At 67.4% G+C, this 57,671-nt stretch carries 52 protein-coding genes, 3 tRNA genes and 1 pseudogene (1 of these 56 cut by a window edge); 30 read left to right on the top strand and 26 right to left on the bottom strand.

The window, feature by feature from the left end; genetic code table 11:
• Positions 1-171 precede the first annotated feature (171 nt).
• The 3 genes from OSB52_RS15560 to OSB52_RS15550 all read left to right on the top strand — a co-directional run bounded on the left by OSB52_RS15560 (position 172) and on the right by OSB52_RS15550 (position 432).
• A tRNA-Gly gene (locus tag OSB52_RS15560) sits at positions 172-244 on the top strand.
• A gap of 22 nt (positions 245-266) precedes the next feature.
• Positions 267-340 (top strand) — tRNA-Cys (locus OSB52_RS15555).
• A gap of 17 nt (positions 341-357) precedes the next feature.
• Positions 358-432 (top strand) — tRNA-Val (locus OSB52_RS15550).
• Positions 433-577: 145 nt separating this feature from the next.
• Here OSB52_RS15550 and OSB52_RS15545 read toward each other — a convergent pair.
• A pseudogene (locus OSB52_RS15545) lies at positions 578-1,521 on the bottom strand (alpha/beta hydrolase).
• Between the two features lie 196 nt (positions 1,522-1,717).
• The gene (locus OSB52_RS15540) at positions 1,718-2,371 is read right to left on the bottom strand and encodes a TetR/AcrR family transcriptional regulator (RefSeq protein ID WP_235722126.1); all 654 of its coding nucleotides are present in this window, start codon (positions 2,369-2,371) and stop codon (positions 1,718-1,720) included.
• Positions 2,372-2,450: 79 nt separating this feature from the next.
• Here OSB52_RS15540 and OSB52_RS15535 point away from each other — a divergent pair, with 79 nt between their 5' ends.
• From OSB52_RS15535 to OSB52_RS15525, 3 genes are read left to right on the top strand one after another with little or no spacing between them, the layout of a single operon-like run.
• Positions 2,451-3,014 (top strand): VOC family protein, encoded by a 564-nt coding sequence (locus OSB52_RS15535; RefSeq protein ID WP_235722127.1) that lies wholly within the window; start codon positions 2,451-2,453, stop codon positions 3,012-3,014.
• A 30-nt stretch (positions 3,015-3,044) separates the two neighbouring features.
• Positions 3,045-3,683, top strand: coding sequence for a carboxymuconolactone decarboxylase family protein (locus tag OSB52_RS15530; RefSeq protein WP_235722128.1), 639 nt, complete (start codon positions 3,045-3,047; stop codon positions 3,681-3,683).
• A gap of 40 nt (positions 3,684-3,723) precedes the next feature.
• Complete coding sequence (locus OSB52_RS15525) at positions 3,724-4,281, top strand: GNAT family N-acetyltransferase (RefSeq protein ID WP_235722129.1); 558 nt, start codon at positions 3,724-3,726, stop codon at positions 4,279-4,281.
• A gap of 18 nt (positions 4,282-4,299) precedes the next feature.
• On the opposite strand, the gene zapE is transcribed toward OSB52_RS15525, so the two are convergent.
• Positions 4,300-5,313: a cell division protein ZapE gene (gene zapE / locus OSB52_RS15520; RefSeq protein WP_266062617.1), complete on the bottom strand. Its 1,014-nt coding sequence runs from the start codon at positions 5,311-5,313 to the stop codon at positions 4,300-4,302.
• Positions 5,314-5,349: 36 nt separating this feature from the next.
• Between zapE and OSB52_RS15515 the strand changes: the two genes are divergently transcribed.
• The 4 genes from OSB52_RS15515 (at position 5,350) to msrB (ending at position 9,577) form a co-directional block, all read left to right on the top strand.
• The gene (locus tag OSB52_RS15515) at positions 5,350-6,165 is read left to right on the top strand and encodes a dihydrofolate reductase family protein (RefSeq protein WP_266062616.1); all 816 of its coding nucleotides are present in this window, start codon (positions 5,350-5,352) and stop codon (positions 6,163-6,165) included.
• Positions 6,166-6,175: 10 nt separating this feature from the next.
• Entirely contained in the window at positions 6,176-7,786 is a 1,611-nt protein-coding gene (locus OSB52_RS15510; RefSeq protein ID WP_372512443.1) for an alpha/beta hydrolase, read from the top strand.
• Between the two features lie 70 nt (positions 7,787-7,856).
• The gene (locus OSB52_RS15505) at positions 7,857-9,143 is read left to right on the top strand and encodes a glycosyltransferase family 87 protein (protein WP_235722132.1); all 1,287 of its coding nucleotides are present in this window, start codon (positions 7,857-7,859) and stop codon (positions 9,141-9,143) included.
• Positions 9,140-9,577 (top strand): peptide-methionine (R)-S-oxide reductase MsrB, encoded by a 438-nt coding sequence (gene msrB, locus OSB52_RS15500; RefSeq protein WP_235722133.1) that lies wholly within the window; start codon positions 9,140-9,142, stop codon positions 9,575-9,577. Before OSB52_RS15505 ends, msrB begins: the two co-directional genes overlap by 4 nt.
• Positions 9,578-9,926: 349 nt before the next feature.
• Here the strand turns inward: msrB and hemQ are convergent, their stop codons facing one another.
• From hemQ to hemE, 3 genes are read right to left on the bottom strand one after another with little or no spacing between them, the layout of a single operon-like run.
• Positions 9,927-10,622, bottom strand: coding sequence for a hydrogen peroxide-dependent heme synthase (hemQ, locus tag OSB52_RS15495; RefSeq protein ID WP_235722134.1), 696 nt, complete (start codon positions 10,620-10,622; stop codon positions 9,927-9,929).
• 37 nt (positions 10,623-10,659) lie between these two features.
• On the bottom strand, positions 10,660-12,057 hold the full coding sequence (locus OSB52_RS15490; RefSeq protein WP_235722135.1) for an FAD-dependent oxidoreductase: 1,398 nt from the start codon (positions 12,055-12,057) through the stop codon (positions 10,660-10,662).
• Positions 12,058-12,073: 16 nt separating this feature from the next.
• Positions 12,074-13,141: a uroporphyrinogen decarboxylase gene (hemE, locus tag OSB52_RS15485; protein ID WP_235722136.1), complete on the bottom strand. Its 1,068-nt coding sequence runs from the start codon at positions 13,139-13,141 to the stop codon at positions 12,074-12,076.
• A 68-nt stretch (positions 13,142-13,209) separates the two neighbouring features.
• Between hemE and OSB52_RS15480 the strand changes: the two genes are divergently transcribed.
• Positions 13,210-13,830 (top strand): DUF3000 domain-containing protein, encoded by a 621-nt coding sequence (locus OSB52_RS15480; protein WP_235722137.1) that lies wholly within the window; start codon positions 13,210-13,212, stop codon positions 13,828-13,830.
• Between the two features lie 16 nt (positions 13,831-13,846).
• Complete coding sequence (locus tag OSB52_RS15475) at positions 13,847-15,151, top strand: HRDC domain-containing protein (RefSeq protein ID WP_235722138.1); 1,305 nt, start codon at positions 13,847-13,849, stop codon at positions 15,149-15,151.
• Positions 15,152-15,172: 21 nt separating this feature from the next.
• Here OSB52_RS15475 and dxs read toward each other — a convergent pair whose 3' ends face one another.
• From dxs to OSB52_RS15460, 3 genes are all read right to left on the bottom strand, one after another.
• Positions 15,173-17,164 (bottom strand): 1-deoxy-D-xylulose-5-phosphate synthase, encoded by a 1,992-nt coding sequence (gene dxs, locus OSB52_RS15470; protein WP_266062615.1) that lies wholly within the window; start codon positions 17,162-17,164, stop codon positions 15,173-15,175.
• A 173-nt stretch (positions 17,165-17,337) separates the two neighbouring features.
• Positions 17,338-18,657 (bottom strand): class I SAM-dependent RNA methyltransferase, encoded by a 1,320-nt coding sequence (locus tag OSB52_RS15465; protein WP_266062614.1) that lies wholly within the window; start codon positions 18,655-18,657, stop codon positions 17,338-17,340.
• Positions 18,658-18,664: 7 nt separating this feature from the next.
• The gene (locus OSB52_RS15460; protein ID WP_266062613.1) at positions 18,665-20,677 is read right to left on the bottom strand and encodes an APC family permease; all 2,013 of its coding nucleotides are present in this window, start codon (positions 20,675-20,677) and stop codon (positions 18,665-18,667) included.
• Positions 20,678-20,853: 176 nt separating this feature from the next.
• On the opposite strand from OSB52_RS15460, the gene OSB52_RS15455 reads away from it, so the two are divergent.
• Both OSB52_RS15455 and OSB52_RS15450 read left to right on the top strand, forming a co-directional pair.
• Positions 20,854-21,519, top strand: a complete 666-nt coding sequence (locus tag OSB52_RS15455; RefSeq protein WP_235722374.1) for a potassium channel family protein — start codon at positions 20,854-20,856, stop codon at positions 21,517-21,519.
• A 20-nt stretch (positions 21,520-21,539) separates the two neighbouring features.
• Positions 21,540-22,202: a potassium channel family protein gene (locus OSB52_RS15450; RefSeq protein ID WP_235722141.1), complete on the top strand. Its 663-nt coding sequence runs from the start codon at positions 21,540-21,542 to the stop codon at positions 22,200-22,202.
• 27 nt (positions 22,203-22,229) lie between these two features.
• Here the strand turns inward: OSB52_RS15450 and OSB52_RS15445 are convergent, their stop codons facing one another.
• The gene (locus OSB52_RS15445) at positions 22,230-22,937 is read right to left on the bottom strand and encodes a DUF3159 domain-containing protein (RefSeq protein ID WP_266062612.1); all 708 of its coding nucleotides are present in this window, start codon (positions 22,935-22,937) and stop codon (positions 22,230-22,232) included.
• Entirely contained in the window at positions 22,934-23,311 is a 378-nt protein-coding gene (locus OSB52_RS15440) for an OB-fold nucleic acid binding domain-containing protein (protein ID WP_235722143.1), read from the bottom strand. The genes OSB52_RS15445 and OSB52_RS15440 overlap by 4 nt, the downstream gene beginning before the upstream one ends.
• 136 nt (positions 23,312-23,447) lie before the next feature.
• Between OSB52_RS15440 and OSB52_RS15435 the strand changes: the two genes are divergently transcribed.
• A complete protein-coding gene (locus tag OSB52_RS15435; protein ID WP_266062611.1) occupies positions 23,448-24,158 on the top strand; it encodes an alpha/beta hydrolase in 711 nt (236 codons plus the stop codon).
• A 29-nt stretch (positions 24,159-24,187) separates the two neighbouring features.
• Here the strand turns inward: OSB52_RS15435 and OSB52_RS15430 are convergent, their stop codons facing one another.
• Positions 24,188-24,943 (bottom strand): DUF3710 domain-containing protein, encoded by a 756-nt coding sequence (locus tag OSB52_RS15430; protein ID WP_235722145.1) that lies wholly within the window; start codon positions 24,941-24,943, stop codon positions 24,188-24,190.
• 5 nt (positions 24,944-24,948) lie between these two features.
• Positions 24,949-25,482 (bottom strand): dUTP diphosphatase, encoded by a 534-nt coding sequence (gene dut / locus OSB52_RS15425; RefSeq protein ID WP_266062610.1) that lies wholly within the window; start codon positions 25,480-25,482, stop codon positions 24,949-24,951.
• A 43-nt stretch (positions 25,483-25,525) separates the two neighbouring features.
• Here dut and OSB52_RS15420 point away from each other — a divergent pair, with 43 nt between their 5' ends.
• Positions 25,526-26,110 (top strand): DUF3093 domain-containing protein, encoded by a 585-nt coding sequence (locus tag OSB52_RS15420; protein WP_235722147.1) that lies wholly within the window; start codon positions 25,526-25,528, stop codon positions 26,108-26,110.
• Positions 26,111-26,227: 117 nt separating this feature from the next.
• Here the strand turns inward: OSB52_RS15420 and OSB52_RS15415 are convergent, their stop codons facing one another.
• Complete coding sequence (locus tag OSB52_RS15415) at positions 26,228-26,527, bottom strand: DUF4193 domain-containing protein (RefSeq protein ID WP_266062609.1); 300 nt, start codon at positions 26,525-26,527, stop codon at positions 26,228-26,230.
• A 405-nt stretch (positions 26,528-26,932) separates the two neighbouring features.
• On the opposite strand from OSB52_RS15415, the gene cei reads away from it, so the two are divergent.
• Positions 26,933-27,634 (top strand): envelope integrity protein Cei, encoded by a 702-nt coding sequence (cei, locus tag OSB52_RS15410; RefSeq protein WP_266062608.1) that lies wholly within the window; start codon positions 26,933-26,935, stop codon positions 27,632-27,634.
• Positions 27,635-27,792: 158 nt separating this feature from the next.
• On the opposite strand, the gene OSB52_RS15405 is transcribed toward cei, so the two are convergent.
• A complete protein-coding gene (locus OSB52_RS15405) occupies positions 27,793-28,701 on the bottom strand; it encodes an inositol monophosphatase family protein (protein ID WP_266062607.1) in 909 nt (302 codons plus the stop codon).
• A 183-nt stretch (positions 28,702-28,884) separates the two neighbouring features.
• Here OSB52_RS15405 and ppgK point away from each other — a divergent pair, with 183 nt between their 5' ends.
• A complete protein-coding gene (gene ppgK, locus OSB52_RS15400; protein WP_235722151.1) occupies positions 28,885-29,676 on the top strand; it encodes a polyphosphate--glucose phosphotransferase in 792 nt (263 codons plus the stop codon).
• A gap of 184 nt (positions 29,677-29,860) precedes the next feature.
• On the top strand, positions 29,861-31,291 hold the full coding sequence (locus tag OSB52_RS15395; RefSeq protein WP_266062606.1) for an RNA polymerase sigma factor: 1,431 nt from the start codon (positions 29,861-29,863) through the stop codon (positions 31,289-31,291).
• Here OSB52_RS15395 and OSB52_RS15390 read toward each other — a convergent pair.
• Positions 31,279-31,695, bottom strand: coding sequence for a DUF952 domain-containing protein (locus OSB52_RS15390; protein ID WP_235722153.1), 417 nt, complete (start codon positions 31,693-31,695; stop codon positions 31,279-31,281). The two genes, OSB52_RS15395 and OSB52_RS15390, sit on opposite strands and share 13 nt — an antisense overlap.
• 301 nt (positions 31,696-31,996) lie before the next feature.
• Between OSB52_RS15390 and OSB52_RS15385 the strand changes: the two genes are divergently transcribed.
• Together OSB52_RS15385 and OSB52_RS15380 are read left to right on the top strand one after the other, a co-directional pair.
• The gene (locus tag OSB52_RS15385) at positions 31,997-32,971 is read left to right on the top strand and encodes a sulfite exporter TauE/SafE family protein (protein WP_266062604.1); all 975 of its coding nucleotides are present in this window, start codon (positions 31,997-31,999) and stop codon (positions 32,969-32,971) included.
• A gap of 266 nt (positions 32,972-33,237) precedes the next feature.
• Positions 33,238-33,441: a DUF7455 domain-containing protein gene (locus OSB52_RS15380; RefSeq protein ID WP_160902505.1), complete on the top strand. Its 204-nt coding sequence runs from the start codon at positions 33,238-33,240 to the stop codon at positions 33,439-33,441.
• 155 nt (positions 33,442-33,596) lie between these two features.
• Here OSB52_RS15380 and OSB52_RS15375 read toward each other — a convergent pair whose 3' ends face one another.
• Positions 33,597-35,336 (bottom strand): DEAD/DEAH box helicase, encoded by a 1,740-nt coding sequence (locus tag OSB52_RS15375; RefSeq protein WP_266062603.1) that lies wholly within the window; start codon positions 35,334-35,336, stop codon positions 33,597-33,599.
• A gap of 394 nt (positions 35,337-35,730) precedes the next feature.
• Here OSB52_RS15375 and OSB52_RS15370 point away from each other — a divergent pair, with 394 nt between their 5' ends.
• On the top strand, positions 35,731-36,993 hold the full coding sequence (locus OSB52_RS15370; protein WP_266062602.1) for a YihY/virulence factor BrkB family protein: 1,263 nt from the start codon (positions 35,731-35,733) through the stop codon (positions 36,991-36,993).
• A gap of 22 nt (positions 36,994-37,015) precedes the next feature.
• Here OSB52_RS15370 and OSB52_RS15365 read toward each other — a convergent pair whose 3' ends face one another.
• On the bottom strand, positions 37,016-37,288 hold the full coding sequence (locus OSB52_RS15365; protein ID WP_235722156.1) for a DUF3039 domain-containing protein: 273 nt from the start codon (positions 37,286-37,288) through the stop codon (positions 37,016-37,018).
• Positions 37,289-37,434: 146 nt separating this feature from the next.
• On the opposite strand from OSB52_RS15365, the gene OSB52_RS15360 reads away from it, so the two are divergent.
• Positions 37,435-37,860 carry a DUF3099 domain-containing protein gene (locus tag OSB52_RS15360; protein ID WP_235722157.1) on the top strand — a complete coding sequence of 142 codons (426 nt, stop codon included), beginning with the start codon at positions 37,435-37,437 and terminating at the stop codon, positions 37,858-37,860.
• A gap of 157 nt (positions 37,861-38,017) precedes the next feature.
• Entirely contained in the window at positions 38,018-39,046 is a 1,029-nt protein-coding gene (locus OSB52_RS15355; protein WP_266062601.1) for a sigma-70 family RNA polymerase sigma factor, read from the top strand.
• A gap of 5 nt (positions 39,047-39,051) precedes the next feature.
• On the opposite strand, the gene OSB52_RS15350 is transcribed toward OSB52_RS15355, so the two are convergent.
• Both OSB52_RS15350 and OSB52_RS15345 read right to left on the bottom strand, forming a co-directional pair.
• Positions 39,052-41,910, bottom strand: a complete 2,859-nt coding sequence (locus OSB52_RS15350) for a bifunctional acetate--CoA ligase family protein/GNAT family N-acetyltransferase (protein ID WP_266062600.1) — start codon at positions 41,908-41,910, stop codon at positions 39,052-39,054.
• Entirely contained in the window at positions 41,903-43,168 is a 1,266-nt protein-coding gene (locus tag OSB52_RS15345; RefSeq protein ID WP_235722159.1) for an acetoin utilization protein AcuC, read from the bottom strand. Before OSB52_RS15345 ends, OSB52_RS15350 begins: the two co-directional genes overlap by 8 nt.
• Positions 43,169-43,314: 146 nt before the next feature.
• On the opposite strand from OSB52_RS15345, the gene OSB52_RS15340 reads away from it, so the two are divergent.
• A complete protein-coding gene (locus tag OSB52_RS15340; protein ID WP_235722160.1) occupies positions 43,315-43,998 on the top strand; it encodes an iron-dependent transcriptional repressor DtxR in 684 nt (227 codons plus the stop codon).
• A 40-nt stretch (positions 43,999-44,038) separates the two neighbouring features.
• On the opposite strand, the gene OSB52_RS15335 is transcribed toward OSB52_RS15340, so the two are convergent.
• Together OSB52_RS15335 and OSB52_RS15330 are read right to left on the bottom strand one after the other, a co-directional pair.
• A complete protein-coding gene (locus tag OSB52_RS15335) occupies positions 44,039-45,145 on the bottom strand; it encodes a DUF4192 domain-containing protein (protein WP_266062599.1) in 1,107 nt (368 codons plus the stop codon).
• 115 nt (positions 45,146-45,260) lie between these two features.
• Positions 45,261-46,046: a hypothetical protein gene (locus OSB52_RS15330; RefSeq protein ID WP_266062598.1), complete on the bottom strand. Its 786-nt coding sequence runs from the start codon at positions 46,044-46,046 to the stop codon at positions 45,261-45,263.
• A gap of 206 nt (positions 46,047-46,252) precedes the next feature.
• Between OSB52_RS15330 and OSB52_RS15325 the strand changes: the two genes are divergently transcribed.
• Together OSB52_RS15325 and OSB52_RS15320 are read left to right on the top strand one after the other, a co-directional pair.
• Positions 46,253-47,293, top strand: a complete 1,041-nt coding sequence (locus OSB52_RS15325; protein WP_266062597.1) for a PAC2 family protein — start codon at positions 46,253-46,255, stop codon at positions 47,291-47,293.
• On the top strand, positions 47,290-49,392 hold the full coding sequence (locus tag OSB52_RS15320; RefSeq protein WP_266062630.1) for a DEAD/DEAH box helicase: 2,103 nt from the start codon (positions 47,290-47,292) through the stop codon (positions 49,390-49,392). The genes OSB52_RS15325 and OSB52_RS15320 overlap by 4 nt, the downstream gene beginning before the upstream one ends.
• 43 nt (positions 49,393-49,435) lie before the next feature.
• On the opposite strand, the gene OSB52_RS15315 is transcribed toward OSB52_RS15320, so the two are convergent.
• On the bottom strand, positions 49,436-50,365 hold the full coding sequence (locus OSB52_RS15315) for a hydrogen peroxide-inducible genes activator (RefSeq protein ID WP_266062596.1): 930 nt from the start codon (positions 50,363-50,365) through the stop codon (positions 49,436-49,438).
• 127 nt (positions 50,366-50,492) lie between these two features.
• Between OSB52_RS15315 and OSB52_RS15310 the strand changes: the two genes are divergently transcribed.
• Both OSB52_RS15310 and ahpD read left to right on the top strand, forming a co-directional pair.
• Positions 50,493-51,080 (top strand): peroxiredoxin, encoded by a 588-nt coding sequence (locus OSB52_RS15310; RefSeq protein WP_235722165.1) that lies wholly within the window; start codon positions 50,493-50,495, stop codon positions 51,078-51,080.
• 11 nt (positions 51,081-51,091) lie between these two features.
• Positions 51,092-51,625 (top strand): alkylhydroperoxidase, AhpD family, encoded by a 534-nt coding sequence (gene ahpD / locus OSB52_RS15305; protein ID WP_266062595.1) that lies wholly within the window; start codon positions 51,092-51,094, stop codon positions 51,623-51,625.
• A 152-nt stretch (positions 51,626-51,777) separates the two neighbouring features.
• Here ahpD and OSB52_RS15300 read toward each other — a convergent pair whose 3' ends face one another.
• Positions 51,778-53,007 (bottom strand): aminotransferase family protein, encoded by a 1,230-nt coding sequence (locus OSB52_RS15300; protein ID WP_235722167.1) that lies wholly within the window; start codon positions 53,005-53,007, stop codon positions 51,778-51,780.
• Between the two features lie 109 nt (positions 53,008-53,116).
• Between OSB52_RS15300 and hrpA the strand changes: the two genes are divergently transcribed.
• Positions 53,117-57,028, top strand: a complete 3,912-nt coding sequence (hrpA, locus tag OSB52_RS15295; RefSeq protein ID WP_266062594.1) for an ATP-dependent RNA helicase HrpA — start codon at positions 53,117-53,119, stop codon at positions 57,026-57,028.
• Here hrpA and nrdR read toward each other — a convergent pair.
• The gene (gene nrdR / locus OSB52_RS15290) at positions 57,021-57,533 is read right to left on the bottom strand and encodes a transcriptional regulator NrdR (protein WP_266062629.1); all 513 of its coding nucleotides are present in this window, start codon (positions 57,531-57,533) and stop codon (positions 57,021-57,023) included. The two genes, hrpA and nrdR, sit on opposite strands and share 8 nt — an antisense overlap.
• Before the next feature lie 103 nt (positions 57,534-57,636).
• On the bottom strand, positions 57,637-57,671 hold the final stretch of the coding sequence (locus OSB52_RS15285) for a LysM peptidoglycan-binding domain-containing protein (protein WP_266062593.1). The gene runs 253 nt beyond the window's last position; 35 of the gene's 288 nt are visible here — the last part of the coding sequence; its start codon lies off the right edge, out of view — the gene reads right to left on this strand; its stop codon occupies positions 57,637-57,639.

Below are 57,671 nucleotides of genomic sequence, written 5' to 3'. Positions count from 1 at the left end.
CCCAAATCGGCCCGTTGGGTGCGCCGAACATTCTCAAGCGGTCGGCGCCGCACATACGATTGGCCGCTCACAGCACTTTGACCAGGCGATTTGGCGAAGCGCGAGTACGTCGGATAGTGTTCCTCATCGCGTCGAGAGCAACAAAAGATCCACAAGATCGCTCCCGACCACGCGGATGTAGCGCAGCTGGTAGCGCATCACCTTGCCAAGGTGAGGGTCGCGGGTTCGAATCCCGTCATCCGCTCGAGGCGAGTCCTCTCGCATCTGGTGGTGTGGCCGAGTGGTGAGGCAACGGCCTGCAAAGCCGTGTACACGGGTTCGATTCCCGTCGCCACCTCCACACCAATTGCATATCCCGCGCGATTAGCTCAGTGGGAGAGCGCTTCCCTGACACGGAAGAGGTCACTGGTTCAATCCCAGTATCGCGCACCACGAAAAGCCCGCTGCCCCGCAGCGGGCTTTGTGCATCTGAAGGCTGGTGCGGCTCGAGCACCCCGGAAAGGCAACCGGGCCAAGGCCCTCGAGGATGTCGGACCCGACCTGGGGCCCGCCCCCTGACGCGCAAACCTTGAGTGGTTCAGCTCCCGATTCCCAAACCACCCGCGATCGTCGGCCACGCACGATGCAGGTCACGATTCCAGTAGCCCCACGAGTGCAGCCCCGGCCGGAAATCGTAGGTCGCGCTGACACCGGCTCTCTCGGCGCGCGCCTTGAAACCCAACGTGCACTGCAGGACGACACTTTCCAGGAGACCACCAACCGGCGACGCGAGGCCGGCGAGGCCCAGCGACGGGTCCGGCACGCCGTTGCCGCTGGAGATGTAGACGACCTTCCCTCGCAGGGCGGCCACATGAGCGGCAGGATCGTGGGCCGCCCACTCCGAGCCGCTCACCGGGCCCCACATGTTGTCCGGGTTGCCGCCGCGCGTTGCCACGGTCGCCGCGGTCGCCTGTCGGAACTCACTCGATCCCTGGTCGAGGCACCCGCTGAATGCGGCCACCGCCGTGTACAGGTCGGGATGGCGCACAGCGATCGACATGGCGCCGAGGGCGCCCATGGAGAGCCCACCGATGGCGTTCACGCCGTTACCCTGAAAACGCGAATCAATCAGTGGCGGCAACTCTTCGGTGAGAAACGTCTCCCACCGGTTGTTCCCGAGCACCGGGTCGGCCGTAGACCAGTCTGTGTAGTAGGAACCGGTACCGCCGATCGGCAGCACCACGTTGACCGCATTGTCAGCCATGAACTCGGCGATATCGGTCTGGGGGTCCAGCCGCTCTGGGTGTAATTGGTGTAGACGCCGCCGTCGATTCCGTCCAGGAGATACCAGGTCGGCCGCTCCCGGTCCCGCCGTTCGGGCACAAGAACCGACACGCGGATCGGTCGATCCATCGCCCGCGAATACACGGTCACCGTCGCGTGGTTAGGGGTCGTCATGGACATCGCGAGTATTCGAGACGGCCCGCGCGCATCGGGTACGGCCGCGGCGGGCCCGCCTTCCCATCCCCCCACGCCGATCATCAAACATGCTGCGACGACCAGAACGGCAGATCTCTGCCACATTGCTTGTCTCCCCCACAGAATCCCGACCACGGCCGGCCACCTCGCGGCCCCCACCGCCGAGATGATCAACGACAGTGAAACACGAATGCGTCGGCTCCGGGGGCAATACGGACATGCAGGCCCCACATGTCAACAGGGCCGACGATCATCCGAGTCAGTTGTCGGTCGCCAGACCCAGAGCGCCCAGGCACATCAGGTCGAGTGTGTCGAGCAGAGCGTCTTCGTCGGCGTCCTCCCCTTGGACGAGCCACAGGTAGAGCGTGTGGTCGACCATCGCCGCCATCGCGCGTGCCGCCATCACCGGATCCAGTGACGCCCGCACCCGACCCTGTTCCTGCCAGTGCGCGATGGCGCCGGCCGTCTTGTCGATCAGCGACGCACGATGCTCGTGGCGCAGGTGCCGGAACTCCTCGTTGAAGGTCGCCACCTGTTCGACGATGGCCATCATGCGAGCATGCCGCCGATACGCCTGGTAATAGGAACGATTGGTGGCGATGAGGCGCTCAGCTGGGGTCATTCCCGGAGCAGACGGTTCTTTGCGATGCACTTCGGTGAACAGTCGGGTGCTCAACTCCCGGAAGACGTCTTCCTTCGACACGAAGTATCGGTAAAAGGTCCCGTAGGAGACACCGGCCTCCTGAGCGATCAACTCCACTCGCGCATCGACGAATCCGATGCGCTCGAATACCCGCTGCGCACCGTCGAGCACGGCGTCGCGCGTGGCCCTGCCCCGCGGCGACAGAGCGTCGACCGGCGCCGGCACACCCGAGGTGCTTCCGGTGGACTTGTTGACAGCGAGCCTGGCCACGAACAAGACTCTTCAACAAGTTGACATGACAGTCAAGTCATGTCACGGGTCGCCGATCATCTCCGAAAGGACGCTCCACATGCCGACCAACCCCAACTTCGAACTCCGCGGCATCAACCACCTCGCGCTCGTCTGCGCCGATATGCGCAGGACCATCGACTTCTACTCCGGTGTCCTCGGCATGCCCCTGGTGAAGACCCTCGATCTGCCCGGCAACCTCGGACAGCATTTCTTTTTCGACTGCGGCGGCGGCAACACGGTGGCGTTCTTCTGGCTCGCCGACTCGCCGGACGCCGCCCCCGGTATCGCCGCCCCCAAAGGACGCCCCGATGAGGGCGAACTGGCCAGCGCCATCGGCTCGATGAACCACGTCGCCTTTGCCGTGCCGCCCGAGGACTTCGACGACTACCGCAGCCGTCTCGAGGCCGCCGGCGTCGCGGTCAGCCCCGTTCTCAACCACGACGACAGCGCCGCCGGCGTCTCCCGGCATGTACATCCGGGCACCTTCGTCCGCTCCTTCTACTTTCAGGACCCGGACGGAGTTCTGCTGGAGTTCGCTTGCTGGACGCGCGAATTCACCGACGCCGACGTCGCCCACGAACCGAAGACGGCAGCGGACCGCCGCGTCGCCACCCCCTCCTGAGCCCACCAGAACGCCCACCGAGAGGAACTCATGCCACGCCTGCCCGAGGTCCATCGCGCCGACGTCACCGACGACAAGATCCGGTACTTCTACGACCGCCTGTTCGGCCCCGACAAGGACCCCGCGACCGAGCACGGGACGATCCATGCGACCCCCGGTGATTGGTGGACGGTGTTCGCCAACTCCCCCGAGGTGTTCGGTCACGCAGTTCGCGGCTTTGCGCTCTACCGCAATGCGACACTCGATCCCCTGCTGCGCGAACTCGGTCAGGGCCGCGCGGGTTATGCGCGCGGCAGCCAGTTCGTGTTCTCCCAACACTGCAAGCAGATGCGGTCACTGGGTATGCCCGAGGAAAAGATCGCGGCGATCCCCGCGTGGCAGGTCAGCGATCTGTTCAGCCCCCTCGAACGTGCGGTGCTGGCCTACGCCGACGGTCTGGTGCTCGACGGTGGACGAGTCCCCGACGCGGTCTTCGCCGTGCTCACCGAGCACCTCCCGGCCAACCAGATCCTGGAACTGACCTACATCACCGCGCTGTACGACATGCACGCCACGATGGCCAAGGCACTGCGACTGGAGTTCGACGACGTCCCCGAACGCGTCGCAGAGGTCCGGATACCCGAGGGCGTCAAGGTCGCCGACCTCTCGGCGGATCTGTCCGGAGAGTAGCCGGGCCCGCCTCACCACCGGCGCGGCGTACGCTGCGCATGTGCGAGCGCCCACCGTGATCGAGATCGTCGACGACCCGCGCCACGCCGCGGAGATCGCCACGCTGGCGGCAGCCACCTTTCCGTTGGCCTGCCCGCCCCACTCGACGACCGCGGACATCGCCGAGCACATCCGTGAGCACCTGCAGCCGGCGAACTTCGACCATCACATCACCAGCGCCGACAGTGACGTCGTGGTGGCGCGCGACGGGATCGAGGGACCGGTCATCGGATACAGCCTGGTGCTGCACACCGCGCCGGTCCACCCAGATGTCGCGGCGGTGGTGACGCAACGGCCGGTCACCGAGATCTCCAAGATGTACGTGGCACCGGACCATCACGCCCGCGGACTCACCGAGGCGCCTTCGCACATGCTGATGCAGACCGCACTCGAGGTGTCACGCTCCCGAGGCAGCGTGCTGGCATGGCTTGGCGTCAATCAGGAAAACGAACGCGCACAACGCTTCTACACCAAAATGGGTTTCGCACGGGCCGGAGTCAAGACGTTCGATCTCAACGGCTCCGTCGAGCACGACTTCATCTTTGTTCAGCAGCTGTGAAATCCGCGACGGCCGGCGTCAGACTGCGCTCTCGGCGAACCGCGACAACGCCAACAACCGCGACGTCGCACGCAGGTACTTCTTCTTGTATCCACCGTTGAGCATCTCTTCGGTGAAGATCTCGTCGAGCTTGCTGCCAGAAACGGTGACCGGGATGTTGGCGTCGTAGAGACGGTCGGCGAGAACCACCATGCGCAGTGCCACCGACTGATCGCGTGCGGCGTGCACATCGCTGATGCAGACCAGCGAGACACCGTCGACGAGATCCTTGTACTTCGACGGATGCAGCGTGCTCAGGTGATCACACAACTCATCGAAGTCGTCGAGGGTGGCACCGTCGGTCGACTCGGCGAGTTCGGCGAGTTCGGCATCCGAGCGTGGATCGGGTGCCGGCGGCAGATCACGATGCCGGTAGTCGGGGCCGTCCACCCGGATCGTCTCGAACACCGCGGACAACTTGCGGATCTCGCGCAGGAAGTCCTGGGCGGCGAATCGCCCCTCGCCGAGCTGTCCCGGCAGCGTGTTGGATGTCGCCGCGATGGAGACCCCGTTCGCCGTCAACTCGGTCAGCAATCGAGACACCAGCATGGTGTCACCCGGGTCATCGAGTTCGAATTCGTCGATACAGAGCACCGTGTGCTGTGAGAGTCGTTCGACGGCGTTGACGAAACCGAGGGCTCCGACCACGTGGGTCACCTCGACGAAGGTCGCGAAGGCTTTCGGCTCCGGCATCGAGTGGTAGATCGAGGCCAGCAGATGGGTCTTGCCGACACCGAATCCGCCGTCGAGATAGAGCCCGACGCCCTGGCCGGTCTTCTTGCGGGAGAACAGGCCACCCTTACCGCCACGCACCTTGGCCGCCCGGGCCACGAAGTCGCGCCCCTTGGCGACCGCCTCGGCCTGTGAGGGCTCGGCCGGATCGGGGATATAGGAGTCGAAGCTGACCGAGTCGAACGTCGACGGGGGCACCATCTCGTCGATCAGCGCCTCGGGTGCAACCGTCGGATTGCGGTCGCAGAGTCGTGCGGTCATAAGGGGCAGCGTAACGACCTCGGCCATGATGGAGTCATGTTCGGTCTACAGAAAGCGACCCAGCTCACACCTGCCGATGACCAGGCCACAACCCTGCGGTGGCTCGCCCAGCAGTATGCCTACCCACCGCTTCCCTCCTCTCCGCCCTGCCTGCCCCGACCCTTCGTGCGAGCGAACATGGTCGGGTCCATCGATGGTGCGGTGACAGTGGACGGTCGCTCGGGCGGGCTCGGCGGACCCGGCGACAAGGCGGTGTTCCGTGTGCTGAGAGCACTCGCCGATGTCGTCGTGGTCGGCGCGAGCACCGCGGTCACCGAGGGCTACCGACAACCGTCGGCCGACGACGAGTTCACCGCTGACCGCACCGCGCGAGACCAGACGCCCGCACCCGCGCTGGCGTTGCTGTCGCGGTCGTTGTCGATCCCCGACGACTTCGCGCCCGTGGCTCAGCCGCAGACCCTCGTTCTGACCTGCGCGTCAGCTCCCGCGGACAGGCGCTCGGCCCTGACCGACATCGGCGCGACACTCATCGACTGCGGCGACGACACCGTCGACCCGCACGCCGTCCTCGATGTGTGTGCCGAGCGCGGTTGGGTCCGGGTGTTGACCGAGGGCGGGCCGTCGTTGCTCGGCTCGTTGGCGCAGGCAGATGCGCTCGACGAACTGTGTGTCACCACCGCCCCCGTCGTCGTCGGCGGCGATGCCGGCCGCATCGTCTCCCACCGTGACGCCCTACCGACTCGGCCGATGCGGCCGGTGTCGATCATCACCGACGACGACGGCTACGTCTTCACCCGATGGGCGCGCACACCCACCGAAGACACGTACGGGCACCGCACCGACACCGACTAGGCTCGCGGTCATGCGACGAGCATCCCGGCGGCGGACCCGCGGATCCGAACCGAGGCGCACGGCGATGCCGGCCATCGCTGCGGCGCTGGTGACCGTCCTCGGCCTCGGTGGGTGTGCGGTCGGCCCGGACACCGGACCTCAAGTGGTGCACGGCGGTGGGGGCGGCGGCGAGCAGCCGTCGTCATCGGCGGCACCGACGGGCCTTCCGCCGATTCAGGCGCCACGCAATGACCTCGACTGGACCGACTGCGCACCCCAGACCGCCACCCGGTGGGGTGTCGACCGGCCAGACGGTGTCACGGTGCAATGTGCGGATCTGACCGTCCCCGTCAACCCCTACCGACCCACCGGCGACACCCTCACGGTCGGCCTCACCCGGGCACAGGTGGCGACCACGCCCGACGACGCCGTGCCCGTCGTGTTGACCTCGGGTTCGGACCTGCCGTCCTCACGGACGCTGCTGATGCTGGCCGCCGGTCCGGGCCGCGCCCTGCTGGATCAGCATCCGGTGGTGGCAATCGACCGCCGTGGGGCACCGACCAGCGGCGAACTGGACTGTATGACCCGCGAGGAGCGGGCCGCGATGCGCAGCAACGGCCTGGCCGGCGACGCCGACGCCACCCAGCAGCAACGGATCGACCGGCTGGCGGGGTCGGCCTCATCAGCCGCAGGTGGATGCACCGAGACCCTCGAACCGCATCAACTCGACTTCGGCGAGGCATTCGCCGCCGCCGACATCGAGGCCTTGCGTATCCGGTGGGGCGTCGACCAACTGGCGCTGGCCGGGGTCGGCGAAGGCTCCGACGTCGTCCTCGCCTACGCCGGGAACTTCTCGGGTCGCGCCGGACGCATCATCCTCGACACACCGACCCCGTTCGGCGCGAACGCCCGCGACCGCGCAGCCACCCGCGCTACCGGCGTACAGGCCGCCTTGCGGACCTTCGTCCAGCAGTGCAGCACCGCCGGCTCGTGCCCGCTCGGTGCCGACGGCACGGCCACCATCGCCGATGTCCTCGCCAAAGGCCGGGCCGGCCGGCTCGGCGGATTGTCCGACACGGAGGCATTGTCGGCGATCACCACGGCGGTGGCGCTGGCCCCCGACCGACCGGCCGCGACGACCGAGACCGCCGCGGCGATCGCGGCCGCCGATCGTGGCGACATCGGCGCGCTGACCACGCTGGCCGACCGCGCCGCCGCGCTGCGGCTCACCGACGGTCAGCTGGTCGCCCGCTGCAACGACGTGAGCGGGCCGGTGGGTCAGAACGAGGTCCCGGGACTGATCGACGCCTGGAGCAAGCAGAACCCGCTCACCGGCGCCGACACTGCGCTGTCGCTGATGCGATGCAACGCGTGGGCGTCGTCGACGCCCGTGAACCCGCCGAGCGCGTTACCGGTCGACCCGCTGGTACTCGACGGTGCCAACGACCCCATCAACGGCGGTGGCGGCGCCCAGGCACTCGGTGGTCTGTTCATCAGGGCCGGCACCACGCCGACGACGGTGAGCTGGGGTGGTCTGGGATATTCGGTCCTCGCCCGTAGTGCCTGCGCAGCCGACATCGTGACGCAGTACCTCGGTGACGAACCACTCGGTGAACCCACCGACCGTGGTTGCCCGAGCTGACTGCGGCGACGCGGCCCGCAACGTCGCAGGGCATGCGGTTTCGGCGCGCTGCTCGTAGTACGGTTCGCGGGTGGCGATTCTCGACAGGTACCTCCATCCGCAGATGACCTTTGACCGGATCATCCCGATGGTGCTGTGGCCGATCTCCATCATGATGGTCTTCCAGCGGTCGGTGATCCTTGCCGTCAACGGTGACCGGACCGACGATTTCCGGCCCGTATATCAGGCCGCCCTGCAGTTCCTCAACGGTCAACCCGTCTACGCCGAGAACCTCGACACCGTCGACCCCCACTACCTGTATCCCCCGTCGGGCACGCTACTGATGGCCCCGATCGCGGTGATCGATCCGGAGCGCTCGCGCTGGCTGTTCATCGTGCTCAGCGTGCTCGCGCTGATCGCCTCAGCCTTTCTGCTGGCCAAACTCTTCGGATTCGCCGGACGCTCGTGGGTCGTGCCGCTGATCCTGTTCTTCTTCTTCAGTACCGAAACCGTGTCCCACACCCTGATCTTCACGAACTTCAACTCGTTCGTGCTGTTGGGGATGCTCGCCTTCATGCTGCTGATGATGCGGCGGCACGACTGGTGGGCGGGCCTCGCGATCGGCGTGACCGTCGCGGTCAAACCGGTGCTGATCCCGTTGCTGTTGCTGCCACTGCTCAACCGTCAATGGCGGGTGCTGGTGACCGGCATCGGAACGCCGGTGATCCTCAACATCATCGCGTGGCCGTTGATCGCCGACCCCAATTCCTTCGTCACCCGCACGGTGCCTTACCTCGGGGAGGCGCGGGACTACTACAACAGCTCGATCGCCGGCAACGGCGCGTACTTCGGGGTCGCCGACTGGCTGGTGCTGCTGCTGCGCATCGCGTTCGTCCTGATGGCGGCGTTCAGCCTGTGGTTCCTCTACCGCTACTACCGTCGCACCGATGAACTGCTGTGGCTGGCGACCTCCACCGGCGTCCTGCTGGTCACTGAATTCCTGGTCGGCGCGCTCGGCCAGGGCTACTACTCGATGCTGCTGTTCCCGCTGCTGATGACCGTCTTCCTGCCCGGTTCGACGATGCGCAACTGGCCGGCCTGGCTGGGCGTCTACGGGTGTATGACCTTCGACTCCTACTACTCCGACGAATGGGACGCCTTCGGCCGGATGCTGGAGTTCAACAAGGTCACCTGGGGCTGGTCGCTGTTGATGATCGCGGTGTTCTGCTCGCTGCTGTTCCGCTACCTCGACATGCGACGCGACGGTGTCACGACCGTGTCGGCCGATGCCGGTTCCGGGGCGGTGGACCCCGCGCTGACCGCGCGCACCCGCGACGGTGGCGAGGGCGCCGACACAGTGGCTACCGTGGAGAAATGAGTTCGAACATCCCCGCCGAGTCCGGATCCGTGGATGCCGGTGAGATCACCGACGACCAGTGGCGGCAGCGACTGACCCCGGCCGAGTACCGGGTGCTGCGACAGGCCGGCACCGAAGCCCCCTTCACCGGCGAGTACACCGACACCAAGACCGTCGGTGTGTACCGCTGCCGGGCATGCGATGCCGAATTGTTCCGCAGCGAGCAGAAATTCGACTCACACTGCGGATGGCCGTCGTTCTTCTCCCCGCTGGCCGGCGACGCCATCATCGAGCGGGCCGACGACTCACTCGGCATGCGGCGTGTGGAGGTGCTGTGCGCCAACTGCGGCAGCCATCTGGGTCACGTCTTCTCCGGCGAGGGCTACAACACACCCACCGATCTGCGCTACTGCATCAACTCGATCAGCCTGAAACTCGAACCGGCCGAGGAGTGAGCGGGTTCGCCCTTCCGCAAGCTCCAGGGCCCCGCAGGGACCAGACTTCGTGACGCCCTTCCGCAAGCTCCAGGGCTCCTCAGGGACCAGGACAGGCTCTTCCGTTGTCCCGCGCTCCCTGACGAACCCGCGAAGAGGCGTCACGGAGGGCTCCTCCATCGACCCCGCCCGCTGATCGAGTAGCCGCCGAGCCCCTGGGCGAGGACGCGTATCGAGATCAGATCAGTGGGGTTCGATACGCGTCGGGCTCGCAAGCTCGCACGCCGCTACTCAACCAGCAGGTGGGCGTCGGCTCGCAAGCGCACGCCGCCACTCAGCCAGCGTCGTTACGGTGCACAGCCAGCAGCGCTCAGGGCAGCGCGTCGATCAGTGCGGTCGGCTCGACGCGCGGGCCGGTGAAGAACGGCGTCTCCTCGCGCACATGCATCCGTGCCTCGGTGGCGCGCAGATCGCGCATCAGGTCGACGATGCGGTGCAGCTCGGGCGCCTCGAAGGCGAGCAGCCACTCGTAGTCGCCGAGCGCGAACGACGAGACGGTGTTGGCACGGACATCCTTGTAGGCGCGTGCCGCCTTGCCGTGATCGGCCAGCATCTTGCGACGCTCCTCGTCCGGCAGCAGGTACCACTCGTAGGACCGCACGAACGGGTAGACGCAGATGTAGTTGCCGGGTTCCTCCCCCGCCAGGAACGCAGGGATGTGGCTTTTGTTGAACTCTGCGGGGCGGTGCAAGGCGACGTTGCTCCACACGGCGTCGCAGGCCCGACCGAGGATCGTCTCACGACGGAAGCGTGCATAGGCGGCCTGGAGCGCTTCGACCTCTTCGGCGTGCCACCAGATCATGAAGTCGGCATCGGCACGCAGACCCGAGACGTCGTAGATGCCGCGGACCACCACCCCGGAGTCCTCCAGCGACTTGAGGAAGTCGGTGGCATCGGCCTTCGCCTGATCCCGATCGGCGCCCAGTTCGCCGGGCCGCACGGCGAACACCGAGAACATCAGGTAGCGGATGGTGGAATTGAGTTCGGCGTAGTCCAAACGGCTCATGCGTTCATGGTGCCACCGTGACCGCACGCACGATCAGTCAGGTCAGGTCGGCCAGCAGCGCCGACACCGCGCGGCCGGCCTGGCCGATACAGGCGGGAACGCCGACTCCTGCATAGGCGGATCCGGCGAGCACCAGCCGACGGGGTCGCGCACGCTGCACCGCCGCCATCGCCGCCAGATGGCCGGGACGGTAGACGGGCAGCCCGCCCGGCCACCGCACGGCTTGCACCTCGACGATCCGCGCCGATGGCGCCACCACCCCCGCAGCTGCGCAGACTCGGTCGAGGTCCTCGACCGCCTGCTCGCGAATCCGCTCGTCGATCCCGGGCTGCTCCTGCGCTGACGGGACCGGCGCACCGTATCGCCCGAACGAGGCGCGAACCGACACCGGACCACCGTCGTCGGACAGATGCGCCCACTTCTGCGAACTGAACGTGAATGCCTTGGCGCGCAGCCCGGCGTCGGTGGCAACCAACACACCCGAGTGATCGGGCAACATCGTGCCCGGTGCCAATGCGATGGAGACCACCATCGACGACGCCCGCGGGACGTCCCAGAGAGGCCCTCCCACCTCGGGATGGTCCTCGGACAAGAGTGCACCCGCGATCCCGGCCGGCACCGCCAGAATCACGCCGTCGTAGGCGACAGGCGTCTCGCCGCGCACGCCCACGGTCCAGCCGGAGGCGTGCTCGCGTACCCAACTCACCGTCGCGCCGAATCTCGGCGTGATCTCCGCGTTCGCCAACAACGCCTCGACCAGCACACGGTAACCGCCGACCAACGTGCCGAACACCGGGCCGGTTGCGTCGGCACCGGCCGCCAGCACCGCGTCGACCGCGGCCGTCAACGAGGGTGCGCCGGCATCGAGCCGCGCGGCCAACGCCGGAATCGCTTCGCGTACACCGATGTCACGCGACAGGCTGGCATAGACGCCACCCAGCATCGGGTCCACGCTGCGCGACACCACCGACGGTCCGTACCTATCGGCCACGAGATCGCCGAGCGAGCGGTCCGTGCCGGCCTCCCACACCAGCGGTCGGTCCGGCTCGTCGGTCATACGCTGGAGGTCCGCGGAATCGGCCAAGCCGGTCACGGCGCCGGCAGTCGCCGGGATGCCCATCAGCGCGGGAGCCGGCAGCGAATGGAGGCGATCGCCCGACCACACCGCCGGCCGGCGCCCGGTGGGCGTCACCATCCGAGCTTCGAGACCCAATTCGCGGACCAGCTGCAGCGCTTCGGGGCGACGGACCACGAAGGCCTCGGCGCCCACATCGACCGTGCGTCCCCCGACATCGACGCTGCGCAGCAGGCCGCCCGGATGGGCATCGGCCTCGAGGACATCGATCACCGCGTCGGCACCGAGCTCGCGACGCAACCGGTAGGCCGCCGTCAGACCGGAGATCCCGGCGCCGATGATCGCGATGCGGGCGGTCATGACGTCGCGTCGGGCATCAGAGGCTGTGGACGAGCTCGACCGCGCGGGTGATCACATCGGGGTCGGTACTCGGCAACACGCCGTGGCCCAGGTTGAAGATGTGCCCGGTCGCGCCCGCGCGCACCGCGCGGTCCCCGTCGGCGACGACTCTGCGGACCTCACGTTCCACCACGTCAGACCCCGCGAACATCAACGTCGGGTCGAGATTGCCCTGAACCGCCTTGCCCGGGCCGACGCGGCGTACCGCTTCGTCGAGCGGCACGCGCCAGTCGACGCCGATCACATCGGCCCCGGCCTCGGCCATGGCTCCGAGCAACTCGCCAGTGCCCACTCCGAAGTGGATGCGCGGCACGTCGTGGTCGGCGACCTCGGCGAAGACGCGGGAACTGTGGGGGGCGACGTAGGTCTGATAATCGGCGAGTGACAGCATGCCCGCCCACGAGTCGAACAGCTGCAGTGCGTCGATCCCGGCATCGAGTTGGACCCGCAGGAAGGTGATCGTGATGTCGGCCAGACGCCCCATCAGTGCGTGCCAGGTCTCCGGATCGCCGTGCATGAGTGCCTTGGTGCGCTCGTAGTGCCGGCTCGGACCACCTTCGATCAGGTACGAGGCCAACGTGAACGGCGCACCGGCGAAACCGATGAGGGCGGCCTTGTCCGGCAGTTCGTCGAGAATCAGCTCGATCGCATGCGCGATGGCACCCACCGAGTGCTCCTCGAGCCGCGGCAGATTCGCCACGTCGGCGGCGTCCCTCACCGGGTTGGCGATCACCGGTCCGGTACCGGCGACGATGTCGAGATCGATGCCGGCCGCCTTCAACGGCACCACGATGTCGGAGAACAGGATGGCCGCATCCACATCGTGTCGACGGACCGGCTGCATGGTGATCTCGCAGACCAGTGCCGGGTCGAAGCAGGACTCCAGCATGCCGTGGTCGGCGCGGATGGCTCGGTACTCCGGCAGCGATCGACCCGCCTGCCGCATGAACCACACCGGCCGACGTTCCGGGGAGGCGCCGCGGGCCGCGGCGACCAGTGGGAGATCGTGTGCGCGACGGGCGCGGGAACGTGTTGTCTCGGACATCGCCTCTACTCTGCCACGTCTCGGCGCGCCTCCTACCACCGTGGGGCCACCGGACCTACCGTCGAGGCGTGACCTCTTCGGGAGCTCCGACGGAGCCTGCTGACTTCCGCGCCGCGGTGTCGTCATTGCATGCCGCGCGGATCCGACCGGAAATCGAGGTCGGACCGATCCGTCCGCCACAACGTCTCGCCCCGTACAGCTACGCGGTCGGTGCCGAGGTACGTAGCGCCGGCGACGCCGACGACGTACCGGTGGATTCCACGGGTAGCTCGTTCGGGCGGCTGATCCTGCTCTACGACCCCGCCGGCCAGGAAGCCTGGAACGGGACCATGCGGATGGTCGCCTACGTGCAGGCCGAGGTGGAGGCCGCGCTGGCGATGGACCCGCTGCTGCCGGAGGTGGCATGGAGCTGGCTGTCCGACGCGCTCGGCGTTCCGACCGGTGAGACCTCCGGGCACGCGCCGGCGAGCGGGGTGGCGGTGACCGCACTCGGCGGCACGGTGACCTCCACCACCTCGGTTCGCTACGGCGACATCGCGGGACCGCCGCGCGCCCACCAACTCGAGCTGCGCGCCTCATGGACCGCGGGGGGTCTGGAACTGGCCGGCCACCTCGAGGCGTTCTGCGAGGTGTTGTCGTCGGCCGCCGGTCTGCCACCCTCGGGTGTCACCGAACTGGGCCCGGCCTGATTCGGTGGCGGGTCCGATGACGAGCGGCGACGAGACGACCGGACCCTCTGATCCGACACCACCGGAGGCGGTGACCGAACCCCTCCTCCGTCCGGCCGAGGGCGTGCCGCCTGTGCTGACCAGCGCCGCCGAGTTCGCTGCGGCTGCCGAGTCCATCGCCGCCGCACATGGGCCGATCGCGGTGGACACCGAGCGCGCCTCCGGCTATCGCTACTCCCAACGGGCCTACCTGATCCAGATCCGCCGCACCGGTGCGGGCACCTTTCTGCTCGACCCGATCGAGGAGCCTGCCGCGCTGGCGCCGGTCATCGAAGCGCTGGACGGACCCGAGTGGGTCCTGCATGCCGCCGACCAGGACCTGCCCTGTCTGCGCGAGGTCGGCTTCGTCTGCCGCGAGCTCTACGACACCGAGTTGGCCGGACGCCTACTCGGCCTGAGCAAGGTGAATCTCGCCGCGATGGTGGCCGAGTTTCTCGGCCTCGGGCTCGTGAAGGGCCATGGCGCCGCCGATTGGTCGCGGCGACCGCTCCCCGCAGACTGGCTGAACTATGCCGCACTCGACGTGGAGGTCCTCGTCGAGCTGCGCGACGCGATGGATGCCGCCCTCGCCGCCGCCGGAAAGGACCAGTGGGCGCGCGAGGAGTTCCGGTTCGTGCTGGAGCGGCCACCTGCTCCCCCACGTCCCGACCGCTGGCGCAAGACGTCGAACATCCACACGATCAAGAACGTCCGGACCCTGGCCGCGATACGCGAACTGTGGACCGCTCGTGAGGAACTCGCGCAACGTCGAGACGTCGCACCCGGGCGGGTACTGCCCGATTCGGCCATCGTCACCGCCGCCACCGCCAACCCCACGTCACAAGCGGAACTCACGCGCCTGCCCGTGTTCGGGGGTCCCCGCCAACGCCGCCAGGCCCACATCTGGCTGCGCGCGCTGGACCGGGCCCGGGAGCTCGCTGATGCCGACCTGCCGCCGCGCCGGTCCCCGACGACCGGACTTCCGCCGATCAATCGGTGGGATCAGCGCAATCCCGACGCGGCGGCGCGGGCCGCGCGGGTACGTCCCGTGATCCGAGAGATCGCCGAAGCGCACCAGGTGCCGACGGAAAACCTGCTCGCCCCCGAGGTGGTGCGGCAGTTGTGCTGGGAGGGTGTACCTCTGCCGGCCACCGCCGGGTCGGTTGCTGCCCGCCAGGCTGACGAGGGAGCCCGTCGATGGCAACGCGATCTGACCGCAGCTGCGATCGCAGAGGCACTCAACAGCGTCGACGCCGAGCCCTCCGCCACGAACCAGACCCCCGACGCCGAACGCCGCGACTGAAACACTCGGCCTCTGGCGGCGTCAGCCCTCGGCCTCGGGGGCGGCCGACACATCCGACTGGGACAGCTCGGATCCGGACAGCTCGGACTCGTCCAACTCGCTATCGGCCGAGTCCCTCGCCGAGTGCATCTCGGCGACGGTCGCGGTGATGGTGCGCGCGAGATCCTGGGCGGTGAGACCGAAACCGGACAGCAGTTGTCCGCGGGAGGCATGTTCGACGAACCGTTGCGGAATGCCCCGGTGATGCACCGGGACCGCGACGCCCGCGTCGGACAACGCGTCACTGACCGCCGACCCGACTCCGCCGCGCACACCGCTGTCCTCGAGAGTCACCACCAGTCGATGACGTCGGGCGAGATCGGCGATCGACCCCGGGACCGGTAGCACCCAGCGCGGGTCCACGACAGTTGCGTCGATGCCCTGCCGTCCGAGCCGCTGCGCAGTGTCCACCGCGAGACCGCAGAAGGCACCGACCGCGACGATGAGCACATCCCCGGCCGCCGCACCGACACCCGGCGCCACCCGATGCAGCACGTCAACGCCGTCTTCAAGGCGCTCGACCGCCCGGATATCTTCGGGCACAGCGCCTTTGGAGAATCGCACGGCGGTCGGGCAGTCGCTGACCGCGAGGGCTTCGGCAAATTCCTCGCGCAGCCGCACGGCGTCGCGCGGCGCGGCGACCCGTAGGCCGGGCACCAACGACATCAAGGACAGATCCCACATGCCGTGATGGCTGGGGCCGTCGGGTCCGGTGATACCGGAGCGGTCCAGCACCAGGGTCACCGGCAGCTTCAGCAGCGCCACATCCATCAGCAACTGGTCGAAGGCGCGGTTGAGGAAGGTGGAGTAGATCGCGACGACCGGATGGAGCCCACCGAGCGCCAGCCCCGCGGCCGAGGTCATCGCATGCTGCTCGGCGATCCCGACATCGAACATCCGGTCAGGGAACTTCTCGCCGAACGGCGTCAGACCGGTGGGACCGGGCATGGCCGCGGTGATCGCGACGATGTCGTCGCGGCGCGAGCCGGCCTCGATCAACGCCGCGGAGAACACCGAGGTCCAGTCCTGTGGCGACACGCTGGTGGCGCGTCCGGTCCGCGGATCGATGATCCCGGTTGAGTGCATCTGGTCGGCTTCGTGGTTCTCGGCGGGCGCATACCCCATCCCCTTGCGGGTGACGGTGTGCACGATGACCGGGGCACCGAATGCCTTGGCCTGCCCGAACGCCGACTCCAGTGCCGCGATGTCATGACCGTCGACCGGGCCGACGTACTTGATTCCCAGGTCGGTGAACATGGCCTGCGGGGAGAGCAGATCTTTGAGGCCGCTTTTCATCCCGTGCAGCACCGCGTAGGCGGGTTCGCCGACCATCGGCAACTGCTTGACCGCGCGACGGCTCTCGTCGAGGAACCGCTCGTAGGCCGGCTGCAGCCGCAACCCGGACAGGTGACGGGCCAACCCGCCGATGGTGGGGGCATAGGACCGACCGTTGTCGTTGACCACGATCACCACCGGCCGGTCGCCACCGGCGATGTTGTTCAACGCTTCCCAGCACATACCGCCGGTCAGCGCGCCGTCGCCGACGACGGCCACCACGGTCCGGTCGGCCGAGCCGGTCAGCTCGAAGGATTTCGACAGTCCGTCGGCGTAGGACAGTGCCGCCGACGCATGCGAGGACTCGACCCAGTCGTGCTCGCTCTCGGCGCGCTCCTGGTAGCCGGTGAGTCCGCCCTGTTGGCGCAGTCCGTCGAAACCGTCCTGCCGGCCGGTGACGATTTTGTGGACGTAGCTCTGGTGTCCGGTGTCGAAGATAACCGGGTCGCGGGGGGACTCGAACACGCGGTGCAGCGCCAACGTCAGTTCCACGACCCCGAGATTGGGGCCGAGGTGCCCGCCGGTCGCGGACACCTTGTCGATGAGGAACGCCCGGATCTCGGCGGCCAGAGTGGTCATGTCCTCCGGCGACAGCGCCTGCAGATCGGTCGGCGAACCGATCTTCTCGAGCACGCCCATCGAGTCCTCCATCACATCCGTCGATTCAGATCAGCACGCCGGGCTGATGGCGTGCGTTCCATCGGGCGCTGTGGCCTCGATGGCTTTCCCGACAGTCTACGGACCGGACCCGGATCGTCGGATTCACGCCGACCGCCGCGCGCCCGTCGGATTGATCACACGCGGGTGGCGCGTCACCGTCGGCGATGTGCGGGCACCAAGGCGGCGATGGCCTCGATGTGATGGGTCAACGGGAACGCGTCGAACGCCCTGATCTCCTGCACCCGATATCCCTGGTCACCGAAGAGGGCCAGATCGCGAGCGAATCGCCCGATGTCGCATCCCACGTGCACGATCACATCCGGATCGGCATCGGCGACCACACCGATCACTGCCGCGCCGGCACCGGTGCGCGGCGGGTCCAGGATCACCACGTCGGGGGTCGGCAGTTGCGCGGCCACCGTCGCCACCTCACCGCGATGCACCTCGACGATGCCGTCGTCGAAGGTGGCCTCGGCAGCAGCGAGGGCGGCCGCGTCGGAATCCACGACATGCACCGTGGCCACCGACCCGAGGTCGGCCCGGCCTGCCACATCGATCATCGCTCCCGCCAACACACCGGCCCCGCCGTACAGATCCCACACGACACCGTCCCCGCAACCGCCCGCCGCTGCGACCAGGTCCACGACCGTCTGCCCGTACGTCGCGGGGGCGGCGCGGTGGGCCTGCCAGAAACCGGTCACGGGGATCTGCCAGATCCGGTCGCCGACACGATGTGGCGCGGTGGCCGAACCCTCGACCACGCGTTGCGCGCGGGGCTGCTCACGCCGCCGCCGCGTCGCCTGCGCCGCGCCGCGGGCACCACGGCGTGCACGCCGCACCGGCCGGGGAGGGGCGATTTCGATGATGTGGCGCCCACCGTCCATATCGGCGACGATCGCGAGGTCACCGCCCGGGGTCAGCTCGAGATCGTCGAGTCCGGCGAGCATCCCGGCCTCCGGGGCCGCACACGAATGGCCGGCGACGATGCCCGAGCCGTGCCGGGCGTGCATGCCCGCGCGGCCGGCGGAATCGATGCCGAGACGGGTCCGTACCCGCCAGCCGGTGCCGCTGTCACCCAGACCGGTCACCGGTGTGGACGCGATGCCGAGGTCGTCGAGCGCGTCAGCGCCGAATCCGCCGATCCGACCCAACGCGTCCCGCACGACCTGTGCCTTCAGGTCACGCGCATGCTCGAGCGAAACGAACGCGAGGTCACAACATCCGGCACCGTGTCGGGCGGCATCACAGATCGGCTCGACCCGGAAGGGCGAGGGTTCGATGATCTCAATGACCTCGGCTCGAACGAAGCGCTCCCGGCTGTCGTCGACGATCCGAGCCCGGACCAGTTCACCCGGGATCGCATCCCGGACGAAGACGACCCGACCGTCGAGTCGACCGACCGCCTCGCCACCGTTGGCCGGACGGTCGGGCCGCAGCACGATCTCGCGGGCATCGTCGTCGGTTGTGCTCACCGTGCTGTCACCGGTCGTCGAGGTCGCTGCCCAGGGCCCGGCGCGTGTCCCCCGGCGCCGAGTACTCGAGGTCACGATTCTTGAGTCGGATCGACGAGTTGAGCTGCCACGGCACAGACGTGACCATGACGCCCGGTTCGAACAGCAACCGTGTCTTGAGGCGCAGCGCCGACTGGTTGTGCAGGATCTGCTCCCACCAATGCCCGACCACGTATTCGGGAATGAAGACGGTGATCACGTCGCGCGGCGATTCGCGACGCACCCGACGTACATAGTCAATGACCGGGCGGGTGACCTCCCGGTACGGAGACGCAATCACCTTCAGCGGCACCGAGACCTCACTCGCCTCCCACTGCGATACCAGCTTGCGTGTATCGCGGTCGTCGACGTTGACGGTGATCGCCTCCAGGACGTCGGGTCGCGTTGCCCGGGCGTAGAGCACGGCGCGACGGGTGGCCAGATGCAGCGTGGAGACCAGCACGATCGAGTGGGTGCGGCTGGGCAGCACTGAATCCTCGTCGGCCCGCTCGAGTTCGCGCTGCACGGTCGAATAGTGCAGGTGGATCAGCTTCATCAACACGAACAACACCACCATCGCGAGGATCGCGATCCAGGCGCCCTGGGTGAACTTGGTCACCAGCACCACCACCAACACGGTCGCCGTCATCACCAGGCCGACAGCGTTGATTACCCGCGACCGCTGCATCCGGTGGCGCGCATGCGGGTCGGTCTCGGTCCGCAGGTGACGTGTCCAATGTCGGACCATGCCCGTCTGGCTGAGCGTGAACGAGACGAACACCCCGACGATGTAGAGCTGGATCAGCGACGTGACCTGCGCGCCGAACGCGATCACGAAGACCATCGCGGCGACCGCGAGGAACACGATGCCGTTGCTGAAAGCGAGCCGATCACCGCGGGTGTGCAGCTGACGCGGCAGGTACCGGTCCTGCGCGAGCACCGAGCCGAGCACGGGGAACCCGTTGAATGCAGTGTTGGCGGCCAAGATCAGGATCAGTGCGGTGACGGTCGCGACGAAGTAGAAGCCCGGCGTGAACGAGTCGAACACCGCATGTGCCAGCTGGGCGATCATCGCCTTCTGCTGATACCCCTCCGGGGCGCCGATGAGATCCTGCTCCGGGTTCTCGACGTACTTGGCGCCGATCTGCTGGGCGAGCAGGACGATACCCATCAGCAGCGTGATGGAAAAAGCTCCGAGCAGCAGCAGTGTGGTCGCCGCGTTGCGGGACTTGGGTTTCCGGAAGGCCGGAACGCCGTTGCTGATGGCCTCCACGCCGGTCAACGCGGCACATCCGGAGGAGAACGCCCGGGCGATCAGGAACACGAAAGCGATACCGACGAGGTGGCTGTCCTCGGCGCGGATCTCGAAATCGGCCGTCTCGGACTGGATGTCCTCACCCAGCACGAAGATCTCCAGGAATCCCCAGATCAGCATCGCGGAGACACCGAAGATGAAGGCGTAGGTGGGGATCGCGAGTACTGCCCCCGATTCCTTGATCCCGCGCAGGTTGACCGCGGCGAGCAACGCGATCGCGGCGACACTGAACCACACCTTGTGTTCGGAGACGAACGGGATGGCCGAGCCCACGTTCTCGGCGGCCGACGCGATCGACACCGCGACGGTGAGCACATAGTCGACCAGCAGCGCGCTGCCCACGGTGAGTCCGGCGTTGGGACCGAGGTTGACCGTCGCCACCTCGTAGTCACCGCCACCGGACGGATAGGCGTGCACGTTCTGCCGGTAGCTGGCCACCACCACGATCATCACGACGGCGACCGCTACTGCCACCCACGGGGTGAAGACCAGACCACTGAGTCCGGCGATGGACAGCACCAGGAAGATCTCCTGCGGTGCGTAGGCCACCGAAGACATCGCGTCGGAAGCGAACACCGGCAGCGCGATGCGCTTGGGCAGCAGGGTGTGACCCAGTTTGTCGCTGCGGAACGGGCGGCCGAGCAGAATCCGTTTGGTCGCTACGGACACCTTGGACACGGTGGACACCAGGCAACACTAGAGCGTGTAGTAGACAAAGGCCACAAGGGACCGGCCGCATCGATCCGGCCACCACGGATGTGTAACGTCGTCGCCCGACACGTCGGTGTGCGCGGTAGGTTCGATGGGTCCGTACCGCGCTTGCATCGTCGTCGCGGGATGTCCGCACAGTCGGAAGGGTGCACGTGCAGGTAGTCATCATGGGGTGCGGTCGCGTGGGTTCATCGCTGGCGATGGCCATGCAGAAGCGGGGCCACGACGTCGCGGTCATCGACCGTGACGAGTCGTCGTTCATCCGGCTGAGCCCGCAGTTCGTCGGCACCACCGTGGTGGGCGTCGGCTTCGACCGAGATGTACTGACGCGCGCGGGTATCGAGAAGGCCGACGCGTTCGCGGCGGTGTCCTCCGGGGACAACTCCAACATCATCTCCGCGCGTGTCGCGCGGGAGACCTTCGGGGTCGAACGCGTCGTCGCACGCATCTACGACGCCAAACGCGCGCAGGTCTACGAACGGCTCGGCATTCCCACCGTCGCCACCGTGCCGTGGACGACGGAGCGATTCGTCTCGGCGCTCGGCGAGACCTCCACCACCATCGAATGGCGAGATCCGTCGGGGTCGTTGGTCATCGCCGAACTCGAGGTCGACGAATCCTGGATCGGGGTGAAGGTCGGCAAGTTCCAGGAAGAGACCGGTGGGCGGATCGCCTTCCTGAACCGACTGGGGAACCCAATCCTTCCTGATGCGAAAACCGTTGTGCAGCAAGATGACCTCATCTATGCGGCGATCCCGACCGAGCAGCTCGATGCCGCTCGCGCCACTGCCCGGTCCCCGCGGATCACATCCGACTGACTCAGCTGAGGGAGAAGACGATGAAGGTTGCCATCGCCGGTGCGGGCGCGGTCGGGCGCTCGATCGCGCGGGAGTTGCTGGTCAACAGGCACGAGGTGACGCTGTTCGAACGCAAGTCGGCCCATATCGATCCCGGAGCCGTGCCCGACGCGAACTGGGTACAGGCCGATGCGTGCGAGCTCAGCAATCTCGAACGGGCCGAGCTGCAGACCTATGACGTGATGGTCGCGGCCACCGGCGACGACAAGGCGAACCTCGTGGTGAGCCTGCTCGCCAAGACCGAGTTCGCAGTCAATCGGGTGGTGGCACGTGTCAACGACCCCCGCAACGAGTGGTTGTTCGACGAGGACTGGGGCGTCGACGTCGCCGTCTCGACCCCCCGTATCCTGGCGTCCCTGGTCGAGGAGGCGGTGTCTGTCGGAGACCTGGTGCGTCTGATGACGTTTCGTCAGGGACAGGCCAACCTGGTGGAACTCACCTTGCCGGCCAACACACCGCTGGCGGGTAAACCCGTTCGCAAACTCGCGCTACCCCGCGACGCCGCACTCGTGACCATCCTGCGCGGCGGTCGGGTCATCGTGCCGCAGAACGACGACCCGATCGAGGGCGGCGACGAATTGGTTTTCATCGCTCCGGCCGAGGCGGAACCGGCGCTCTACGAAGCGATGCGCCTGGGTAACTGAACCGATCGAGGAGACCCGGCGCCGGGGTCAGTGCCGGCCGGTGTCGGTCTCGGCGACTTCGGGATCGGACTGCTCGTCGGCCACGATCCGATCCTCCTCCTTGCTCGCGCGGCGCACCAGCAGCACCGTCGCCAGCACCGCCAGCGCGGTCAGCGGCCACCCCATCGCGATCCGGGAGACCGCAAGCCAGCCGGTGCTGCCGTGATCGTAGAGTTCGGATTGCGTCAGATATCGGGCGGCGAAGACCAGTGCCCAGAAGGCCGTTGCGAGATCGTAGGCACGCAAGGTCTTGCGGTGTCGGCGCCAGTCCATACCCTCGCCGCTGATGAGATTCCAGATCACACCCACCAACGGCCACCGCACCAGGATCGACCCCACGAACACGATCGCGTAGGCCAGCGTGGTCCAGATGCCGAACAGGAAGTAACCCTTGGCGTCGCCGGTCCGGTAGGCGATGAACACACAGATCGCGACCCCGATCAGACCGGAGATCGCCGGGTTCAAGGGTTCGCGGCGGAGTAGCCGGATCACGAACACGGCCAGCGCCGCGATGAGCGCCGCAACTATCGCCGCCGTGAGTCCCCACGCGGAGTTGACGGGCACGAAGACGACGATGGGCACCGTCGAATAGATCAGCCCGGATACGCCACCCATCTGTTCCAGCACAGACGGGCGAACATCGGATTCGGGTGCGCCACCGAGTGTGGGTTCCGACGGGTCTGGCGACGACGTCATTCGTCGTCGGGGCCCTGGAGTTCGTAATACGGGTTGTAGATGAGCTTGGTGCCGTCATGTTCGGCCAGTCGACCCCGCACAGTGATCTTGCGGCCCGGTTCGATCCCCGGGATCCGATTGCGACCGAGCCATTTGAGCATCACGGTGTCCGACCCGTCGAAGAACTCCGCTTTGACGCCGACCTTTGCCGCACGTGAGCAGGTCTCCACTGACCGCAATTCGCCGTGCATCGTTACCTCGTCGCCACGACAGCACTCCGCGGCGCGCTGGGCGCCGGAGGCACGCGACTCCTCGGCGATCTCCACGGCGTCGGCGTCGCCGAGATCTTCGGTCAGCCTGCGGGTCAACCGCTTCAGGTAGCCGGTGGTAGGCATCGCACCCTCCCCTTGGGTGACGCGTCTCTCGTCGAGACATTGGTGAAACATTGTGGGGCGGATTCGCCGACCCTGCTTACAGTCGCCAGCGTAATCCCGTCCGTACTCTGGGTACAACGTCGGGCATGATCATGACATGCCCGCGACACGTCCGCCGGTTCGCCCGGTTGCGCAGAAGCTCGTGGCCATTCCCGGAACCGGTTCGGACGCCGATTTCGTCCGCCGGGCATTCGGCCCCGCCGCCGCTCGATGCGGATTGACACTGGTGGCGCTCGAACCCTCGACCGACCTCGTGGACGGACATCTCCGACGCCTCGACGAGGTGGCGGCGACGTCGGGTCCGCTCGTGGTCGGTGGGGTGTCGATCGGCGCGGCGATCGCGCTGGCCTGGGCGTTAAACCACGACTGCGCGGGAGTGTGGGCGGCGTTGCCGGCATGGAGTGGGGACCCCGCAAAGGCTCCGGGGGCAGCGGGGGCGGCGGCCACGGCCGCGGCCCTGGCACGTGACGGTCTGGAGACGACGATCGCGGCGATGGCAGCGTCGAGCCCGCCCTGGCTGGCGACCGAGCTGAGCCGGTCATGGCGCGCGCTGCATCCGGCGCTCGGCGGCCATCTGACCCAGGCTGCGCAATTCCACGGGCCGACGATGACCGAGATCTCGACACTGTCGGCGCCGCTCGCGGTGACCGCGGCCGTCGATGACCCGGTTCACCCGCTGGCGGTCGGTCGCTCCTGGGTGCGCGCGGCACCGCGTGCGGTGCTGAACGAGGTGACCCTCGACGAGTGGGGCAACGATCCGTCGACGCTCGGCTTGCGCTGTGCTCGCGGGTGGCAAACGCTGCGCTGATCACGTCCGGGCACGGCGAATCGGGACGATCAGCCTCGCCGGTCGCGCCGGAGGCGCTGCATCGCCGAACCGGATGAGCGCGGCATCGGTTCGGGGTCGTCGGACTGCGGCTGCGCGATGTCGGGCGCAGACGATTGCGGAGCGGCGCCGGGCGTCGACTCACCCTGCGAGCCGGCCTCCTGTTGTTGCGCCATCTGCTCTTGTGCCGCAGCGACCTGCTCCGCCAGCACCGGCGGCAACACCACCGGCAGCGGGTCGCGCGGCGGAAACGGTTCCGTGCCGCGGCGCACCACCGACTCGGCCAGCACCGCGCGCGCCAACCGGCCCAGTTCATCGGCGCGGTCATCGGGTCCGCTGGCGACGCAGCGGACCATCCACCGCGGCCCGTCCACACCGAGGAAACGATGCACGCCGCCGGGCACGGTGGCGACCACCTCCCTACCCCAGTGACCATCCTCGACCGCCACCGACGCACCCTCGTCACGCAGCGACTCGGCGAGCTCGCGCACCACTTCACGCCACAGGCCCGGTGATTTCGGTGCCGCGAAGGCGCTGACGTTGATGCGCCCATGTGGCGTCACCAGATAAACGGCTTCCGGCTGATGATCGGCCGACATCTCGACGGTCACCTGACCACCCTCGACCACCGGGACCAACACCGATCCGAGGTCGAGATGGGAGTTCCCGAGCTCCTCGGCCGGCGTCGTCAGCGCTTCGATGTCGTACGGCCCCTGGGCGGTGCCGATGCGCAGGTCGCCGTCGGTGTCATCGTCGTTGGCTGCCATGTCGTCTACTCCTCGATGTCACGTGTCGTCGGGTGATCCGGTCGGCGGTCACCATCGGGTGCCGCCGCGGCCAGAATCGCGTGTCCACCGCTGGAACCGTGTCCGCCGAGTCCACGGCTGGTCTCGTCGAGCTCGTCTACCTCGACGAAGTCCGGTAACTCGACGCGCTGCACGAGCAACTGCGCGATCCGGTCTCCGCGGGTGATCACGATCGACTGGTCGGGGTCGAGGTTGATCAGGCACACCTTGATCTCGCCGCGGTAGCCGGCATCGATGGTGCCCGGGCTGTTGACGATGGACAGGCCGGCGCGTGCGGCGAGCCCAGACCGCGGATGGACCAGCCCGACCGTGCCGATCGGCAACGCCACCGCGATCCCGGTACCGACCAGCTGCCGCCGACCGGGCGGCAACTCGAGGTCGATCGTCGAACACAAGTCGACACCGGCGTCGCCGGCATGCGCGCGGGTGGGCACAGGAATGTCGGGGTCGAGTCGGCGGAGGGCGATCGGTTCGCTCGCGTCGCCCCGGTCGTTTGTCACGGTGGGAGAATTCGGCGCCACGAGGGCAGACTACGCTGGTCGCGTGACTCCCCCTGAAGCAGCTGATGATCCGGCCGGTCGTCCCTCCGGCGACGGCCCAGGTGAGTCGAGAAATGGCGCGCAGCACCCGGCGACAGAACGCCATCCGGCGTCGGACCGGTTCGCCGAACGCCTGAGGGTGCCCTGGTGGTGGTGGCTGGCCGCCGCCGTGGTGACCGGCGTCGTCGGCTACGAGATTCAGCTGTCCGCGCACCGGTCGGCGTGGAGTGTCGCAGGCTACGTCGTGGTGGGCGTGTTGTGTGCCTCGGTGCTGTGGTCGATGGGGCGGGTCTCGGTCCGGGTCACCGCCGAGCGGGAGCTACACGCCGGCCGGGCGCGCCTGCCGCGCGGCGTCATCGCACGCGGCGCAACCGTGCCGGCGACCGCCAAGAGTGCCGCACTCGGTCGACAACTGGATCCGGCCGCGTTCCTCATGCACCGCGCCTGGGTGAAGACGATGGTGTTGCTCGTGCTCGACGACCCGGACGACCCCACCCCGTACTGGCTGGTGTCCACGCGCGACCCGGCCGGACTGCTCGCCGCGCTCGACGTGCCGGACGCCGCCGCCGAGGCCGGTATCGCCGACTGACCCGGCGGGGATGAACAAGAGGGCGGGATGAACGACGGGGCGGGCCCGATTTCGGTCGGCCCGCCCCATTCATTCTGGGTGCATTTGTGGGGCTGAGCCGCGAGTCTGCGGCGCTCGTCAGGCGCAGTCCACGCAGATCCGCGAGTTGCCGTTCTCCCGCGCCAGCCGGCTGCGGTGATAGACGAGAAAGCAGCTGGTGCAGGTGAATTCGTCGGCCTGCTTCGGGATGACCCGAACCGAGAGCTCCTCGCCCGAGAGATCGGCGCCGGGGAGTTCGAAGGATTCCGCGGTGTCGCCCTCATCGACGTCGACGGCAGCCGCCTGCGCCTCGCTGCGGCGGGCCTTCAGCTCCTCGAGCGAGTCCTCGTTCAGATCCTCGGTGTCTGTGCGACGTGGCGCGTCATAATCAGTAGCCATTGTGTGCCTTACCTATGTGAGAGTGTGCGAGCGCTCTCGGTTGTCCAGGCTTGTGGCCGGACAAACGTAGGTGCGCGGACCCGCCGGGATTGTCTTGCCGTCGGGCGTCACTTCAACGTCATGACCGGTGCAATTCGTTACCCAGGACCCTGCAGATCGGAGTGATTTTCATCACATCCGACTCGCATGCCTTCCGTCTGCTTCGGAGGGCGGGCGCCCGAAGCCTAGTGCACCGATGCCGCTGGGTCAACGGCGGAGCCATTCGGATCATTCCCTGGCGTGGTCCATCGGCGAAGCCGGCCCGTTCGGCCGAGACAACGGGTCCACCGGCCTGTCTACGCCGAGCGCCGGCGCCGACCCTCTAGAGTGGTGCCGCAGGTCGAGGTGAGAAGGAGCCGATTCGCGGTGGTGTCGCAAATTACCGGGGGAACATCGGTTGACGCCAGAGGTCGTCCGTTCCGGCGGCGCCGGGCACGTCCGGCGATCATCGCCGCAGTCGTGCTGCTGGTGGCCGCGGTGATCACGTGGGCGGTGGCATTGGGCGAATCGGGGCCCGCCGCGATCCCCACCGCATGCAACCAACCGACACCCGCATCAGCGGATCCGTCCGCTCCGCCCCCGGCGACTCCGGCCGCGGAGCCGCCGGAGCTTGCCGCGGCCGACCGGGACGAGATGCTCGAGGTGACCCCGGCGGCGCTGTCCACCTTCCAGGTCCGTGTGCTCAACGCGTCGTCTCAGCGCGGTGCCGCCCGGTCGGTGTCCGATGACCTGACGGCCCAGGGCTTCACCCCGGTCGCCGATGCCCCGTATGCCGACGACACCGTGTATCCCAATCGCGACCTGGCGTGCTATGCGCAGATTCGATTCGGGCCGGCCGGCCAGTCCGCCGCCGCGGCGGTGTGGCTGGCACTACCCTGCGCGCAGCCCGTCCTCGACGGCCGAACCGACAATTCCGTCGATGTCGCGCTCGGCGAGTACTACGAGGCCCGGGAACAATCCCAGGACGCGCAGGCCGCATTGGAGGCTCTACGCTCGGCCGATCCGAAGAACCCCCAGACCGGTGCGGACCCCGGTCTCGTCAAGGCAGTGCACTCCTCGTCCTGCTGACCGCCCTCGACCGAGCGGCCAGTCCCACCTACCCGAGCGTTGACTGGGCACCATTTCCCGTTGACTGGGCACTGGGTAGCGCAGAGCCACCCGACGTCGACTCCGGCCTTCCGCGCACTCGACCAGAATCAGCGCCCTCGACGCGGTGGAGCGCGTCCCTAGTGTCCCGCGTCGGCGGACATGGTCCTGCGTGCCCCGAGTCGGTCGAGAACCTCGATGAAGTCGTCGGCGATGCCGGGCGCACACGCGATAGTGACGTGACCGTCCGACGAGCGCGAATCCGGTGGCGGGGTGTGCACCACTGCGCCCGCCTCGGCGGCAATCAATCCGCCGGCCGCCCAGTCCCACGGGCTCAATCCGTGTTCGAAATGCGCATCCACCGCACCACTTGCGACCATGCACAGATCCAAGGCGGCCGCGCCGACCCGCCGCAGATCACGAACCTGCGGCAGCAACTCGGCGACGATGGCCCCTTGCTCGGCCCGACGGCGCGCGTCATAGGAGAAACCCGTCGCGACCAGGGCGAGCTCGACACGATCGATCGGGTTACAGGCCAGCGCAATCGGCCCGGTGCCGGCGTCGAGGCGTGCACCTGCGCCGAGCGACGCGGAGTACGTGATCGCACGCGCCACATCCACCACCGCACCGGCAACCGAACGACCGTCCACCTGGGCGGCAACCGAGACCGCATAGGCCGGGATGCCGTACATGAAGTTCACGGTTCCGTCGATGGGGTCCACCACCCAGCGCACTCCGGACGGCACATCGACCGAGCCACCCGCTTCCTCGCCCAACACCTCGTCGCCGGGCCGGCGTGCGCGCAATTCGGATCGGACGAGCTGTTCGGTCTCGGTGTCGGCGAGCGTCACCGGATCAGTGGGCGTCGATTTGGTGCTGACGGCCGGCGCCTGGGTGGATCGGTCCGATCCGGTATCGACCGTGCCGGGGTCGTGACCGGGCCGGGCGCCGAACAACTCGGATCGCCGGACCCGTACATGGGCGGCGGCACGTTGTGCCACATCGATTGCGACACGCTCGAGTTCGTCGAAGCCGGGATCATCGGTCACGCCACCATGTCAGCACACCGACACCGGCCGCGTCGCGGCGGGATGAGCGGTGAACACCGGGACCGGCAACGATGACGAGTTGGTGTCCACCACAGCGTCGCGTCCGCGCGCTGGATAGCCTAGGTCGCACACGATTTCCCCGAGTACGGGGAACCCGACGGTTCGATCAGAGAGGACCCGGACATGAGCGATGCCGAGGCAGCGAGCACCGAGACAGCCACCCCCACCAACCTCGGATTCGGCGTCGACGTCGGTGGTTCCGGAATCAAGGGCGGCATCGTCGACCTCGACAGCGGCGAGCTGGTCGGCGAGCGCTTCAAAGTGCTCACACCTCAGCCCTCGACGCCAGAGGCCGTGGCCGGCGGTGTGGCCGAGGTCGTCGAACACTTCGGGTGGACCGGACCGGTCGGCATCACCCTGCCCGGCGTGGTCACCGACGGCATCATGCGCACCGCAGCCAACATCGACAAGGGCTGGATCGACACCGACGTCTACGAGCTGTTCAGCTCGCATCTGGGGGGTCGGCAGGTCTCGGTGCTCAACGACGCCGACGCCGCCGGGATGGCCGAGGACCGCTACGGTGCGGCGGCCGATGTGGACGGCGTCGTGATGCTGCTGACTCTGGGCACCGGCATCGGCTCGGCGATCCTGATCGACGGCACGCTGGTACCCAACACCGAGCTCGGGCACATGATCGTCGACGGCAAAGAAGCCGAACACCGGGCGTCGTCGAAGGTGAAAGAAGACAAGGGCTGGAGCTATGAGAAGTGGGCCGGCAAGGTCTCCAAGGTTCTCGAGGCCTACGAAGTTCTGTTCTGGCCCAAGGTCTTCGTGATCGGCGGTGGTATCAGTCGCAAGAGTGACAAATGGGTGCCGTTCCTCACCAACTCGACACCGGTCGTGCCCGCGACGTTGAAGAACACCGCGGGTATCGTCGGCGCGGCGATGGCGGTGACCGCCGGGCTACGCGCCTGACCGCCTCGTGGAGGTGATCGGGGCGGATCGCGACGTGGCCTGACCAGGGCTTTGCCACATGGTGCGAGGCGATGTCGTTACAATGGTCCACACCGGTCATCGCGCACCGAGAAATCAAGCCCCTGATCCGCGTCGGCGTGCGCCGCCGTCGGTGGATACACGAGTCAGTTCCGAAAGGTTGTACGTGGCAGCCACCAAGACCCGACAGGCCGACGTCGACGAATCGACAGACGCAACTACCGCCACGGAGCCTGCGCCGGCCCAACGGACCGCCAAGAAAGCCGCCAAGAAGGCCACCGCCCGCAAGGCACCCGCGAAAAAGGCAGCAAAGAAGGCGGCGAGCAAGCGCGCCCCGAAGAAGGGCACCAAGCCTGCCGAATCCGACGGCGAGTCGACCGAAGATCTCGACGACAGCGGCACCATCGACGACATCGATGGTCCCGATACCGAACTCGGCGACGATGTCGAGATCGACGACATCGAGGTCGACGAGGACGATGACGCCTCCGACGACGACTCCTCCGATGATGACGAGGACGACGACACGGCCGACGCCGAGACCGCACCTGCGGCGACGAAGGCCACCGGCACCAAGGCCAAAGCGGACAGCAAGGAGAAGACCTCCGGTGACTTCGTCTGGGACGAAGAAGAATCCGAGGCACTCCGCCAGGCCCGCAAGGACGCCGAACTCACCGCGTCGGCCGACTCCGTCCGCGCCTATCTGAAGCAGATCGGCAAGGTCGCCCTGCTCAACGCCGAGGAGGAGGTCGAACTCGCCAAGCGCATCGAAGCCGGCCTGTTCGCAACCGAGCGGCTGCGCCGGATCGTCGATTCCGGCGAGAAGATCAGCACCGCCGCCAAACGCGACCTGAACTGGATCTCCCGCGACGGAAACCGTGCCAAGAACCACCTGCTCGAGGCAAACCTCCGGCTCGTGGTGTCGCTGGCCAAGCGCTACACCGGTCGCGGTATGGCGTTCCTGGATCTCATCCAAGAGGGCAACCTCGGTCTGATCCGCGCCGTGGAGAAGTTCGACTACACCAAGGGCTACAAGTTCTCCACCTACGCGACGTGGTGGATCCGGCAGGCGATCACCCGTGCGATGGCCGACCAGGCACGCACCATCCGCATCCCGGTGCACATGGTGGAGGTCATCAACAAGCTGGGCCGGATCCAGCGCGAACTGCTCCAGGATCTCGGCCGCGAGCCCACCCCGGAGGAGCTCGCCAAGGAGATGGACATCACGCCGGAGAAGGTGCTGGAGATCCAGCAGTACGCGCGTGAACCGATCTCACTGGACCAGACCATCGGCGACGAGGGCGACAGCCAACTCGGTGACTTCATCGAGGACTCCGAGGCCGTGGTCGCGGTGGACGCCGTGAGTTTCACCCTGCTGCAAGACCAGCTGCAGTCGGTGCTGGAGACGCTGTCCGAACGCGAGGCCGGTGTGGTCCGGCTACGCTTCGGTCTCACCGACGGCCAGCCACGGACCCTCGACGAGATCGGTCAGGTCTACGGCGTGACGCGCGAACGTATCCGCCAGATCGAGTCGAAGACGATGTCGAAGTTGCGGCACCCGTCGCGGTCGCAGGTGCTGCGCGACTACCTGGACTGATCTCGGCTCGATGGGTCCGAATCCGACCCGGAGATCTTCGTCACGAACGCGGGCGGTGCGAAAGCACCGTCCGCGTTCGCCTTATATGGGTGTACGTCGATGACGGCATCGACCGGCAATGCGCCGTAGAGATGGGGGAACCGCATCCCCTCAGGATCAGACGGCACTCCCGGTTCCCAGACGACCGGCGCCGACAGCCGGTCCGGGTCGATGACGAGCAGCACGAGGTCGTCGCGTCCGGCATACAGCCGGTTGGCCGGGAGATGGACCTGAGCGGGCCCAGAGAGGTGGATGAACCCGACTTCGGTGAGCGACGGCGGTTCGTGAGATCCGGCCCGGCGCGACTGCTCCCATTCGACGCGGGCACACAGGTGCAGCAGCACAGGCTCGGAGTCGACATTCATAGGTCGTTGCTTAAACCATCCGGCAGCCGGCTTGTCAAGAGTTGTGCGCGGTCGGATTCTCCCGACCGTGCCAAATGCACGGATCGGGTCGGTCTGCCCTTACGATTCTCCGCATGCTGGTGACCCGACGAGCCATCGACCTCCTGAGGGTGGCGTCGATGCTGTGTCTGCGGCGCCGCGGCCCGATCTGATCGAGATGCCGCGGCGCGTACCCCATCGCGCCAGCGTCTGCCAGGGTTTCCCGGCTACCGGGTGCGTGTCCGCACAACCCCGAGTCATTTGAACCGAAAGTTCTCATCGCATGCGCACCATCGTCCTGATCGGCCTGGTCGGTCTCGCCGCTCAACTCGTCGACGGCAGCCTCGGCATGGCCTACGGCGTCACCACCACCACCCTGTTGTTGGCCATCGGGGCCAACCCCGCCGCCGCGTCGGCCACGGTCCACCTGGCCGAGATCGGGACCACACTCGTGTCCGGGGTATCGCATTGGCGCTTCGGCAACGTCGACTGGAAGGTCGTCCGACGCATCGCCCTGCCCGGCGCGATCGGCGCGTTTCTCGGCGCGACCGTGTTGTCGAATCTCTCCACCGAGGCTGCGGCTCCGCTGATGGCCATCATCCTGTTGCTGCTGGGTCTGTACATCCTGACCCGGTTCACCTTCCAGGGCATCCCGCGTCAGCATCTCGGCAAGCCGCTGCGCAAGCGGTTCCTGTCCCCGCTGGGACTCGTCGCCGGTTTCGTCGATGCCACCGGTGGCGGCGGTTGGGGGCCCGTCGGCACCCCGGCCATACTCGCCAGCGGGCGACTCGAACCGCGCAAGGTCATCGGTTCCATCGACACCAGCGAGTTCATCATCGCGGTGGCCGCGAGTCTGGGCTTCCTGGTGAGTCTGGGCTCGCAAGGGATCAACTTTGCATGGGTCGGCGCGATCCTGGTCGGTGGAATCATCGCTGCCCCGATCGCGGCCTGGTTGGTCCGGCACATCCCGCCGCGACTGCTCGGCGCCTCGGTCGGTGGTCTGATCGTGCTCACCAACACCCGCAGCCTGCTGCGCAGCGATCTCGTCGACGTCCAGTCGACCGCACAGACGGGCATCTACCTCACGATCATCGTGCTGTGGGTGGCCGCCTTCGCGTACTCGCTGCGGGAGTACCTGCGTGACCGCGAGAACGAGTCGTCGGACGCCGTCAGTCGGCTGCGTGCCGAGCAGGCCGAGGCTGTGGAGCGCGAACCCGATGAGGCCGCTGAGCCGACCGGTACCCCGGCCGTGGGCTGATGCGACTCCGAGCGCACATGGTCGACGACGATGTGCTGGGCTCGTGTGAGCGTTGTCTCAGCACACGTAAACTCGGATTGAGCGCGTGTTGCCGCTGGAGCAGCACGTGTTAACGGTGAGTGACGACACACCCGGGCGACCCGCGGAACAATACGAAACGCTCATACGTCTGAAAGGGTGAGGGTGACGCATCAGACCGATGTGTCGGCTCACGAAGGGAAAGGCGACCGGCAACGACGCCACCGCCGGACCGGGACGGAGGAACTATGTCAGACACAGCCACCACAGCCCCGATCTCCATGCCGCTGACCGCCGCCGATCGCTGTGATCGTTGCGGAGCGGCCGCCAAGGTGCGGGCTGTACTGCCCGCCGGTGGCGAGCTTCTCTTCTGCCGCCACCACTTCAACGAGCACGAGGCCAAGCTCGTGGAGCTGTCCGCAGTCGTGGAGTCGAGCGAAGAATTGGTCTGAATCGTCCACACGATGTCGCGACCCGGTCGGAGTGATCCGGCCGGGTCGCTGTCGTATCACCGTCGAATGGGCACCGTTTCCTCGAGTGGGCGCCTTTTTGTCGTCGAGTGGGCGCCTCTTGTCGTCGAGGTTGCGCCCAACCGCGGGTACCTAATTCAGCGCCACTCACGCAGCGCGGAGATCCGCTCACGGAGTTGCTCGGCGGTGGCCATCGCCGTGGGTGGACCACCGAGACGCTCGCGAAGTTCGTTGTGAACCATGCCGTGTGGCTTACCGGTGCGATGGTGGTGCATCGCGACCAGCGTGTTGAGCTCCTTGCGCAGGGCGTGCAGATTCTCCCCGGTCGGGCGCGCAGGCGCAGCGGTCTCGATCACCTGGGCAGGACCGGCCGCCGACCGCTGTGACACCTGCTCGGCCTGCCGTTTGCGAAGCAGCTCACGCACCTGATCGGCATCAAGGAGCCCTGGTAGACCCAGATAGTCCTCTTCCTCGTCGCTGCCCGAGAACGTCGCCGTCCCGTAGGAGGCGCCGTCGAAGATGAGTTGGTCCAGTTCGGCGTCGGCGTGCAGCGACTGGAAGGCCTTCTCGTCCTCGCCTTCTTCGTCCTTTTGCTTGTTGGCATCGATCAACAGCGCGTCATCGAGGCCGTCGCTGTCCCGATGTGGTTTACCCAGGACGTGATCGCGTTCGGCCTCCATCTTGGAGGCCAGGTCGAGCAGCACCGGAACCGACGGCAGGAACACACTGGCGGTTTCGCCCGGGCGCCGGGAGCGGACGAAGCGACCGATCGCCTGAGCGAAGAACAGAGGCGTCGACGAGCTCGTCGCGTACACGCCCACCGCCAGCCGAGGCACGTCGACTCCCTCGGACACCATGCGCACCGCCACCATCCACTCGTCGCGCGATGCCGCGAACTCGGCGATACGTGAGGACGACTTGGGATCGTCGGACAGCACCAGCGTCGGCCGGGTACCGGTGATCGCGGTGAGTAATTCCGCGTAGTCGCGGGCGACGGTCTGGTCGGTCGCGATGACCAACCCGCCGGCATCGGGCATTCCGCCGGCGCGAAGCTGTCGCAGCCGCGTGCTGGCGGCCTCGAGTACCGACGGAATCCAGTCCCCATGCGGGTCCAACGCGGTCCGCCAGGCGCGGGCGGTGTGTTCGGCCGACAGGGGCTCACCCAACCGCGCCGTGAACTCCTCCCCCGCGCTGGTACGCCAGCTGGCCTGCCCGCTGTACGCGAGGAACATGACCGGACGGACGACGCCGTCGGCCAGTGCGTCGGCGTAACCGTAGGTGTGATCGGCCACCGACCGCAGCACCCCGCCCGGCTCGGGCTCATACGTCACGAACGGGATGGGCGAGTCGTCGGAACGGAATGGCGTTCCCGTCAGCGACAGGCGGCGGGTGGCGTCGGAGAAGGCCTCGCGAATCGCGTCTCCCCACGACTTCGCGTCCCCGCCATGGTGGATCTCGTCGAGGATCACCAGCGTGCGCCTGTTCTCCGTGCGCACCCGGTGCCGCGACGGGTGCGCGGCGACCTGCGCATAGGTCAGCGCCACACCGTGATAGTCCGAACTGGTCTGGCCGGTCGCGTTGCGGAACCTCGAGTCCAACGCGATGCCCACCCGGGCGGCCGCCTCGGCCCACTGGTGCTTGAGGTGTTCGGTCGGGGCCACCACGGCGATCTGCTCGACGGTGCGGTCGTCGAGGAGCTCACGCGCCACGCGCAGGCCGAACGTGGTCTTACCCGCACCCGGCGTCGCGACGGCCATGAAGTCGACCGGTCGGCGGGTGAGGTATTTCGTCAACGCCCGCCGCTGCCACGCGCGCAGTGGCGGACCTGGGGGGATGGTTGCCTCTTCGGCTGCCGTGCCGTCGGCTGCTGAAGTCACTCGTGCACTGCTCCTGACACCTGGTCTGACCGGACTGTCCGTTCGGGACACATTCGGGACATGAAATGTCCCCTCGGGGTGAGAACCGTCGGAGGGGACGCGAGCAATGGTACTCCGGACCACCGAGCGGCTACCCGATCGACTCGCGCAGCGTCCCCGACGGGTGGTGAATCGACGACGGCACACCACCGGGGGCCCGGTTGCCCCGTTTCGTCGCCGGATCAGGGATGCTGGAGCCATCAGCAGTCGAAACCGGAACCCCGTACCGATCACCGAGGACACCACGTCGTCGGCAGGTACTCCCTATCCGGCATCGGCGGCCCCGATCCCACCCGACCGATCGCGACCGCGTCGACGTCCGGCCCCGTCACCGACGCCACCGGATGGCCCGCCGATGGCAGCGACGCCGACCACCCCGATAGACGACACCCATCCCACCCGCCCCCTGGCGGCCCGGCCGGGCATGGACCGGTCTCGACCACAGGCCGCTCCCCCGGCCGCGGCACCACCGGACGGCCCGGAGCCGGCGACTCCCGACACGGACATGCCGGACTCGGGCACGGGGACAAGGCCGGGGCGTTCCCATGCCGATCGAGGCGTCGACGACCCGGCCGCCGAGACACCGCCGTCGGTCGGTCGACCTGTGCTGCCGAATCTGCACCGCCTGGTGTGGCGCACCATCGTCAAGGCGTGGGACGACGGCATCGTGGGTTGGGCGGCCCAAGCCGCGTTCTGGCAGGCACTGTCGCTACCGCCACTACTGCTGGGTCTGCTCGGCAGTGTCGGCTACATCGCCGGCTGGTTCGGTCCGGACACGGTCGACGTCATCTACGAACGCATCGTGGCCTTCGCCGACCGTACGTTCTCCGCCAACGTCGTCGACGAGATCATCCGACCCACGGTCGACAACGTCCTCGGCCGTGGCCGGGTGGTCGTCATCTCGGCGGGCTTCGTGATCTCGCTGTGGGCCGGGTCGTCGGCGGTGTCTTGTTTCGTCGCGTCGATCGTGCGCGCCCACGGACAGCACGAGGTCCGCAACCCCGTATGGCAACGATTCTTCGCGCTGTTCGTCTACATGGGATTCCTGGTGGCGTCGGTGTTCGTGTTGCCGCTGGTCGCCCTCGGGCCCAATTACCTCCACGAGATAGTGCCGGACTCGTGGGACCCGATCGTCACCCACCTGATCGATTACGGCTACTTCCCGTTCGTGGCCGTACTACTGCTGGTCATGCTGACCACGCTTTACCATCTGGCGCTGCCCAACCCGCTGCCGTGGCACCGGCTGGTGGGCGGAGCGGTGGTCGCCGGAATCTTCTTCTGGGTCGCCAGCTACATACTGCGCATCTACCTGACCGAGCTCACCCGCGCCGGGTACAGCTATGGCGCGTTGGCGACGCCGGTGGCGTTCCTGCTGTTCACGTTCTTCCTCGGCTTCGCCATCGTCGTCGGCGCCGAGTTCAATGCCGCGGTACAGGAGTTCTGGCCGGCGAAACCGCCGGTGTCAGCGCAGATGCGCGATTGGGTTTCGTCGCAGACCGCGGAGGTGACCGGTCAACTCAAGACGTTGCCCGACCGGCTGGCGTCCGGACCGATCCGGCGGGGGCGTACGGCCGGGCCGTCACGCCGGCCGCCTCCATCGCCACCGACCTCGGAGTGAGCCGGCCGCACGCCAGGCGAGCTCACTCCCCTTTGCGCATCCGGCTGTAGATCTTCTTGCATTTCGGGCAGACCGGCGATCCGGGTTTGGCCGAGCGGGTGACGGGGAATGTCTCACCACACAAGGCCACCACGTGATTTCCCATGACCGCGCTCTCGGCGATCTTGTCCTTCTTCACGTAGTGGAAGAACTTGGGGCGATCGTCGTCGCCGTGGTCGGTGGTGTCGGCATCGGGCCGTTCGTCGACGTCTGTCCGCTCGTCGAGGTCCGGCCGCTCGATTGTCTCAGTTCCCATACCGACCATTGTGCGCCACGACGACGGGCGAGGGACAACGCCGAAAGGGGTACAGCTCCGAATGACCTACATGAGACCTCGATCGGCGAGTTCGATTCGGATGGCCCGTCGGTGCATCCGCCGCGGCGAAGTGGGATGGTGGACGTATGAGCAGACAAGGATCATCGGGGCACCGTACCGACCCCCAGACCTTTCTGATCACCGGTGCGCAGCAGTCGCTCGACGATCAGCACCGGGCACGTGTGCGCAAGTATCTGACCCTGATGGCGTTTCGTGTGCCGGCGCTGGTGATCGCCGGAATTGTGTACAGCGCCACCGGAAACGGACTGCTCGCGCTCGCCATCGTCGCCGCGTCCATCCCGATTCCATGGGTCGCGGTCCTCATCGCGAACGACCGGCCGCCGCGCAAGCGCGGCGAGGTGGCGCAATACAAATACGGCGTCGATCACTCGGTGCTCGGCCCGGCCGGGATCGAGGGGCATCGGCAGACCCTCGATCCGACGATCGTCGAGGGCACCGCCGAGTCGTCGGACGAACCGTCGCGCTCCGATCGCGATCGTCGTTCCCACTGACCGACACTCTCAGCAACTTCTCATGTACTCGGCTGCATCTGCCGGGAAAAACGCTGGTCACACCACCCACGGTCGACGCCGGGGGTCGGCGTCCCCGGGAACTTTCCCCTACCCGTTCGCGTTGAACCGGGTGTACGCACTCACGTCAGGAGGCCGAATGTCACGCTCGACAGTTGCACGCCCGACCACGACCACTGCAACCACGACCACTGGAGTAGCCGACGATCCCGCACGCATCCGTCCGGCGATGACGGAGCAGGATCTCGACGCGCAGTCCCCGGCAGCTGATCTTGTTCGCGTCTATCTCAACGGCATCGGTCGCACCGCACTGCTCAATGCCGAGCAAGAGGTCGAACTGGCCAAGCAGATCGAGGCCGGCCTCTACGCCAAGCATCTGCTGGCCACCAAGAAGCGACTCTCGGCCACCAAGAAGCGCGACCTCGCCGTGATCGTTCGCGAGGGCGAGTACGCGCGTGCGCACCTGCTCGAGGCCAACCTCCGCCTCGTGGTGTCGCTGGCCAAGCGCTACACCGGACGCGGGATGCCGTTGCTCGATCTCATCCAGGAAGGCAACCTGGGTCTGATCCGTGCGATGGAGAAGTTCGACTACGCCAAGGGATTCAAGTTCTCCACGTACGCGACCTGGTGGATTCGTCAAGCGATCACCCGCGGTATGGCCGATCAGAGCCGCACGATCCGGCTCCCGGTCCATCTCGTGGAGCAGGTGAACAAGCTCGCCCGCATCAAACGTGAACTTCATCAGCAACTCGGCCGTGAGGCCACCGACGACGAACTGGCCAACGAGTCGGGCATCCCGGCGGAAAAGATCGCCGACCTCCTCGATCACAGCCGTGACCCGGTGAGCCTCGACATGCCTGTGGGCAATGACGAAGAGGCGCCGCTCGGAGACTTCATCGAAGACGCTGAAGCGACTTCGGCGGAGAATGCGGTGATAGCCGGCCTGCTGCACTCCGACATCCGGTCGGTGCTGTCCACTCTCGATGAGCGCGAACAGCAGGTCATCCGGATGCGCTACGGGCTCGACGACGGCCAACCGCGCACACTCGATCAGATCGGTCGGATGTTCGGGTTGTCCCGCGAACGTGTGCGGCAGATCGAGCGCGAGGTCATGGGCAAACTGCGTCAGGGCGAGCGCGCCGAACGCTTGCGCGCGTACGCCAGCTGATTTACCTACGCCAGTCGTCTCGGTCCGGTGTCCGCGCGTGTGGGCACCGGACCGATTCGTATCAGGGCGTTGAGCACCGCCGCACCGTCGGGCGAGGCCAGGATGGGGTCGCAGTGCACCTCGCGTACCTCGGGAATGTCATCGACCAGCGTGGATATGCGCACCAGCAAGTCCGTGAGCGCCGACCGGTCCACGGGTGGCTCGCCGGCGTACCCGGCCAGCAAGGGCGCCGACCGCGGTTCGTCGATCAGTTCTTCCGCGTCGAGCGGCGTCAGGGGTGTCGCCCGATAGCCGTGGTCACCGAGCAGCTCGAAGGTTCGCCCGGACAGTCCGAACGAGATGAGCGAGCCGAACGAGCGGTCGTCGCGCACCCGGATCATCGTGCCGATGCCCTTGGGTGCCATCTTCTGGACGTGTAGGACCTCGTCGCCGGTCAATTGGCTCAGCTCGGAGAAGGCGGTGATCACCGCCGTCGCATCGGGCAGATCGAGCCGCGCACCTTCCCGGTCGAGTCGGCCGCGCCAGGACGCCGAGGTGGCCTTGACCGCGACCGGGAAGCCGAAACGTTCGGCGGCCGCGGCCGCCTCGTGCATCGTCGACACCTCCGCGAAGGGCACCACGTCGATGCCGTAGGAGCGCAGGAGCGTTGCCGACTCGACCGGCCCGAGCGCGCGCGTGGCCTCCGCGTCTGCGTCGCCACCCATCGCTTCGCGCACGAACATCCGCGCACCCTCGGGGTCGGTGCCGTCCGGACGGTGGATCTCCGGTTCCGGGCGTTGCCGCCACCGCGCGTACTGCCACGCCCGCACCAGCGCATTGGCCGCTCGCTCCGGGCTGCCGTAGGACGGGATCGAACCATTGGCCGGAAGACCGTTGTGGCCGGGCTTCATCAGCCCCGGCGGGATGCCCTCGACCGCCAGGAACGTCGTCACGATGGGTTTCGGGCCATCGGCGTCGGGTGTGTTGGCCGCTGCCATCAGCGCACGCGCATGCCAGTCGGCGTCCACCGCCACCGGTGGCACGAACACCACGATCACCGCGTCCACGGCCGGGTCGCGCATCGCGCCGGTGACCGCCGATTCGAACTCGTCTTCGCTGGCTCCCGCCCCGAGGTCGATCGTGTCGGTCACCGTCAGTCCCCCACCTCGGGCGGTGTCGCCCGCCAGGCTGCCCAGGACCGAGGAATTGCCGATGATCCGGGTGCGCGGACCGCGCGGCAGCGGCTGGTAGGCAAACAGTGTCGCGCAGTCGAATAGTTCGGAGATCGTGTGCACTTGGATCACGCCGGCCTGTTCGAGCACCATCTGCGCGATCCGATCGTCCAGGCTGGCCGCCGACGACCGTTCGGCACGCGCGGCGGTCATCGCACCCTTACCCGACTTCACCGCGACAATCGGCTTCGATCGAGACACCCGTCGCGCGATCCGGGAGAACTTGCGTGGGTTTCCGAAGCTCTCCAAGTAGAGCAGCACGACATCGGTGTCGGTGTCGGAATCCCAGTACTGCAACAGGTCGTTACCCGAAACGTCGGCGCGGTTACCCGCCGACACGAACGTCGACAACCCGATCTGCCGGCGCGCCGCGGTGTCGAGGATCGCGATCCCCAGAGCACCGGACTGGCAGAAGAAGCCGACGCGACCAGCGGCCGGAATCCGCGGTGCCAAAGTGGCGTTCAGCGCGATCGACGCGCTGTTGTTGGCCACCCCGAGCGCATTCGGACCGACCAGCCGCATCCCGTGCTCCCGCGCCTGCTCGACGAGACGCCGCTCGCTCTGCAGTCCGGCCGCACCACTCTCACCAAAACCCGAAGACACCACGACCAGCGTGCGCACGCCTTTGACCAGACAATCGTCGAGGACGTCGTCGACGACTGCTGCCGGCACCGCGACGACCGCGAGGTCGACCGGATCCGGCACGTCCCGCACGGTGGGATAGGCCCGGATACCGCGGACCGACGGCGGCCTCGGGTGAGCGTGCTGCCGCCCGCTGCGCCGCGTGTGGCCGTGGCCGGGCGCGAGCGCGTCCGCATCCGAATCCGCCTCCGGCTCCTCGGGTCCGGGACCGTTGACCGGGAACACGGGCCCGGTGAAGCCACCGGCGATGATGTTCGCGAGCAACGCATTGCCGACCTTCTTCGGATCGGTGGACGCGCCGATGACGGCAACCGAGGACGGTCGCAGCAGGTTGGCGACGCTGCGGGCCTCCGACGCCCGCTCACGGGCGTTGCGCACCGAGAGGAGAGCCTCGGTGGGGTCGATCAAGAACTCCACATGCACCGTGCTGCCGTCGAAGTTGCGTGACAACTGGTAACCGGCGTCGCGGAACACCGCGACCATGTTCGGATTCTCGCTGAGCACCTCGGCCTCGAAACGGGTGAAGCCGTTCTCGGCGGCGGCGCCGGCGAGATGTTCGAGAAGAATGGGTCCGAGTCCGCGGCCCTGATGGTCGTCCGCGACGACGAAGGCCACCTCCGCCGACTCCGGTTTGCCGTCGAATCCGAGGCCCTCGTACAGGCCGATCGCGATGATGTCGCCACCGAGAACGGCGACGAGCGCTACCCGCTTCTGGTAGTCGACGGTGGTCATCCGGGCCAGCTCCCGGGGCGGCAGGGTCGGAGTCGGTCCGAAGTACCGCATGTACCGGGTGCGCTCGGAGAGCCCGCCGTGGAAGCGGACGACACGGTCGGCATCGTCGGGCACGATCGGCCGCAGGTGGACGACACCGCCGTCGGAAGCCAGCACGTCGGCGATCCAGTGTCGCGGGTAATCCCAGGGATCACGCTGTCGCGACGGTTCTGCGAGGTTCGCTGCGGCGACGTGCGCTGCCGGCGATGCCGACTGATCGGTCTGATCCTGCTCAGTCACGGGGGTCCTCCGGATCGAGTCCGTGCAGCGGGTACACGGCGCGGCGGGTGGCGAGGATGGCCCGGTCGGTCTGGCGCTGCGCGGCTCCGGTGATGCCCTCGGGTGGGTCCTGCCCGGTGTCACCGTCCCAGGCGATGTAGTCGACATCGCCGCCGTCACCCATCACACCCACCGGCGGCTGGGAGTAGTCGGTGTGCACGGTCTCGGCGATCTGTTCGGCTGTGGCATACCACGATTCGTTGATCGCGGTGTCGGTGTCGACATCCCGATCGAGTACCACGGCCAGCAGGTGGGTCCAACTGCGTGGTACCACGTTGACCACCCCGTAACCGCCTCCGCCGACGGCGATCCATCGGCCATCGCAGTATTTCTCGGCAAGGTCGCGCATTGCCTGCATCGCGGCTCGCTGGCCGTCGACGGTCAGCGCGAGATCGGTCAACGGGTCCGCCCGATGGCTGTCCACGCCGCACTGGCTGATCAGGATCTGCGGCCGGAACTGGTCGAGCACCGACGGAACGACGGCGTGAAAGGCGCGCAGCCAGAGCCGATCGGACACCTCCGGCATCAGCGCGATGTTCACTGCTGACCCGGCCGCCGCGCCGTCACCGACCTCGGTGGGCCAACCGGTGCCGGGCCACAGGGTGGCCGGATGCTGATGCAACGACACGGTCAGCACGCGTGGGTCGTCGGCGAACTCGACCTGCACACCGTCACCGTGGTGGGCGTCGATGTCGACGTACGCGATCCGGTCGTACCCGTTGTCCAGCAGCCAGCGTATGGCGATCGCGCAATCGTTGTAGATACAGAAGCCGGCGGCGCGAGCCTTCATCGCATGGTGCATACCGCCGCCGATGTTGACCGCGCGCCGCACCGATCCGGAGCCGACGGCCTGCGCGGCCGCCAGGGTTCCGCCGACCAGCAGACGGGCGGCCTCGTGCATCCCCTCGAACACGGGGTTGTCGGCGTCGCCGAGGCCGAACAGTCTCTCGAGCAGCGGACCGGCCAACGATGCCGTGCCGGATCCGACCGCTCGCACGGCGTCGATGTACTCGGTGGAATGGACCACCGTCAACGCCGAGTCGTCGATCGCCAGGGGTGCGCGGCTGTCCACTCCGTCGAGGACCCCCAGGCTCTGCGCGAGCGTCATGGTCAGCGCCAGCCGGACCGGATTCATCGGGTGGGTGTGGGCCCACTTGTAGGTCAGGAAGTCCTCACTCCAGATGACTGCCGCCGCTTCGTCGCCCGTGCTCCGCGTCACGGTTTCAGGCTAGGGCATGTCCCTCGATTCCACCGCGAGGAATCGAGGGAGTGGTGTGCGCGCGGCAACCGACGGTGACGACACGCAGGACCCGAACCGGTGGGCAGGTCAAGGTACCCTTGGGACAGACGAAGGGACTGCGTACCGTGAACGATCTGGTTGACACCACCGAGATGTACTTGCGGACGATCTACGACCTCGAAGAGGAAGGCATCGTCCCCCTGCGCGCACGTATCGCCGAGCGGCTCGAGCAGAGCGGCCCGACCGTGTCACAGACGGTCGCCCGCATGGAGCGGGACGGCCTCTTGCATGTGGCCGGCGACCGGCACCTCGAACTCACCGAGAAGGGCCGCGAGCTCGCTGTGGCGGTGATGCGCAAGCACCGGCTCGCCGAGCGGCTGCTCGTCGACGTCATCGGTATGCCCTGGGACCAGGTCCACGAGGAGGCCTGCCGCTGGGAGCACGTCATGAGCGAGAACGTCGAGCGGCGTCTGCTGGCCGTGCTGGACAACCCGACGACATCGCCGTACGGCAATCCCATCCCGGGTCTGGACCAGCTGGGCATGGACAAGGCTCCGGCCACCGACGGCGCCACCCGCCTGTCCGACCTTCCCCAGGGCGATCCGGTGGTCGTCATCGTCCGGCGGCTGTCCGAGCACGCCCAATCCGATGCGGCGCTGATCAGCGATCTGCGTGAGGCCGGCGTGGTGCCCAACGCCCGCGTGACGGTGACCATCAGCCCCGGCCGCGCCGTGGTGAACTCCCCCGGTCACGACGGTCTCGAGCTGGCCGAGGACATGGCACACGCGGTGTTCGTCGAGAAGGTCTGAGGTCGGTTCCACTCAGGTCCCCGGCGATGACACGGTCCGGTCAGCTCACCTCACGGTCGACGCTGGGCCCGGGCATCGCGACACCGAGCGAATCGGCGACGTCGTAGCCCATCGGGATCATCTCCCGCATCGCGGTGGGGTGTATCCCGCCGCGCAGCGCCGTGTCGAGCAGGTCCGCCAGATGCCACTGCGGGTCCGCGGCCAACGCATGATCAAAGGCGACGCCGGCGTATCCGCCTTCGCCATTGACGTAATGCAGATGCCCGAGCATCGTGGCCGCGCTTGCGGACCTCGAGCCCCTCAACCGCCGGGCGAGTTGGCGCCACAGGGCCTCCGCGGCGTGGCGCAGATCGGTGACCGCCAGCACGAGGGCGGCATCGCGGACCTGCAGCCGCAACAACGCATCGCCGAGGAGCGTGACCGCGGCGCAATCGAGTTCTGGTGGGTGGCGAGGCGACGCGAAGGCGATCACGTGCCCGACCAGCTCACGCAACAGCACTCCGTCGTCGATGCCGTCTATCTCGTCGATGCCGTCTATGTCGTCACCGAACTCGCGGTGCGGGCCCACGCAATGAGGCAACGGCCGCAACATCTCCTGCATCTCCGAACGTCGGGCGAGCACTCGCCGGCCGCTCTCGACGGCATGTCGGACAGCCGTCGGACTGGTGTGTGGGTCGCCCATCCGCCCCCGCAATGCTCCGGCGCGCGTCAGCGGTATATACGTGCCGGCGGTTTGCGGAGCGTCCCACACCCGCTGCCAACGCGCATTGTCGGCGAACTGCTCGACCACGAATCCGGCAACGGCACCACCGATCCCGGCGAAACACCGGTCCGCGGTCACGCACACCCGTCGGTACCGATCGTCACCGATCGGATACCGATCGTCGGCGATCACCAGGATGACGGCGTGTGCTTGCTCGCGCGCGCAGATCTCCGCGAGTCCGTCGAGGACCGTGACCAACGGTGCCGCGAGGTCGCCGTTCTCGTCGAAGATCAGGTCGTGACGCATGGTGGTCCGCACGGTGTGCGGGTCGGCTCCGAAGGCAAGAACGATCAACGATCGTTCGGGGATGAATCCGAGGAGGCCGGGTAGTGCCGTCAGGAGCGACGACGGGGTGAGCGGGCGTGGGCGCTGTGAGGTCGACATGACCCCATCCTCAGGTGATTCGGAGCATGCCCACGCCCCCAATCACCCGCTGTGCACAACCGAATCGGTCCTCCACAGGTGGCCTTCGGCTCGGCGGTCGCCCAGGCCGATCGCCTCACCCGAAGGCAGCAGTGATCGCCGAGTCGAACAATGCGTCCAGCGATGCCCCGGCCTCGGCCGACATCTCGTCCGCGCCCTGATGCCGGTACTCGACGATCACCCGGAGCCCGTCCTGCTGCGCCATCAGACCAGTGGTGCCGGTGATCAGGGGCGACTCGGCACCGCCGGTGGTCATCGTCCGCCGCAACGCGGCGGTCTGGTTACCGGACCGGTCCGGCGCCGGCAGCACCTCGGTGGTGACGACAGTGACCGCGGTCGGCGCGGACCCGGTGACCGTTCGTGGGCACCGACGTGCCAGTCCGGTCACCTGATCGAGCGAGTCGTCGACGTGCACGACCGCCGAGGTGAACGTGGCCGTCGAGGTGTCCGGGTCGGGGCCGACGATCACAACGGCGCCGTCCGGCGAGATCAGCCGGGGCGTGCATTCGGCCGGGGTGACGCTGCCGTGCAGGGGGCGCCCGGAGAGATCGGCCAGCGCTGCCGGGACGGCGGGGGCGGGCAGCCGGGTCGCGGTGTGACCCGGGAAGTCGGCCGGCGCGAGCGAGCGGGCGGTGAGATCCTCACTTCCACCGGCAGTTGCCTGGCCATCGACCGAACAACCCGCCGTAAGCAGTGCGAGCGCCGCAAGAAGGACCGGCCCCCGGCCGCCGCGCCGCCGGGGTTGCCCGAACTCGACCCGGTCCAGCTCGCAACGCCCCGCTTCCGACGTTGGGCGGTCGGGCCGGTCACGCTCCGGTGACACGACACGCAGCGCAGACGACGCACGACGCAGCCATTCCATCACAACGACCTACTGTGCCACCGTCTACTCTCCGGGACCGGTCGCGACACCCGCAGCCTCGGGTGCCACCCGGGAATCCTCATCCCGGTCGTGGTGTTGAAACCGGTGACAGCAGCCATGGGAGGTGGCGGACCGGCGGCGCGTGATTGGCCCCGGAGACCACCGATGCGAGACACTTGAGACAACCGACACGAGGAGGCACGACCATGGACGAGCGGCCCGCCGAGCACAGCGCGCTGTACTCGCTGGAGTTCCCCGCGCCCCAGGTCTCCAATGACGAGGGCACGGGGCCGGTACTGGTCCACGCGCTCGAGGGCTTCGCCGATGCCGGCCATGCCGTCGCGCTGGCTGCGCGGCATCTGCGTGACGCGCTTGACTCCGAACTCGTCGCGACCTTTTCCACCGACGAATTGATCGATTACCGGTCGCGGCGGCCCACCGTCACCTTCGACGGGAACACCTTCACCGATATCGAGATGCCGTCGCTGACGATGCACGCGATCCGGGACACCACCGGACGCCCTTTCCTGCTTCTGGCCGGTTCCGAACCCGACCTGCGTTGGGAACAGTTCGTCGAAGCGGTGCGCAGGCTGGTGGAACACTTCGGTGTCACCGATGTCATCGGGCTCAACGCGATACCGATGGCGGTGCCCCACACGCGCCCGGCGTCGCTCACCGCACACGGCAACGAGCCCGACCGGCTCGGCGACCTGCCGCGGTGGGGCTCGGAGATGAAGCTGCCGGCGAGTGCGTCGATGCTGCTCGAGCTGCGAATGAGCCAGCACGATCATCGCGCGTCGGGGCTGTCGGTGCATGTACCGCACTACCTGTCGCAGACCGACTATCCGGCTGCGTCTGCGCGACTGCTGACTGCGGTCGGCGAACTCACCGGCCTGCAGATCCCGGTCGCCGCACTGGACAACGCCGCCGCCAAGGTACGCGAACAGGTAGACAAGGAAGTCGACGGCAACGCCGAGATCGAAGGCGTCGTCCAAGCCCTCGAGTCGCAATACGACACCTTTGCCCAGGCTCAGGCCCAGCGAGCCTCGCTGCTGGCGGCAGAGGCCGACCTGCCGACCGGCGACGAACTCGGCGCGGAGCTGGAACGTTTCCTGGCCCAGCAGACCAGCGACGTCGGACAAGGAGGCCAGGAACCGGGCGCGAACGGGGAACCGGGCCGCGAAGATGAGCCGGACGACGACGAACCGGGCGACGACGGACCGGGCGGTTCGCCATCGCCGATCTGAGCGAGACGACCACCCGGCACCTCGTACCCGTCGACGACGAGGACACCGCATTCGAGGTATTCGCCGGCTGGTGGGATGAACGTGGGATTGCGCTGTACCCCCACCAAGAGGAATCGCTGCTGGAGTTGATCTCAGGCAACAACGTGATCCTCGCGACCCCGACCGGCTCGGGGAAGTCGCTCGTGGCGGCCGGCGCCATCTATTTCGCCCGCTGCCGCGGGGAACGCGCCTATTACACGGCGCCGATCAAGGCGTTGGTCAGCGAAAAGTTCTTCGACCTGTGCGCGACCTTCGGCGCCGACTCTGTCGGGCTGTTGACCGGCGACGCCGCGGTCAACGCGGACGCCCCGATCATCTGCGCGACGGCCGAGATCGTGGCAAATCTGGCCTTGCGCGACGGCGACCGCAGCGACATCGGCGCACTCGTCGCCGATGAATTCCATTACTACGGCGAGCCCGACCGCGGTTGGGCCTGGCAGGTGCCACTCGTCGAACTCCCCCACACCCAGTTCCTGCTGATGTCGGCGACCCTCGGCGACACCTCGTTCTTCGTCGACGATCTGCAGCGGCGCACCGGCCGCGACACCACCGCGGTCACCGGTACCGAACGGCCCGTACCGCTCGATCACAGCTACGCGATCACGCCGATCCACGAAACAATCGAGAATCTCGTCACCGCCGGCCGCGCACCGATCTACGTGGTGCACTTCACCCAGGCCGCCGCCGTGGAACGCGCGCAGGCGCTGATGTCGGTGAAGATCGCCGACAAGGCCGATCGCGCCGCGATCGCTGAGGCGATCGGAGACTTCCGATTCCACACCGGATTCGGTGCGACACTGTCGAAACTGCTACGGGCCGGCATCGGCGTCCACCACGCCGGCATGCTCCCCCGCTACCGCCGCCTCGTCGAGCGTCTCGCCCAGCAAGGGCTACTGAAGGTGATCGCGGGCACCGACACCCTCGGCGTGGGCATCAACGTACCCATCCGGACGGTCCTGTTCGCCGGGCTCAGCAAGTACGACGGCACCCGGGTGCGCCGGCTGCGCGCCCGCGAGTTCCACCAGATCGCCGGTCGAGCGGGTCGTGCCGGATTCGATACCGTCGGTTATGTGGTGGCGCAGGCCCCCGAGCACGATGTCGAGAACGCACGCGCCGTCGCCAAGGCCGGCGATGACCCGAAGAAGCTTCGCAAACTCGTCCGGAAGAAACCGCCAGAGGGCTTCGTGTCGTGGGGCGAGAAGACCTTCACCCAGCTCGTCGACGCCCCGGACGAACCATTGCGATCCCATTTCCGGATGACCACGGCCATCCTGATGGAGGTGCTGGCACGGCCGGGCGACTGTTTCGCGGCCTTGCGGCATCTACTCGAAGACAACCACGAACCGCGCAGTCGTCAGCTCCGACAGATCCGCCACACGATCGAGTTGTTCCGCGGCTTGCGAGATTCCGGCATCGTCGTACAACTCGACGCCCCGGACGCCGACGGAAAGAACGTCGCACTCTCGGTGGATATGCCGGAGAACTTCGCGTTGACCAACCCGCTCTCGTCGTTCGCGCTGGCGGCGTTCGAGATCCTCGATCCCGACTCGTCGACGTACGCTCTCGATGTCATCTCGATCCTGGAGTCCACCCTGGAGGATCCACGGCAGGTGTTGTTCGCCCAGCGCAAGGTGGCTCGCGACGCCGCGGTCGCCGAGATGAAGGCCGACGGTATCGAGTACGAAGAACGCATGGCACGGCTGGAGGAGATCACCTGGCCGCGCCCACTTTTCGACGAGATCGAGTTCGCGTTCTCCGTCTACCGGCGCGGCCACCCATGGGTGGCGTCCTCTCCACCGTCGCCGAAATCGGTGCTGCGCGAGATGCTGGAGCGCTCGATGACCTTCACCGAACTCATCTCCGGCTACGGCCTCGCCCGCAGCGAGGGCGTGGTTCTCCGCTATCTGTCTGACTGTTATCGGGTTCTGCGCCAAGGTCTTCCGAACACCGTCAGCACCGACGAGATAGCCGAGATCACCGAACACGTGGGCACGATGGTGCGCTCGGTGGACTCCAGCCTCGTCGACGAATGGGAGCAGCTGACCCACTCGGAGGCCTGAATCGCAGCGCCGCGGTCCGGACCGAGCCCCCCTGGGCCACGTCTCACCTGTCGACCAGCGCGTCCCGGGCCACCACGTCGGAAATGACGTCCGCCAATACGCGGTAGGCGTCTGCGCGAGAACTCGACTCACGAAACACGAGCCCGATCCGTCGGCCGGGCCGTGGCCGCGCAAACATGGCGGTCGCCAGGCCACCGCCGCCGGTCTCGACCGCCACCGCGGTCTGCGGTATCAACGTCACACCGAGCCCGCCTTCGACACACTGGACCGCCGTGGCCAGCGATGCCGCGCGCGTCTGCCCGACCTCGGGCCGCACGCCGGCCAACCGGCAGACCTCCAACGCCTGATCGCGCAGACAGTGCCCTTCGTCGAGCAACAACAACGGTAGATCGGCGAGTTGGTCCGGATTCACGCGTTTGCGCGCGGCAAGCGGGTGATCACGGGGCAGGGCGAGGACAAAATCTTCGCGGTACATCGGGATCTCGCCGAGGCCGGATTCATTGGTGGGCAACGCCATGACGGCGACGTCGAGTGATCCCTCTCTCAGCTGACCCACCAACCTGGTGGTCTGGTCCTCCACCACCTGCACGCCGAGCTCGGGTAGCCGATCGGCCAGTTCGCGCAGCACAGCGGGCAGAATGTACGGCGCCACAGTCGGAATGAGTCCGAGCCGCACCGTCGACGCCAGCGGGTCACCGTTACCCGACGCCGCCGAGACCAGTTCGTCGACCGCATCGATCACCGCGAGCGCCTTGGGTAGCAGACGCTGGCCTTCGGGCGTCAAGAAGACACGCCGGGTGGTGCGTTCGACGAGTTGTAGCCCGAGCCCCGCCTCGAGGCCACCGAGACCCTGCGACAAGGTTGGCTGGCTGACACCAAGATTCGCAGCGGCAGAACCGAAATGGCGATCCTTGGCGATCGCGGCGAATGCGCGCAACGCAGCGATCGAGGGCTGATAACTCTTATTGGTCATACCTATCAATATAGTGCGTATCATCACGTTTCACTTTCGCCGAGAATTCGGCACGATAGTGCATGTCTGACGAAAACCTTCGCGCAAGACAACAGAATCACCGCCACGTAGAGGAGCGACTCAACCCATGCCACTGTTGACCATCGGCGACCAGTTCCCGGCCTACAACCTCACCGCGGTCATCGGCGGCGACCTCTCGAAGGTGAACGCCCAGCAGCCCGACGACTACTTCACCACCGTCACCAGCGAGGACCACCCGGGCAAGTGGCGCATCGTCTTCTTCTGGCCCAAGGACTTCACCTTCGTGTGCCCGACCGAGATCGCTGCGTTCGGCAAACTCGAGGACGAGTTCGCCGACCGCGACGCACAGGTGCTCGGCGCCTCGGTGGACAACGAGTTCGTGCACTTCCAGTGGCGCGCGCAGCACGAGGATCTCAAAACCCTCCCGTTCCCCATGCTCAGTGACCTGAAGCGTGAACTCGCCTCCGCAGCAGGCGTTCTCAATGCAGACGGCGTCGCCGACCGCGCCACCTTCATCGTCGACCCAAACAACGAGATCCAGTTCGTCTCGGTGACGGCCGGATCCGTCGGACGCAACGTCGACGAGGTGCTGCGCGTTCTCGACGCGCTGCAGTCCGACGAACTGTGCGCATGCAATTGGAAGAAGGGCGATCCGACGCTCGACGCCGGCGAACTGCTGACCGCAAGCGTCTGAGAGGACAGCACATGAGCATCGACAATCTCAAGGAAGCACTTCCGGAGTACGCCAAGGACCTCAAGCTGAACCTCGGTTCGCTCGCCCGGTCCACCGAGCTCACCGAGCAGCAGCTGTGGGGCACCTTCCTCGCCACCGCCGCGGCTGCGCGAAACCCGCAGGTGCTCAACGAGATCGCGAGCGAGGCCGCCGACATTCTTTCGGCGGAGGCGTACAACGCGGCGCTCGGCGCCGCATCGATCATGGGCATGAACAACGTCGCCTACCGGGCCAAGAGTTTCCTCGACGACGATTACGCCGGAGTCCGGATGGGCCTGCGGATGAACATCATCGGCAACCCAGGCGTCGAGAAGGCAGATTTCGAGCTGTGGAGCCTGGCGGTCTCAACCATCAACGGCTGTCACGACTGCACCAGCGCCCACGCCGACGTGGTACGCAAGGCCGGGCTGACCAAGGAGCAGGTCTGGGAGGCCGTGAAGGTCGCCGCAACCATCGAGGGCGTGGCGCAGGCCCTGACGACCACACAGGTCCTGACCGGGGTCTGACTCCCCTCGCCATCGCAGCAGGCCCGGTCGCCCTCGAGGGTGGCCGGGCCTGCTGTTCGTCTGTGCCGTACTGGTCTGTGCCGTACTGGTTTGTGCCGTACTGGTTTGTGCCGTGCTCGTCGGCGCGCTGTTTCGCGGATGCGCGTGGCAGCTCAGGACAACGCCGCGCGCATCCGCTCGGCCAGTTCACCGACCTCGTCGGTGGTCATGACGAAGGCCGGGGAGATCTGCAAGGCGCCCTGACCCGCGGCCCGCCCGCTCACACCGTGCTCGCGCAACCGGCCCACCATCGGCAGCGCCTGCGCCGGATCGGCGAGCTGCACCGCGGTGACCGCACCCAACCCGGTCCGCACTTCGGCGACGGCGTCCAACTGCGCCAACGGGCTCAACAGCGCGGCCAGATCCGCCTCCAGCCGCGCAGCCTCCGCCAGCAAACCTTCGCGTTCGATGATGTCGAGGTTGGCCATCGCTGCCGCCGCGGCACCGGCGTGCCCGCCGTAGGTGTAGCCGTGCCGCCACCAGGTACCGCCGGCGTAGAAGGGCTCGGCAACATGCGGTGCGATGAACACCGCCCCCATTGGGACGTACCCCGACGTCAACCCCTTCGCGGTGGTCATCATGTCCGGCGCCAGATCGAATCGCGACGAGGCGAACCATGACTGCCCACCGATGCGGCCGAAACCGGTGACCACCTCGTCGGCGACGAACAACACATCGTGATCGCGGCAGATCTGGCGTACCTCGGCGAGATATCCCTCCGGCGGCAGATAGATACCGCCGGCACCGATGATCGGCTCACAGAAGAACGCCGCGACCCGCTCCGCCCCGACTCGCTCGATCAGACCGAGCAGGCTCTTGGCGTTGTCCCACTCCACGGTCTCCGCATCCGCCATCAGCTCCCCGTAGCCCTCGCGGTTCACCCCGATTCCGGCGAGCGCGGTTCCGGCGACGTGCATTCCGTGGTAGGCCTTGGTGCGGCCGACGACGATGTTCTTCTCCGGCTTGCCCACCTCGTGCCAGTACCGCCGGGCCAGTTTGGCCGCGGTGTCCACCGAATCGCTGCCACCGGAGGTGAAGAAGATCTTGCTACCGGCTACCGGAGCGATCCCGGCCAACCGTTCGGCGAGCTCGGCGGTCACGTCCGCGGTGAGGTCACCGAAGCCGGAGTAATGCGCGAGCCGGCCCAGCTGGTCGGCCACGGCGTCAGCGACCTCGGTGCGCCCATGGCCGATGTTGGTGAACCACAGACCGGCGGTCGCGTCGAGGTACTCGCGTCCCTGTCCGTCCCAGATCCGGGTACCGCTTCCGCGGGTCACCACGAACGGTCCGTTCGCGGTGACCGATCCCATGTCGGCGAATCCATGCCAAAGTGAGCCTGCCATGGCTCAATCATGCCGGTCGTCGGCATCGCCGGAGGACGCAGGTCGTCCGGCGCCGATGATGCGGACGTGCGCGACCCCACTCGTGGCCACCCCATATCCTGTATGCATCATGTCCGCACCGACTTCCGCAGACCGCCGCGCGTTGCTCGACACGCTCGATGAACTGACCATCGTCGATGCACACCGGCTGCGCCGCCGGATCGACAAGCTCGGGCGCCATCCCGGGGCCACGGCTTGGCAGCGGCTCGCCGCGGACGTGGCTTCGGCACAATCACGTGTGGACCGACGGCGCGCATCGCTCCCGCTACTCGAGTTCCCGCCCGAACTGCCCATATCCGAGGCGCGCTCCGCCATCGCCGGCGCCATCGCCGAGCATCAGGTGGTGGTCGTGGCGGGCGAGACCGGTTCGGGTAAGACGACGCAGCTTCCCAAGATCTGTCTGGAACTCGGCCGTGGAGTGCGCGGCGCGATCGGGCACACCCAACCTCGCCGGATCGCGGCGAGTTCGGTGGCGCGTCGCATCGCCGACGAAACCGCGTCGCAGATCGGCGACGCGATCGGCTACTCCGTGCGCTTCACCGACCGTGCCGGCGCCGACACCATGGTCAAGGTCATGACCGACGGCATCCTGCTCCGCGAGATCGCCGGCGACCCGTTGCTGCGCAGCTACGACACGCTGATCATCGACGAGGCCCACGAACGCAGTCTGAACATCGATTTCATCCTCGGCTACCTCCGCCGGCTACTGCCCCGACGCCGTGACCTCAAGGTGATCATCACCTCTGCCACGATCGAGCCGGATCGGTTCGCCCGGCATTTCGCGGACGCCGTCGACGGCGCAGAGGTGCCGATTCTCGAGGTGTCCGGTCGGACCTACCCCGTGGAGGTCCGCTATCGGCCGTTCGGTGACGCACGCGACCCGGACAGTGACCATCGCGACCTCGATCAGGCACAGGCGATCGACGCCGCGGTCGGCGAGTTGTGGGCCGGTCGGCGCAGCGGCGACATCCTGGTGTTCCTGCCGACCGAACGTGACATCCGCGAGACGGCCGATGCACTGCGGCATCGTGCCTCGGCCGGGGCCGAGATCGTGCCCCTGTTCGCCCGTCTGTCCATCGCCGATCAGCAACGGGTGTTCGTGCCGTCGTCGGGACACCGCATCGTGCTTGCCACCAATGTCGCCGAGACCTCGTTGACCGTCCCGGGCATCCGCTACGTGATCGACCCCGGCACCGCGCGAATCTCCCGCTACTCCACCCGGTCCAAGGTGAACCGACTTCCGGTGGAAGCGATCTCACAGGCCAGTGCCCGCCAGCGTGCGGGACGGTGCGGCCGCGTGGCGCCGGGCGTGTGCATCCGGCTCTACGCGGAGGAGGATTTCGACGCCCGCGCCGCGTTCACCGATCCGGAGATCCTGCGCACAAACCTCGCCGCGGTCATCCTGCAGATGGCCTCCTTGCGCATCGGCGACGTCTCGCAGTTCCCGTTCGTCCAACCCCCGGACGCTCGCGCAATCCGCGACGGCATGGCCGTGCTCACCGAGCTCGGCGCAATACACGAGACGCAACGCGACGACCACGAACCCGTGCTCACCCAGGTCGGCCGCCAGATGGCCCGCATCCCGGTGGATCCACGACTGGCCCGCATGCTCATCGCGGCGCGTGACGGCGGGTGCCTCGACCATGTTCTGGTCATCGCCGCGGCGCTGTCGATTCCTGATGTGCGCGAGCGCCCTGCCGACCAGCGCGAGGCAGCCGACGCCGCTCACCGGCGGTTCGCCGTGCCGGGCTCGGAGTTCCTGGCCCACCTCGAGCTCTGGTCGTATCTGACCGAGCGCCGCAAAGAGCTGTCCGGGAATCAGTTCCGGAGACTCTGCGAACGCGAGTTCCTTCACTTTCTGCGGATCCGGGAATGGCAGGAACTGCATCGACAGCTGACCCGGGTGGTGACCGACCTCGACTGGTCTGTTCCGGCAACCGAACGCGATGCCGATGCCATCCACCGCGCCATCTTGGCCGGCCTGCTGGGCAACATAGCCGTGCGGCAGGGTGATTCACGCGAATACCTGGGCGCACGCAACACCACCATGGCGATCTTCCCGGGTTCGGCGCTGGCCCGGAAGCCGCCCGCGTTCCTGATGGCCGCCGAGCTCGTGGAGACCTCCCGGCTGTTCGCGCACACGGTGGCGGCGATCGATCCGCTGTGGGTCGAGCAACTCGCCGGAGATCTGGTTCGCCGCAGCTACAGCGAGCCGCACTGGTCGGCGAAACGTGGCGCCGCGTTGGCCTACGAGCGGGTGACGCTCTATGGCGTCCCGCTGGTGGCACGACGCCGGGTGCAGTTCGGGCCCATTGATCCACCGACCGCACGAGAGATGTTCATCCGTCACGCCCTCGTCGAGGGTGACTGGCGCACCGAGCACACGTTCTTCCACAACAACCGTGCTCTGCTCGAGGCCGCGGCCGATGTGGAACACCGTGCACGGCGTCGCGATGTGGTGATCAGCGAACAGCAACTGTTCGACTTCTACGACGCGCGTATCGGTGACGAGGTCGTCTCGGCCCGACATTTTGACAGCTGGTGGAAGAAGGCCCGGCGCGCGCAGCCAGACCTGCTCGATCTCCGCCCGGAGGATGTGGCCACCGACGTCGCTGTCGCCGACACCGACTTCCCCGGCGCCTGGCAGCAGGGCGAAACCCGCCTCGAGCTGCGGTACCGGTTCGAACCGGGTGCGCCCGATGACGGTGTCACCGTGGTGATCCCGCGGCCGCTGCTCGACCATGTGCGGCCGGCAGGCTTCGACTGGTCGGTTCCGGGCCTGCGCAGCGAGCTCGCGACCGAACTCGTCCGGTCACTCCCCAAGTCGCTACGCAAGTCGATGGCGCCGGCGCAGCGTTTCGCCGATCTCGCGTTGTCCCGATTGACACCGCGCGCCGAGCCCCTCGTCGCCGGCCTCGCCCGCGAACTGTCGACGATCACGACCATGACGGTGTCTCCCGACGACTTCGCACCCGAGCGGATTCCACCCCACCTCACGATGAATTTTGCCGTGGTCGACCGTGACGGCACCGTGCTCACGACCGGGAAGTCGCTGCACCGGCTGAAGCAGGAGTTCGACGGGTCGCACGAGGCCGCCCGGCCCGTCGAGGTCGTCACGGACTGGACCGCCACCGGCATCGGCGAGCTACCGCCCACGGTGACGACAACTGTTGCCGGACAGCAGATAACCCATTATGTGGGACTCGACGCTGTTCGTGACGCAGCCGGCCGGACGGTTGGGGTGACCCGAGTCGAGCTGAGCACCGAGGCCGAACGCGACCGCCGTCACAGCGCAGCGGTGGTGGCACTCCTCGACCTGACCATCCCACCGCTGACCCGCAAGATCACCGCGACCCTTGATGCCGCCGGTCGGTTGGCGATGAGTCAGAGCCCCTACCGCGATGTCGAACATCTCGTGGGCGACTGCACCCGACGCGCCATCCGCGACCTCGCGGCAGACCGGAACCTTCGTGCCGTGCGATCGGCGACCGAATTCCGGCGACTCCGCGACGATCTGCGCCCCCGGGTGGCGCAACAGGCTCCCGATTACTTCACCCTGAGCGTTGACGTGCTCCGCCGCGTGGCCCCGCTGCGCGCGCAGATGGACCGGCTCAGCGGCTCGGTGGCCGCCGATGACGTCGCCGAGCAGTTGGACAATCTGGTCTTCGACGGATTCGTCGTCGCGACCCCGCACGACCGCCTTGTCCATGTGCCGCGCTACCTCGAGGCCGCGACCGTTCGCCTCACGGAGTTGCCCGCAGCTGCCGGCCGCGACAGTACCGCCCTGGCATCCATCGATCGTGTTGTGACGCATTGGAATCAGCGTGCAACGCACCTCGCTGCGGCGCGCCGGGATGCGTTCGACGAACACGCGCACTGGCTTGTCGAGGAACTGCGGGTGGGACTGTTCGCGCAGCGGTTGGGCACCGCACGGCCGATCTCGGAGAAGCGGGCGATCCGCGCCCTCGATCAGTTCAGCTGAGACCGTCGGTGACGCTGACCCGCTCATCAACCACCCCGGAATCGGCCTCGGAGCGGTGGGTGAGATTGCCCTGCAGGTCGTCGATCTCTCGCTGAAAGTCCTCCAGCGAGTCGAATGACCGGTAGACCGAGGCGAAGCGCAGATAGGCCACCTCGTCGAGATCACGCAGCGGACCGAGGATCGCCAACCCCACCTCATTGCTGGGAATCTCGGCCGATCCCGATGCGCGGACCGCATCCTCGACCTGCTGGGCCAACTTGGCGAGCGCGTCCTCGGCGACGTCTCGGCCCTGGCAGGCCCGACGAACCCCGCGCATCACCTTCTCCCGACTGAACGGCTCGGTGACCCCGTTGCGTTTGGCGACCGACAGCACGGCACTCTCGACGGTCGAGAATCGGCGACCGCACTCCGCACACGAACGGCGCCGTCGGATCGCCTGCCCCTCGTCGGCGACACGCGAGTCGATGACCTTGGTGTCTTCGTTCTTGCAAAACGGGCAGCGCATGTCATCCTCACGCACGTCTCTGGACACACCGGCGTACCGGTCACCCGTCACGCCGTGCCGGTTCCCGGCCGGACCCTGTGCCATCGAGGATACCGTCAGGCCCTCAGCTGTATGCGGGTGCGATCAAAGCCTGCCCCA

The sequence above is a fragment of the Gordonia aquimaris genome, assembly GCF_026262595.1.
GTDB lineage: Bacteria > Actinomycetota > Actinomycetes > Mycobacteriales > Mycobacteriaceae > Gordonia > Gordonia tangerina.
The sequence above is the reverse complement of the archived record's forward strand: the minus strand, read 5'-3'. Positions and strand labels throughout refer to the sequence as shown.

Bases quoted from the DNA above. Each gene is read 5' to 3' on its own strand.
- OSB52_RS15535 (WP_235722127.1), top strand. From the start codon at position 2,451: ATGCCGACCAACCCCAACTTCGAACTCCGCGGCATCAACCACCTCGCG.
- OSB52_RS15530 (WP_235722128.1), top strand. From the start codon at position 3,045: ATGCCACGCCTGCCCGAGGTCCATCGCGCCGACGTCACCGACGACAAG.
- zapE (WP_266062617.1), bottom strand. From the start codon at position 5,313: ATGACCGCACGACTCTGCGACCGCAATCCGACGGTTGCACCCGAGGCG.
- OSB52_RS15515 (WP_266062616.1), top strand. From the start codon at position 5,350: ATGTTCGGTCTACAGAAAGCGACCCAGCTCACACCTGCCGATGACCAG.
- OSB52_RS15510 (WP_372512443.1), top strand. From the start codon at position 6,176: ATGCGACGAGCATCCCGGCGGCGGACCCGCGGATCCGAACCGAGGCGC.
- msrB (WP_235722133.1), top strand. From the start codon at position 9,140: ATGAGTTCGAACATCCCCGCCGAGTCCGGATCCGTGGATGCCGGTGAG.
- hemQ (WP_235722134.1), bottom strand. From the start codon at position 10,622: ATGAGCCGTTTGGACTACGCCGAACTCAATTCCACCATCCGCTACCTG.
- OSB52_RS15490 (WP_235722135.1), bottom strand. From the start codon at position 12,057: ATGACCGCCCGCATCGCGATCATCGGCGCCGGGATCTCCGGTCTGACG.
- hemE (WP_235722136.1), bottom strand. From the start codon at position 13,141: ATGTCCGAGACAACACGTTCCCGCGCCCGTCGCGCACACGATCTCCCA.
- OSB52_RS15475 (WP_235722138.1), top strand. From the start codon at position 13,847: ATGACGAGCGGCGACGAGACGACCGGACCCTCTGATCCGACACCACCG.
- dxs (WP_266062615.1), bottom strand. From the start codon at position 17,164: ATGGGCGTGCTCGAGAAGATCGGTTCGCCGACCGATCTGCAGGCGCTG.
- OSB52_RS15450 (WP_235722141.1), top strand. From the start codon at position 21,540: ATGAAGGTTGCCATCGCCGGTGCGGGCGCGGTCGGGCGCTCGATCGCG.
- OSB52_RS15445 (WP_266062612.1), bottom strand. From the start codon at position 22,937: ATGACGTCGTCGCCAGACCCGTCGGAACCCACACTCGGTGGCGCACCC.
- OSB52_RS15440 (WP_235722143.1), bottom strand. From the start codon at position 23,311: ATGCCTACCACCGGCTACCTGAAGCGGTTGACCCGCAGGCTGACCGAA.
- OSB52_RS15435 (WP_266062611.1), top strand. From the start codon at position 23,448: ATGCCCGCGACACGTCCGCCGGTTCGCCCGGTTGCGCAGAAGCTCGTG.
- OSB52_RS15430 (WP_235722145.1), bottom strand. From the start codon at position 24,943: ATGGCAGCCAACGACGATGACACCGACGGCGACCTGCGCATCGGCACC.
- OSB52_RS15415 (WP_266062609.1), bottom strand. From the start codon at position 26,527: ATGGCTACTGATTATGACGCGCCACGTCGCACAGACACCGAGGATCTG.
- ppgK (WP_235722151.1), top strand. From the start codon at position 28,885: ATGAGCGATGCCGAGGCAGCGAGCACCGAGACAGCCACCCCCACCAAC.
- OSB52_RS15390 (WP_235722153.1), bottom strand. From the start codon at position 31,695: ATGAATGTCGACTCCGAGCCTGTGCTGCTGCACCTGTGTGCCCGCGTC.
- OSB52_RS15385 (WP_266062604.1), top strand. From the start codon at position 31,997: ATGCGCACCATCGTCCTGATCGGCCTGGTCGGTCTCGCCGCTCAACTC.
- OSB52_RS15380 (WP_160902505.1), top strand. From the start codon at position 33,238: ATGTCAGACACAGCCACCACAGCCCCGATCTCCATGCCGCTGACCGCC.
- OSB52_RS15370 (WP_266062602.1), top strand. From the start codon at position 35,731: ATGGCAGCGACGCCGACCACCCCGATAGACGACACCCATCCCACCCGC.
- OSB52_RS15365 (WP_235722156.1), bottom strand. From the start codon at position 37,288: ATGGGAACTGAGACAATCGAGCGGCCGGACCTCGACGAGCGGACAGAC.
- OSB52_RS15360 (WP_235722157.1), top strand. From the start codon at position 37,435: ATGAGCAGACAAGGATCATCGGGGCACCGTACCGACCCCCAGACCTTT.
- OSB52_RS15355 (WP_266062601.1), top strand. From the start codon at position 38,018: ATGTCACGCTCGACAGTTGCACGCCCGACCACGACCACTGCAACCACG.
- OSB52_RS15335 (WP_266062599.1), bottom strand. From the start codon at position 45,145: ATGTCGACCTCACAGCGCCCACGCCCGCTCACCCCGTCGTCGCTCCTG.
- OSB52_RS15330 (WP_266062598.1), bottom strand. From the start codon at position 46,046: ATGGAATGGCTGCGTCGTGCGTCGTCTGCGCTGCGTGTCGTGTCACCG.
- OSB52_RS15325 (WP_266062597.1), top strand. From the start codon at position 46,253: ATGGACGAGCGGCCCGCCGAGCACAGCGCGCTGTACTCGCTGGAGTTC.
- OSB52_RS15315 (WP_266062596.1), bottom strand. From the start codon at position 50,365: ATGACCAATAAGAGTTATCAGCCCTCGATCGCTGCGTTGCGCGCATTC.
- OSB52_RS15310 (WP_235722165.1), top strand. From the start codon at position 50,493: ATGCCACTGTTGACCATCGGCGACCAGTTCCCGGCCTACAACCTCACC.
- ahpD (WP_266062595.1), top strand. From the start codon at position 51,092: ATGAGCATCGACAATCTCAAGGAAGCACTTCCGGAGTACGCCAAGGAC.
- OSB52_RS15300 (WP_235722167.1), bottom strand. From the start codon at position 53,007: ATGGCAGGCTCACTTTGGCATGGATTCGCCGACATGGGATCGGTCACC.
- hrpA (WP_266062594.1), top strand. From the start codon at position 53,117: ATGTCCGCACCGACTTCCGCAGACCGCCGCGCGTTGCTCGACACGCTC.
- nrdR (WP_266062629.1), bottom strand. From the start codon at position 57,533: ATGCGCTGCCCGTTTTGCAAGAACGAAGACACCAAGGTCATCGACTCG.